General features: G+C 49.0%; 62 protein-coding genes, 2 tRNA genes and 1 riboswitch (2 of these 65 only partly in view). Of the genes, 17 read left to right on the top strand and 47 right to left on the bottom strand.

From position 1 onward, the window contains the following. From cobD to KP014_RS12630, 18 genes are all read right to left on the bottom strand, one after another. Positions 1–665: the 5' portion of a threonine-phosphate decarboxylase CobD gene (gene cobD / locus KP014_RS12715; protein ID WP_090834117.1), read on the bottom strand. It extends 457 nt beyond the left edge of the window; 665 of the gene's 1122 nt are visible here — the first part of the coding sequence; the start codon lies at positions 663–665; its stop codon lies off the left edge, out of view. Between the two features lie 17 nt (positions 666–682). Next, positions 683–1456, bottom strand: a complete 774-nt coding sequence (gene cobS / locus KP014_RS12710) for an adenosylcobinamide-GDP ribazoletransferase (protein WP_036593400.1) — start codon at positions 1454–1456, stop codon at positions 683–685. After that, a complete protein-coding gene (cbiB, locus tag KP014_RS12705; protein WP_036593409.1) occupies positions 1453–2412 on the bottom strand; it encodes an adenosylcobinamide-phosphate synthase CbiB in 960 nt (319 codons plus the stop codon). The genes cobS and cbiB overlap by 4 nt, the downstream gene beginning before the upstream one ends. 15 nt (positions 2413–2427) lie before the next feature. Continuing rightward, positions 2428–3051: a bifunctional adenosylcobinamide kinase/adenosylcobinamide-phosphate guanylyltransferase gene (gene cobU / locus KP014_RS12700; protein WP_051499810.1), complete on the bottom strand. Its 624-nt coding sequence runs from the start codon at positions 3049–3051 to the stop codon at positions 2428–2430. Positions 3052–3074: 23 nt separating this feature from the next. Then, on the bottom strand, positions 3075–3632 hold the full coding sequence (gene cobO / locus KP014_RS12695) for a cob(I)yrinic acid a,c-diamide adenosyltransferase (protein WP_036593403.1): 558 nt from the start codon (positions 3630–3632) through the stop codon (positions 3075–3077). Beyond that, positions 3619–5031 carry a cobyrinic acid a,c-diamide synthase CobB gene (locus KP014_RS12690; protein ID WP_036593404.1) on the bottom strand — a complete coding sequence of 471 codons (1413 nt, stop codon included), beginning with the start codon at positions 5029–5031 and terminating at the stop codon, positions 3619–3621. The genes cobO and KP014_RS12690 overlap by 14 nt, the downstream gene beginning before the upstream one ends. Next, positions 5028–6137 (bottom strand): cobalt-precorrin 5A hydrolase, encoded by a 1110-nt coding sequence (locus KP014_RS12685; RefSeq protein WP_036593405.1) that lies wholly within the window; start codon positions 6135–6137, stop codon positions 5028–5030. Before KP014_RS12685 ends, KP014_RS12690 begins: the two co-directional genes overlap by 4 nt. Then, positions 6130–6924, bottom strand: a complete 795-nt coding sequence (cobM, locus tag KP014_RS12680) for a precorrin-4 C(11)-methyltransferase (RefSeq protein WP_090834116.1) — start codon at positions 6922–6924, stop codon at positions 6130–6132. The genes KP014_RS12685 and cobM overlap by 8 nt, the downstream gene beginning before the upstream one ends. Then, entirely contained in the window at positions 6924–7646 is a 723-nt protein-coding gene (cobI, locus tag KP014_RS12675) for a precorrin-2 C(20)-methyltransferase (protein ID WP_036603482.1), read from the bottom strand. Before cobI ends, cobM begins: the two co-directional genes overlap by 1 nt. Next, the gene (locus KP014_RS12670) at positions 7643–8896 is read right to left on the bottom strand and encodes a bifunctional cobalt-precorrin-7 (C(5))-methyltransferase/cobalt-precorrin-6B (C(15))-methyltransferase (RefSeq protein ID WP_036603486.1); all 1254 of its coding nucleotides are present in this window, start codon (positions 8894–8896) and stop codon (positions 7643–7645) included. Before KP014_RS12670 ends, cobI begins: the two co-directional genes overlap by 4 nt. Continuing rightward, positions 8889–9998: a cobalt-precorrin-5B (C(1))-methyltransferase gene (locus tag KP014_RS12665; RefSeq protein WP_090834115.1), complete on the bottom strand. Its 1110-nt coding sequence runs from the start codon at positions 9996–9998 to the stop codon at positions 8889–8891. Before KP014_RS12665 ends, KP014_RS12670 begins: the two co-directional genes overlap by 8 nt. A gap of 17 nt (positions 9999–10015) precedes the next feature. Then, positions 10016–10666 (bottom strand): precorrin-8X methylmutase, encoded by a 651-nt coding sequence (locus tag KP014_RS12660; protein WP_036603488.1) that lies wholly within the window; start codon positions 10664–10666, stop codon positions 10016–10018. Between the two features lie 279 nt (positions 10667–10945). After that, positions 10946–11713 (bottom strand): precorrin-6A reductase, encoded by a 768-nt coding sequence (cobK, locus tag KP014_RS12655; RefSeq protein WP_036603491.1) that lies wholly within the window; start codon positions 11711–11713, stop codon positions 10946–10948. 42 nt (positions 11714–11755) lie between these two features. Then, complete coding sequence (locus KP014_RS12650) at positions 11756–12778, bottom strand: sirohydrochlorin chelatase (RefSeq protein ID WP_036603493.1); 1023 nt, start codon at positions 12776–12778, stop codon at positions 11756–11758. A gap of 20 nt (positions 12779–12798) precedes the next feature. After that, the gene (cobJ, locus tag KP014_RS12645; RefSeq protein ID WP_090834114.1) at positions 12799–14496 is read right to left on the bottom strand and encodes a precorrin-3B C(17)-methyltransferase; all 1698 of its coding nucleotides are present in this window, start codon (positions 14494–14496) and stop codon (positions 12799–12801) included. Positions 14497–14576: 80 nt separating this feature from the next. Continuing rightward, positions 14577–15662 carry a nicotinate-nucleotide--dimethylbenzimidazole phosphoribosyltransferase gene (gene cobT / locus KP014_RS12640; protein WP_175491842.1) on the bottom strand — a complete coding sequence of 362 codons (1086 nt, stop codon included), beginning with the start codon at positions 15660–15662 and terminating at the stop codon, positions 14577–14579. Positions 15663–15811: 149 nt separating this feature from the next. Beyond that, a riboswitch (cobalamin riboswitch) is annotated at positions 15812–16018 on the bottom strand. A gap of 195 nt (positions 16019–16213) precedes the next feature. Beyond that, the gene (locus tag KP014_RS12635; protein ID WP_036596376.1) at positions 16214–16540 is read right to left on the bottom strand and encodes a hypothetical protein; all 327 of its coding nucleotides are present in this window, start codon (positions 16538–16540) and stop codon (positions 16214–16216) included. A 53-nt stretch (positions 16541–16593) separates the two neighbouring features. After that, entirely contained in the window at positions 16594–16800 is a 207-nt protein-coding gene (locus KP014_RS12630; protein WP_036596378.1) for a hypothetical protein, read from the bottom strand. A 199-nt stretch (positions 16801–16999) separates the two neighbouring features. Here KP014_RS12630 and KP014_RS12625 point away from each other — a divergent pair, with 199 nt between their 5' ends. The 3 genes from KP014_RS12625 (at position 17000) to KP014_RS12615 (ending at position 19809) form a co-directional block, all read left to right on the top strand. Continuing rightward, positions 17000–17587, top strand: coding sequence for a TetR/AcrR family transcriptional regulator (locus KP014_RS12625; protein ID WP_036596380.1), 588 nt, complete (start codon positions 17000–17002; stop codon positions 17585–17587). A gap of 24 nt (positions 17588–17611) precedes the next feature. Then, a complete protein-coding gene (locus tag KP014_RS12620; RefSeq protein ID WP_036596383.1) occupies positions 17612–19330 on the top strand; it encodes a methyl-accepting chemotaxis protein in 1719 nt (572 codons plus the stop codon). A 62-nt stretch (positions 19331–19392) separates the two neighbouring features. Further along, positions 19393–19809 carry a GNAT family N-acetyltransferase gene (locus KP014_RS12615; protein WP_036596385.1) on the top strand — a complete coding sequence of 139 codons (417 nt, stop codon included), beginning with the start codon at positions 19393–19395 and terminating at the stop codon, positions 19807–19809. A gap of 101 nt (positions 19810–19910) precedes the next feature. On the opposite strand, the gene KP014_RS12610 is transcribed toward KP014_RS12615, so the two are convergent. The 4 genes from KP014_RS12610 to KP014_RS12595 all read right to left on the bottom strand — a co-directional run bounded on the left by KP014_RS12610 (position 19911) and on the right by KP014_RS12595 (position 23597). After that, positions 19911–20975 carry a bifunctional glycosyltransferase family 2/GtrA family protein gene (locus tag KP014_RS12610; RefSeq protein WP_036596387.1) on the bottom strand — a complete coding sequence of 355 codons (1065 nt, stop codon included), beginning with the start codon at positions 20973–20975 and terminating at the stop codon, positions 19911–19913. A gap of 246 nt (positions 20976–21221) precedes the next feature. Then, positions 21222–22157 (bottom strand): phosphodiester glycosidase family protein, encoded by a 936-nt coding sequence (locus KP014_RS12605; protein ID WP_246590711.1) that lies wholly within the window; start codon positions 22155–22157, stop codon positions 21222–21224. A gap of 1 nt (position 22158) precedes the next feature. Continuing rightward, entirely contained in the window at positions 22159–22848 is a 690-nt protein-coding gene (locus KP014_RS12600) for a DUF4956 domain-containing protein (protein WP_216700512.1), read from the bottom strand. Beyond that, positions 22797–23597, bottom strand: coding sequence for a polyphosphate polymerase domain-containing protein (locus KP014_RS12595; protein ID WP_036596392.1), 801 nt, complete (start codon positions 23595–23597; stop codon positions 22797–22799). Before KP014_RS12595 ends, KP014_RS12600 begins: the two co-directional genes overlap by 52 nt. 194 nt (positions 23598–23791) lie before the next feature. Here KP014_RS12595 and KP014_RS12590 point away from each other — a divergent pair, with 194 nt between their 5' ends. From KP014_RS12590 to KP014_RS12580, 3 genes are all read left to right on the top strand, one after another. Further along, the gene (locus KP014_RS12590) at positions 23792–24475 is read left to right on the top strand and encodes a response regulator transcription factor (RefSeq protein WP_036596394.1); all 684 of its coding nucleotides are present in this window, start codon (positions 23792–23794) and stop codon (positions 24473–24475) included. Between the two features lie 39 nt (positions 24476–24514). Further along, positions 24515–25798, top strand: a complete 1284-nt coding sequence (locus KP014_RS12585; protein ID WP_036596396.1) for a sensor histidine kinase — start codon at positions 24515–24517, stop codon at positions 25796–25798. 209 nt (positions 25799–26007) lie between these two features. After that, on the top strand, positions 26008–27135 hold the full coding sequence (locus KP014_RS12580) for a carbohydrate-binding domain-containing protein (RefSeq protein ID WP_216700498.1): 1128 nt from the start codon (positions 26008–26010) through the stop codon (positions 27133–27135). Between the two features lie 291 nt (positions 27136–27426). On the opposite strand, the gene KP014_RS12575 is transcribed toward KP014_RS12580, so the two are convergent. From KP014_RS12575 to KP014_RS12535, 9 genes are all read right to left on the bottom strand, one after another. Next, complete coding sequence (locus KP014_RS12575) at positions 27427–28086, bottom strand: type 1 glutamine amidotransferase domain-containing protein (RefSeq protein WP_036596403.1); 660 nt, start codon at positions 28084–28086, stop codon at positions 27427–27429. A 99-nt stretch (positions 28087–28185) separates the two neighbouring features. After that, entirely contained in the window at positions 28186–29055 is an 870-nt protein-coding gene (locus KP014_RS12570) for a LysR family transcriptional regulator (RefSeq protein WP_036596406.1), read from the bottom strand. Between the two features lie 176 nt (positions 29056–29231). After that, entirely contained in the window at positions 29232–29654 is a 423-nt protein-coding gene (locus tag KP014_RS12565; RefSeq protein WP_036596408.1) for a VOC family protein, read from the bottom strand. A gap of 74 nt (positions 29655–29728) precedes the next feature. Then, complete coding sequence (locus KP014_RS12560) at positions 29729–30346, bottom strand: hypothetical protein (protein WP_036596411.1); 618 nt, start codon at positions 30344–30346, stop codon at positions 29729–29731. A gap of 48 nt (positions 30347–30394) precedes the next feature. Beyond that, positions 30395–30853 (bottom strand): pyridoxamine 5'-phosphate oxidase family protein, encoded by a 459-nt coding sequence (locus KP014_RS12555; RefSeq protein WP_036596413.1) that lies wholly within the window; start codon positions 30851–30853, stop codon positions 30395–30397. Positions 30854–31098: 245 nt separating this feature from the next. Next, positions 31099–31554 carry a DoxX family protein gene (locus KP014_RS12550; protein ID WP_036596414.1) on the bottom strand — a complete coding sequence of 152 codons (456 nt, stop codon included), beginning with the start codon at positions 31552–31554 and terminating at the stop codon, positions 31099–31101. Between the two features lie 20 nt (positions 31555–31574). Then, positions 31575–32168, bottom strand: a complete 594-nt coding sequence (locus tag KP014_RS12545; RefSeq protein ID WP_036596417.1) for a TetR/AcrR family transcriptional regulator — start codon at positions 32166–32168, stop codon at positions 31575–31577. A 689-nt stretch (positions 32169–32857) separates the two neighbouring features. Continuing rightward, positions 32858–33382, bottom strand: a complete 525-nt coding sequence (locus tag KP014_RS12540) for a hypothetical protein (RefSeq protein ID WP_036596419.1) — start codon at positions 33380–33382, stop codon at positions 32858–32860. A 162-nt stretch (positions 33383–33544) separates the two neighbouring features. Beyond that, a complete protein-coding gene (locus tag KP014_RS12535; protein WP_051500179.1) occupies positions 33545–33961 on the bottom strand; it encodes a MarR family winged helix-turn-helix transcriptional regulator in 417 nt (138 codons plus the stop codon). A gap of 204 nt (positions 33962–34165) precedes the next feature. Between KP014_RS12535 and KP014_RS12530 the strand changes: the two genes are divergently transcribed. From KP014_RS12530 to KP014_RS12520, 3 genes are all read left to right on the top strand, one after another. Continuing rightward, positions 34166–34966, top strand: coding sequence for an SDR family NAD(P)-dependent oxidoreductase (locus KP014_RS12530; RefSeq protein WP_036596421.1), 801 nt, complete (start codon positions 34166–34168; stop codon positions 34964–34966). Between the two features lie 270 nt (positions 34967–35236). Next, complete coding sequence (locus KP014_RS12525; RefSeq protein ID WP_036596423.1) at positions 35237–35683, top strand: MarR family winged helix-turn-helix transcriptional regulator; 447 nt, start codon at positions 35237–35239, stop codon at positions 35681–35683. Between the two features lie 65 nt (positions 35684–35748). Beyond that, the gene (locus tag KP014_RS12520) at positions 35749–36561 is read left to right on the top strand and encodes an SDR family oxidoreductase (RefSeq protein WP_036596425.1); all 813 of its coding nucleotides are present in this window, start codon (positions 35749–35751) and stop codon (positions 36559–36561) included. A 128-nt stretch (positions 36562–36689) separates the two neighbouring features. Here KP014_RS12520 and KP014_RS12515 read toward each other — a convergent pair whose 3' ends face one another. After that, a complete protein-coding gene (locus tag KP014_RS12515; protein WP_246590710.1) occupies positions 36690–37868 on the bottom strand; it encodes a serine hydrolase domain-containing protein in 1179 nt (392 codons plus the stop codon). 145 nt (positions 37869–38013) lie between these two features. Between KP014_RS12515 and KP014_RS12510 the strand changes: the two genes are divergently transcribed. Then, complete coding sequence (locus KP014_RS12510) at positions 38014–38454, top strand: Lrp/AsnC family transcriptional regulator (RefSeq protein WP_036596427.1); 441 nt, start codon at positions 38014–38016, stop codon at positions 38452–38454. Here the strand turns inward: KP014_RS12510 and KP014_RS12505 are convergent. The 5 genes from KP014_RS12505 to KP014_RS12485 form a co-directional block, all read right to left on the bottom strand. Beyond that, positions 38433–39644: an MFS transporter gene (locus KP014_RS12505; RefSeq protein ID WP_036596429.1), complete on the bottom strand. Its 1212-nt coding sequence runs from the start codon at positions 39642–39644 to the stop codon at positions 38433–38435. The genes KP014_RS12510 and KP014_RS12505 overlap by 22 nt on opposite strands. A gap of 601 nt (positions 39645–40245) precedes the next feature. After that, the gene (locus KP014_RS12500; protein WP_090834109.1) at positions 40246–41427 is read right to left on the bottom strand and encodes an outer membrane protein assembly factor BamB family protein; all 1182 of its coding nucleotides are present in this window, start codon (positions 41425–41427) and stop codon (positions 40246–40248) included. Between the two features lie 105 nt (positions 41428–41532). Continuing rightward, a complete protein-coding gene (locus KP014_RS12495) occupies positions 41533–42219 on the bottom strand; it encodes a restriction endonuclease (protein ID WP_036596436.1) in 687 nt (228 codons plus the stop codon). A gap of 95 nt (positions 42220–42314) precedes the next feature. Then, positions 42315–43748: a PAS domain S-box protein gene (locus tag KP014_RS12490; RefSeq protein WP_036596438.1), complete on the bottom strand. Its 1434-nt coding sequence runs from the start codon at positions 43746–43748 to the stop codon at positions 42315–42317. Positions 43749–43939: 191 nt separating this feature from the next. After that, positions 43940–44998 carry an S-layer homology domain-containing protein gene (locus tag KP014_RS12485; RefSeq protein ID WP_036596441.1) on the bottom strand — a complete coding sequence of 353 codons (1059 nt, stop codon included), beginning with the start codon at positions 44996–44998 and terminating at the stop codon, positions 43940–43942. A 163-nt stretch (positions 44999–45161) separates the two neighbouring features. Between KP014_RS12485 and KP014_RS12480 the strand changes: the two genes are divergently transcribed. From KP014_RS12480 to KP014_RS12475, 3 genes are all read left to right on the top strand, one after another. After that, on the top strand, positions 45162–45341 hold the full coding sequence (locus tag KP014_RS12480) for a small acid-soluble spore protein H (RefSeq protein WP_036596443.1): 180 nt from the start codon (positions 45162–45164) through the stop codon (positions 45339–45341). 439 nt (positions 45342–45780) lie between these two features. Beyond that, positions 45781–45912, top strand: coding sequence for a VOC family protein (locus tag KP014_RS29085; RefSeq protein WP_254776468.1), 132 nt, complete (start codon positions 45781–45783; stop codon positions 45910–45912). Continuing rightward, complete coding sequence (locus KP014_RS12475) at positions 45906–46145, top strand: VOC family protein (protein ID WP_254776467.1); 240 nt, start codon at positions 45906–45908, stop codon at positions 46143–46145. The genes KP014_RS29085 and KP014_RS12475 overlap by 7 nt, the downstream gene beginning before the upstream one ends. Before the next feature lie 602 nt (positions 46146–46747). Here the strand turns inward: KP014_RS12475 and KP014_RS12470 are convergent. Then, positions 46748–47206, bottom strand: coding sequence for a MarR family transcriptional regulator (locus KP014_RS12470; RefSeq protein WP_036596446.1), 459 nt, complete (start codon positions 47204–47206; stop codon positions 46748–46750). Positions 47207–47518: 312 nt separating this feature from the next. On the opposite strand from KP014_RS12470, the gene KP014_RS12465 reads away from it, so the two are divergent. The 3 genes from KP014_RS12465 (at position 47519) to KP014_RS12455 (ending at position 49343) form a co-directional block, all read left to right on the top strand. Continuing rightward, positions 47519–48181, top strand: a complete 663-nt coding sequence (locus KP014_RS12465) for a DUF998 domain-containing protein (RefSeq protein ID WP_036596449.1) — start codon at positions 47519–47521, stop codon at positions 48179–48181. A 105-nt stretch (positions 48182–48286) separates the two neighbouring features. After that, positions 48287–48628, top strand: a complete 342-nt coding sequence (locus tag KP014_RS12460; protein ID WP_036596477.1) for a DUF1801 domain-containing protein — start codon at positions 48287–48289, stop codon at positions 48626–48628. A gap of 34 nt (positions 48629–48662) precedes the next feature. Further along, entirely contained in the window at positions 48663–49343 is a 681-nt protein-coding gene (locus KP014_RS12455; protein WP_036596452.1) for a DUF998 domain-containing protein, read from the top strand. Positions 49344–49618: 275 nt separating this feature from the next. Here KP014_RS12455 and KP014_RS12450 read toward each other — a convergent pair. The 3 genes from KP014_RS12450 to nrdR all read right to left on the bottom strand — a co-directional run bounded on the left by KP014_RS12450 (position 49619) and on the right by nrdR (position 50439). Further along, positions 49619–49691: transfer RNA gene (locus tag KP014_RS12450), tRNA-Lys, on the bottom strand. A gap of 6 nt (positions 49692–49697) precedes the next feature. After that, positions 49698–49773: transfer RNA gene (locus tag KP014_RS12445), tRNA-Ala, on the bottom strand. Positions 49774–49962: 189 nt separating this feature from the next. After that, positions 49963–50439, bottom strand: a complete 477-nt coding sequence (gene nrdR, locus KP014_RS12440) for a transcriptional regulator NrdR (RefSeq protein ID WP_025699786.1) — start codon at positions 50437–50439, stop codon at positions 49963–49965. 127 nt (positions 50440–50566) lie between these two features. On the opposite strand from nrdR, the gene KP014_RS12435 reads away from it, so the two are divergent. Next, complete coding sequence (locus KP014_RS12435; RefSeq protein WP_025334221.1) at positions 50567–50797, top strand: alpha/beta-type small acid-soluble spore protein; 231 nt, start codon at positions 50567–50569, stop codon at positions 50795–50797. An 87-nt stretch (positions 50798–50884) separates the two neighbouring features. Here the strand turns inward: KP014_RS12435 and KP014_RS12430 are convergent, their stop codons facing one another. The 6 genes from KP014_RS12430 to phoU form a co-directional block, all read right to left on the bottom strand. Then, positions 50885–51454: a lytic transglycosylase domain-containing protein gene (locus KP014_RS12430; RefSeq protein ID WP_425517272.1), complete on the bottom strand. Its 570-nt coding sequence runs from the start codon at positions 51452–51454 to the stop codon at positions 50885–50887. Beyond that, entirely contained in the window at positions 51448–52047 is a 600-nt protein-coding gene (gene coaE / locus KP014_RS12425) for a dephospho-CoA kinase (RefSeq protein ID WP_036596457.1), read from the bottom strand. Before coaE ends, KP014_RS12430 begins: the two co-directional genes overlap by 7 nt. Before the next feature lie 9 nt (positions 52048–52056). After that, the gene (locus KP014_RS12420; RefSeq protein WP_036596459.1) at positions 52057–52782 is read right to left on the bottom strand and encodes an MntP/YtaF family protein; all 726 of its coding nucleotides are present in this window, start codon (positions 52780–52782) and stop codon (positions 52057–52059) included. Between the two features lie 183 nt (positions 52783–52965). Further along, the gene (gene mutM, locus KP014_RS12415) at positions 52966–53796 is read right to left on the bottom strand and encodes a DNA-formamidopyrimidine glycosylase (RefSeq protein WP_036596462.1); all 831 of its coding nucleotides are present in this window, start codon (positions 53794–53796) and stop codon (positions 52966–52968) included. 52 nt (positions 53797–53848) lie between these two features. Further along, positions 53849–56506 carry a DNA polymerase I gene (polA, locus tag KP014_RS12410; RefSeq protein WP_036596465.1) on the bottom strand — a complete coding sequence of 886 codons (2658 nt, stop codon included), beginning with the start codon at positions 56504–56506 and terminating at the stop codon, positions 53849–53851. Between the two features lie 234 nt (positions 56507–56740). Continuing rightward, positions 56741–57240, bottom strand: partial view of a phosphate signaling complex protein PhoU gene (gene phoU, locus KP014_RS12405; RefSeq protein WP_036596467.1) — the 3' portion only. 160 nt of this gene lie beyond the right edge of the window; only the last 500 of its 660 coding nucleotides appear in the window; its start codon lies beyond the right edge, outside the window; it ends in the stop codon at positions 56741–56743.

Raw genomic sequence — 57240 nt, 5'->3', positions numbered from 1 at the left:
GGAATACCGTAAAATTTGGTCATGGACCGAATAACGATTACATGCCTGGAAAATGCCGCCTCGCGGATGAAAGACAGCTCTTTCTCGTCCTCGAAAAAGTCAATGAACGCCTCGTCGAGCACGAGTATGGTATTATGCGCTATGGCTGTGTCCGCAAGACGAACCACGGCTTCCCTGCTCAGCCACTGTCCCGTAGGATTGTTGGGCTGGCCAATAAACAGCAGGTCCGCTTCTTCGCAAGCGGCGAGCAGCGCTTCCTCGGGAATGGCGAAGCCGTCGTCCGCAGAGGCAGGAACGGATAGAACTTCGGCGCCGGCTTTTAACGCAGCTTCGGCATATTCCAGGAACGCCGGATCGACCACCGCCACTCTCCCCGGCTTAAACCCTCGCACGATCAAATCAATGACTTCGGCGGCCCCGTTGCCAACCAGAATGGACGCGGGCTCAATATTGTATTTTTGCGAAATGGCTGTTCGCAGTTCCCGGGATTCAGGGTCAGGATAGTGAACCAGCCCCGTCCATTCCTTATGAAGGACATCCTTTAACCCCGGCGGCGGTCCTAGCGGATTAATATTCGCGCTGAAATCCAGCATTTCCCGGGCAGGAACTCCGAACAGTTCAACCGCTGTAGTCAAGTCCCCTCCATGGCCGTTTCGCTCAAGCATGCCTTTCCCTCCTATTATTAGAACAAGATATATACCGCAGCCAGGAGACCCGCAGTCTCTACCAGCTCGTTTAAAGCTCCATACGTATCCCCGGTTAAACCTCCAAGCCTCCGGACAAAATGACTGACGCACAGCCAGGCGGCTGCGGCCTGAATGCCGGAAAGCCAGAACCATCCGTAGGAAGGCTGGAGAATAACCGGGAACAGCAGCAGCAGTATGGCTCCTGCAAGATAACCGGCACGGGCTTCCTGGAACAGCCCTCCCATGCCTTGCTCCCCTCCAATATATGGCCGCCGGATAATGGCAGCCACCATAGCCCCCCGGCTTACGGCCGGAATGGTCAGCAGCAAGCAGAGCAGCATGCTCCCGGATATCGAGCCCTGCCGCAGTCTGTCAAGCAGAGTCCAAAGGGAAGCCCATTTCACTAACAGCACGAAGAACGCCGCCAAAACACCCATTGCGCCGACACGGCTGTCCTTCATGATCGCCAGCATCTGCTCACGCGGCCGATGGCTTCCGAGTCCGTCCGCCGTATCCATCAAACCGTCCAAATGCAGACCTCCGGTCAGAAGGGTCCAAATGAGCAGCACTACAGCCGCATCGAGAGGAGCCGAGCCGGATGACAGCACCACCAAAGCCAGATAAAGAATAAAGCCGATAACAAACCCCACAACCGGATAAAACAACACGCTCCGGCTCACATAGCGCTTGTCATATTCCACTTGAACGGGAATCGGAAGCCGGGTAAGAAACTGGAACGCCACTATCAAAGAAATCAGCCATTGTCTCATTTTATCTCTCCAATAAAAAGGCTTCCCGCCGCGAGTAGCAATAAGATCATGATGAGTGCCGCGGTCAGCCTTAGAATCTTTATCGTCTGCCGGATATCTTCCGCTGCCAATTCCCTAATGGCGGTTCCCATTCTGGCTCTCTCCGATACAATGCCGCCATAGCTATTGAACCCGCCAAGCTGAATTCCCAGCGCTCCGGCAACCGCAGCCTCAGGGATACCGCTGTTTGGGCTCGGATGCTTCGCGGCATCGCGCCGCATGGCCTGCCAGGCCCTTCCGGCATTCAGCCCTTTCGTCGTAAGCGCCGCAGCCCAGAGCAGCAGCCCCGTTATTCTGGCAGGGATATAGTTCAGCACATCGTCAAGCCGGGCGGAAGCCCAGCCGAAATAACGGTATTTATCGTTCTTGTAGCCGACCATCGAATCCAGCGTATTCACCGCACGGTAGAGTAGAGCCAGGGGAGCCCCGCCGAGCAGCGCGTAAAATAAGGGAGCAACCACAGCATCGACAATATTCTCCGCAACCGTCTCTACTGTGGCTCTCGTGACTTCCCGTTCCGATAAAGCATGCGTTTCCCTGCCCACAATGTAGCCGACATAGGTTCTGGCGCTGTCCAAATCACCCTTGGCTAAAGGGCGGAATACCTGCATGGCCGCGTCACCCAGGCCTTTGATGGCAATCGTGGTTGAAATCAGCCAGACTTCCGCTAATGACCGGAATATAGGGTGTATGAGTCCGGCGAGCCACAAAATCAGGAAAGCGGCGGCGTACACGGCGGACAACACCACCAGGACAAGGAGTACGCCAAGCGCTCTCTCCCTCGCTCGCCCAGTTCCCCATTTCCGCAGGGCCGATTCCGTGGCCGATATGATCTTTCCTATCCCAATCACCGGATGCGGAATGCCGCGCGGGTCGCCGACCAGCAGATCAATGACAATCGCTGTAATCACAAACATAATTCCCTGCAAAGGTTACTGCCCCTTTCCGCCCAACCGCCAGGCCGCTTCCCGTAAATTCAAAGGAATTCCGCAAACGACCAGAAAGACTTCGTCGGCTTGTTCGGCAAGCGCCTGATTCACCTGTCCGGCTAGATCGCGGTAAACTCTGCCCAAAGGATACTCGGGAACAAGTGAGTCGCCTACTTCATTGGTGACGAGAACCGATGAGAAAGGAGCCTGTTTCAGCAGGCGGGCAAGCTCCCGGGTTCGTTCAAGAATAGATTCACTATGCTCCGGTATCATCCAGCGCTCTTGTCCCGCTTCGTCCGGCTGTAACAGCAGGTTCGAAATCCATAAGGTAATGCAATCGATCAGGACAACGGATACCGGTTCTTCCGACAGCCGCCGGATGACGGATTCCAGCTCGTACGGCTCTTCGACCGTCCGCCATTCCGCGGGCCGCCGGTCCTGGTGTAATGCCGCCCGTCTTTTCATCTCGTCATCGTAAAGTTGGGACGTGGCTATATACATAACTTCCTGCCCCCCGGTCAGTCCCAGTTCCCCGGCATACTGCTCGGCAAAACGGCTCTTGCCGCTTCGCGCCCCTCCGGTGGCAAGTATCAGCTTTTTTTCATAGAACTCCGCTTCAACCATCATTTCCTCCCTGCCACACCCCAAGGTCAATATTCAATCCCGAGAACCGCGGGCACCCCATCTTTGTAATAATGCTTAACCGCCTGAACCTCGGACACCAGGTCCGCCAGTTCCAGAATTTCCGGTTTCGCCTGGCGCCCGGTCAGGACCAGATGCAAATACTTCGGCCTTTGCCTGATTAAATCCAGCACTTCGCCAAGGGGAAGGACGTCGTCAACCGGGAATTTCTCAATCGCGAGCGCATTGTTGATCTCGTCCAGCACCACGACATCCCAATCGCCGCCAAGCACTTCTTCTCTGGCGGAAGCCCATGCCTCCCGCAGTGCGGAGCGGTGCTCTTCCGGCGTCTTCGTCCAGGTGAATCCCACGCCAAGCTGCCGGATCTCCACCCCTAGTTTACGAAGGGCGATATGTTCTCCGTATGTCCTCTGGGGTGATTTGATAAATTGCAGAATCAGCACTTTGTAGCCGCGTCCCGAAGCCCGCACCGCGAGCCCCAGCGCAGCTGTCGTTTTGCCTTTGCCGTCGCCTGTATAGACAAGGGTATAGCCCTTGCGGTTCGTTCTCCGGTCAGGCTGTTCCACTGGCCTCGCCTCTTTTCCGGCTGTAATGTAAGCAGCGCTGTATAAAGCGCTCCGCGACTTTCGGATTGGACGCAAAATGAAGATGCGTGTAGCCTGCCATCACATTATCCGAGAGGTAGCCTTCAAATCCCGTTCCGCGCAGACCTTTCGTTTGATAAACATAAGGGTAATCCTCCTGGTCCGCCGTCAGTTTGGAATAATGGAATTCATGGCCCCGAATGGCCTCGCCCGCTTCCATGAGCAGACAGTCCCGGAGCGCCGTGGCCTCACGGTAGCCCAGAGCAGCGAGCTTATCCTGCATGGCAACATCCGCAGGGATAAGTCCGACCATGGCATGGGTTTCTCCGGCGCGGTCGGTAATCGAACGAGTAAGATACATATACCCTCCGCACTCGGCAAAGACCGGCAGCCCTTCCTGAACGCGGGCTTGCAAATCCCGCTTCACCCGCTCATTCGCCGCAAGACCGGCTGCAAACTCCTCGGGGAATCCGCCGCCGAGATATACACCGTCCGCATCGCCCGGCACGGTATCGCCCGCCAGGGGACTGAAATACACCAGTCTGGCGCCATATTGCTCAAGCAGTTCCAGGTTCTCACGGTAGTAGAAGTTGAACGCCGCGTCCCGGGCGACGGCAATCGTCGGCCCAGGGTTCGGGCGCGGCCCGCCGCTGAACAGCCGTTCCTTCGGCCATGCAAGCGAAGGGGCCGTACCCGCCAAGGATAATACCGACTCGATATCCACGCCGCCTTCGACCAGATCGCCCACCCGGTCAAACAAACCGTCCAGCTCTCCCCGTTCAATGGCCGGAACGAGACCGAGATGGCGCTCGGGAATGCTTAGCCTGTCGTCCCGCCCCATCCAGCCGACAACGGGAATGCCGCATTCCTGTTCAATCGCGGATTTGACGAGCTGATAATGCCCTCGGCTTCCGCACTTGTTGACGATTACACCGGCGATGCGGATGCTTTCATCCAGCTTCTGGTATCCCAGCACGACAGCAGCCGCGCTGCGGGCCATGCTCTGCGCGTTCACAACGAGAATGACCGGACTCTCCAGCAAGGCGGAAATCTCCGCCGTCGAACCGGTGTTGGACAACGGGTCCTTCCCGTCGTACAGTCCCATGACTCCCTCGATAACGGAGACATCGGCTCCTTCGGAAGCTCTGAGAAATATTTCACGCATGATATCATGAGACAGCATCCAGGTATCCAGGTTGCGCGACGCCCTGCCCGTTACGGCGGTATGATAGGTCGGATCGATGTAATCCGGGCCGCATTTGAAGCCCTGAACCTGAAGACCCCGGCGCTTCAGTGCGGCCATTAACCCAATCGTTACCGTCGTTTTACCGGCGCCGCTGCCCGTGCCCGCAATGACGATCCGGTTTCGGTTCCCGCTCATACTCTCACCTGCCCGCTAGATGGAAATGGGACGCGGGCGATGGAGATGGTGACGTTGCCGCTCTTTCTTTTCTCCAGCAGCCAATCCGCCGCTCCCGATGAGCGGAGCGCCGCAGGCTCACTGACACCATATGCGCCCGTATATTTATACACCGTTTCGGACGGATTTCGAAGAGGAACCTCATTCAGCTCGTCCGGCGTATACAGTTCAAGCTTCCACTTATTCTTCCGGCAGACTTCAAGAAGCCCCTCTTCATCCTTTTTCAGCACGATGGTGGCCGCATTGCGGACGCTTTTAACGGACAGCCGGAGCTCTGACAGTGTGCTTATGATCGTATGCTCGATCTCCTCCGCCGATGTCCCCCGGTTGCAGCCGATGCCGAGGACGAGCGTCTTGGGCCTGTACAGCACCCCATTCTTAAGCAGCGCAGCTTCTTCCCCGGCTTCCAGCAGCCGGTCCGTAACCACTAGCGCCGCGTCAAACTCTGCTTGCATCGCTTCACTGGCGTGACCATAGACGGCGATATGCGGCGGCAGCGGCTTGTCATAGGTCCACCACTGCGTCTCGCCCGCTTCCTGCACAACGGCGATCCGCTCCTCATTGACCACCGAAGCGCTGACGGGCGTCGCCTTATCAAAGCTTTCGATTTCCCAGCCGAATCCGCGTCCGAACAGATCCACCGGGATCGTCCCCTGTACATCGGATGCGGTCGTGATGACAGGACGGGCGCCGAGCGCTTTCGCCACCTCCAGCGTTAGCTCATTGGCGCCGCCCAGATGGCCCGAAAGCACGCTGATCACATGCTGGCCGCGATCATCGATCACGATGACCGCAGGATCTTTTTTCTTATCTTCCAGAATCGGAGCGATCATACGAACGACGGCTCCAAGAGATATGAAAATAATAAGTCCTTTATAAGCTTTGAACAGGTCCGGCAGGATCAGCTTTACGGACCCCTCGAACAGACCGTACCCGAGCTCTGTCTCATCTCCCCGGGCAAATTTACTCATATAATAAAGGTCGGTTCCAGGGAAATCCGCAGCCAAGGTTCGGGCCATTTCCACCCCATGCTTGGTGATCGCGACGGCGGCATAAGGCTTAGTCATAAGCGGCCTGCCCTTTCCGGTAACCGTGGGTAAACGACTTGTCATATAGCTTGGAGCGGTGTTCATCACGGTCAACCATCCCCGGGTCAAGAGCCCAGCCTGCCAGGATCATGGCATGCATGCGTATTCCCGCTTGCCGCAAATCGCTGTTGAGATGCCGGAGCGTCGTACGCACGATTTTCTGATCCGGCCATGTGGCCCGCTGAACGACGGCGACCGGCGTGTCCTCCGACCAGCCCGCCTCCACAAACTCTTTGACTACCTTCTTAGCAAGCGTAGCGCTTAAAAACAGGGCGATCGTACAATGATGGGAGGCGAGGTCGCGGAGCTTCTCCCGTTCCGGTACGGGCGTCCGTCCTTCGGCCCGGGTCAGGATGACCGTCTGGGTCAAATCCGGCACCGTCAATTCGGCGCCCAGCACGGCAGCCGCAGCAAAGACAGAGCTGACTCCCGGCACGATCTCGTAGGCGATACCGCGCTGTTTCAGCAGAACCATCTGCTCTAGGATCGCGCCATATACGGCCGGGTCGCCCGTATGTACGCGGGCTACGCTTTTTCCGGCCAAGACGGCCTCCGCCATCACTTCGACCATTTGCTCCAGATCCATCCCGGAGCTCTGCAGTACCTTCGCATGACTGCCGGCACGGGCGACAAGTTGTTCGTTGACGAGCGAATCGGTGTACAGGACGAGATCCGCGTTCATCAGGATGTTCAGGCCTTTCACTGTAATAAGATCAGGATCTCCCGGACCGGCGCCGACAATATACACTCTCGGTTCAAGCTTCACTATTTTTTCACCGCCATTAACGTCAAATATTCAAGCTCCTGACCTTTTAATTCCCGCACATTTCGCCAGATCAGCTCATCAGAAGAGGTTACTTTCATGACCACCGAAGCTTTGTCTACAAGCTCCATCTCCTCCAGCAGATCGATAATCAAATCCAGCACTTTGGCCACCTTGATGAACACAACCGCATCATGGTCTTCAAGGGCTTTCTTCATTGCGGAACGATCGTTCCTGGCTGGAACAATCGCCACCTGTTCGTCTCCGTCGGCCAAAGGAAGTCCCAGGCGGGCGGCAGCCCCCAGGACGGAGGAAATGCCTGGAACGGAAAGGACAGGGACTTCGGGATGGAGTTCCTGCACCAGACGGGCCATATGGATAAACGTGCTGTACAGATTGGGATCGCCTTCCGTGACAAAAGCGATATCGCGCCCTTCCTTCAGGTGCTCCCAGCACTGGGAAACCGTCCGGCTCCACTCCCTATCAAGGGTTTCCTGATTCTTGGTCATCGGGAATACGAGACCCAGCATTTCTTTTTCCGCTGTATTAATATATAATTCTACGATTTCAAGCGCGTAGGATTTGCCCCCCATCCGCTTCTTGGGATAGGCGATAACCGGACATTCTTTCATCAAGCGGAACGCCTTAACCGTGATTAACTCCGGGTCTCCCGGACCTACGCCGATCCCATATAAGGTTCCTGTTTTTACAGCTGTCGTTGTCATGGTTGTTCGGTTCCCCCTCTTTCACTTCCGGGCTTCGCAAAGCCGGTGATCACATAAATGGGATTGAGTCCTTCGAAGCGGGTCATGTTCAAAATCGGCTTGCTGCGCGAAATCTGCACCAGCGTAATCCGGGAATCGAAGCCGTGATCGGCGAGCGCCTGCTGGGATTCGGACAACGTCTCGATCGTAGCCGCGTTCACGACAATACGTCCTCCCGCTTTCAGCCTGGAGCAGCAGATCCGGATCAACTCCCGCAGTTCCCCTCCGCTGCCGCCAATAAATACCGCATCCGGATCGGGAAGCTGATCAAGGCCACTAGGGGCTTTGTCATGAATCACCGTAAAATCCGCACGGAATTTCTTCCGGTTCAGCTCAATGTTCTCTATATCACCAGCGTTTTTCTCGATGGCAAATACCTGCCCGTAAGGCGCCGACAATGTACACTCGACAGCGACCGATCCAGAGCCGGCTCCAATGTCCCAAACGGTGCTGTCTTTCTTGAGCTTTAACTCGGCCAGACTGAGTACCCGGACTTCCTTTTTAGTAATCAATCCTTTTTCAGGCTTCCGCTGATAAAATTCATCGTCCTCTATGCCATATCCGAGCTGCGGTGCCGCAACCCCGGGCTTTCGGCGCAGGATGACGACATTCAGGGGTGAAAATTCCGACCGGGACATCTCGTCCAGCGTCCAGAATCCGCATCTTTCATGCTCGCCGCCCAAATTTTCCACAACAAAAGCCTCATATTCATTGATTCCAAAATCGATCAGATAACGGGCAATCGCAGACGGACTGTTCTCGTGATCGGTCAGCAGGGCAATCTTCTCTTTGCCGTTGATTCTCTGCGCCAGCCCTTTCATCGTCCGGCCATGGACGCTTTCCATTGCGGCATCCTGCCAGCTTTCCCCCATTCTGGCAAAGGCCAGCTGCACCGAGCTTAAATAAGGATGAACCTCTACCGCATCCGCACCCAGCTTCTTCACCATGTAACTCGCGATACCGTAAAACAGCGGATCACCGGAAGCCAGCACGACGACATCTTTGTCTTCCCTGAGTTCAGCCAGCCGTTCGACAGTGCTTCCCAGCCCACCCTTCAATATAATAGTTTCTCCCCGGTAATCAGGGAAAAACGACAGATGTCTCTCGCCCCCGGCAAGCACATCCGCCCGATGAATCCGTTCGAGGGAAGCCGCGGACAGCCCCACGGGGCCTTCGTCTCCGATACCAATTATCTTGATGCGCTTATTCACTCCGTTCCTCCCTCCCCAATATCTCGCCTTTCATCGTGACCAGCACGACTTCAACCGTTACTCCTCCCCCGATATGCTCAAGACAGTGACGGCAGGCGTATTCACTTAACTTATCAAAAAAACCGGGCAGCCCCGCTTCGATAACGAGGTCGGCAGCTTGAGTCGCCGTGTTGCACTCCAGAATCGCCTCCTGAAGTTCGAGCGACGCGCCCGTCTCGGCAGCGGCCTTAGCCAGAAAACCGAAATCGACGGCGGCGCTTTTGGAGTGAACCATCATTACGCCCTGGGCTACTTTCGAGAATTTGCCGATCATGCCGACAAGGCTGACGGTGCTTATTCCGAGGCGTTTAACATGCTTCAGGGAGAAGCCGACAAAGTCGCCCATCTGGATAAAAGACTCTTCGCTCAGCTCAGGGTTTAGCTTCATCGCATATTTCTCGCTGCTGCCGCCTGTGGTCAGAACAACCTGAGTGCAGCCGGAAGCCCTCGCCACCTGTATGGCTTGAATAATACTCGCCTTATACGCGGACGTGGAAAACGGCACCACGGTCCCTCTCGTACCCAAAATCGATATCCCGCCGACAATGCCCAGCCGGCCGTTCAAGGTCTTCTTGGCGATTTCTTCTCCGCCGGGCACGGAAATGACCACTTTAACGCCCCGATCTATGCCGTACTCCTCCAAGACCTCCTGAACTTCCTTCCGGATCATCCGGCGGGGAACCGGATTGATGGCTGCTTCGCCTACCGGGATCGGAAGCCCCGGCTTGGTGACACGCCCCACCCCGGTGCCGCCGTCAAGTTCGATGCCGCTGCCGTCTGTCCAGGCCGCCATGGCGACAATTCTTGCCTTATGCGTAGCGTCCGGGTCATCGCCCGCGTCCTTGATCGTCGCGCACTGCGCCGTATCCCTACTAAATTCACCCTCCAGGATAGTAAACGTATGGAAAAATCCGGCAGGCAGCCAGATGGTGGATTCATTAACCCGGGTATGGGTAGCCAGCATCATGACCGCGGCTTTCGCCGCCGCAGCCGCGCAGGCGCCTGTTGTAAATCCGTGCCGCATCTCTTTAGGATTATTCTCTGGTTCCACAAAATCGCTCATGAGATCCCTTCCCTGATTTACGCTTTTTTCTCCGCCATAACGGCAAGGGCATTAACAGCCGCCACCACAACCGTACTGCCGCCCTTCCGCCCAAGGTTGGTAATAAACGGAATATCGAGCTTGCGGAGCTCATCCTTCGATTCCGCAGCGGACACAAAGCCTACCGGCATGCCGATAATTAGATCCGGCTTTGCTTCCCCTTCCTTAACCATACGGATCAATTCAAGAAGGGCTGTAGGGGCGTTGCCGATGGCGTAAATCCCCCCCTCCGCTTCGCGCACCGCTTTACGCATGGAAATGATGGCGCGGGTTGTATTTAACCGTTTCGCTTCCTCCATCACATCGGGGTCCGAAATGTAGACGTCGACGCTTCCGCCAAACTTTTGAATGCGCGGCTTGCTGATACCTACCTGGACCATCTGCACATCGGCAACGATCTTCTTTCCGCCAAGAATAGCCGCTATTCCCGCTTCAATCGCTCTCGGGTGAAACACAATATTCCTGCCAAGCTCGAAGTCCGCCGAGGCATGAATGATTCGCTGGACGACCGGGTACTGCTCGGGTGTAAAGGGATGTTCGCCCAGTTCTTCCGTGATGATCTCGAAGCTTTTGCTCTCAATCTCCTGAGGCTGTACAGTCAGCGGTTTAAATTCCGTCTTAAAGTCCATAACATTTCTCCCCTGTATTCGGATGATATAAAATGAACTTGAGATTTTCCCATTTGTGTGTCGTTCGCAACTTCGAGAAATGTTTGGACTTCCGGCCGCTGTTGTCTCCAGATTTCTTGATTTATACCATCCTTCGTGGATGAAATCCGGAGACAGCTTATGCTTTCGAAGCGAGCTTTCCTACGGAAAGCTTTCGGGCGGTCGCTATCGCTCCTACAGTTCCAAACTTCCCCTTCGTTACTCCTTACCCTTATGCTATTTTTTTCAAGTTCATTTTATTTAGCGGGCAACTTGTTCCAACCGCTCAATGACGTCCTGGAAATTCGTAAACACAGCGCCAAAATCAATTTCCGGCCGGGAAATTAATATTACCTGAATACCCAACTTCAGCGCGGCTTCAATCTTCTCGTCGACAGCCCCGGTTTTGCCGCTCTCTTTCGTGACCATCACCGTCGTGCCGTACTGCCGGTAAAGAGCTTCATTCAGCTCCCGGGTGAACGGTCCTTGCAGGGCAATGATGTTCTTTTGCTCAACGCCGAGCTCTTCGCATTTCTCCATATTATCGTGCCGGGGCAGCATGCGGGCTACCAGACGGATGTCCGGATCTCCGAGCAGATGCTTGGAAAAAATATGCAGTGTCTTGCTGCCGGTGGTCAGCATAATGGAGCCCTTACGTTTCTTGGCTTCTAACGCCGCTTCTTCATAGGAAGAAACAACCGTAAGCTTCGGATCGTCGCCATAGACTAAGGACGCCCGTTCAAAACGAATATAGGGAATACCTGCCTCCTTCGCGGCTTCCATCGCGTTCCTGTGCGCTTCTTCAGCAAACGGATGGCTCGCGTCAACAATGGCCTTGACTTCTTCTTGGCGTATCAGCGTCACGATTTCATCCTTGGCCAGACGTCCGACGCGTACGGGCAGATTGGCTTCCTGCAAACTTTTCGCCGCATTATCGGTAACAACCGATGTCAATATTTCAAATCCGTTCTGTTGTATCAAGGCAGCGAGTTCTCTCGCATCGCTTGTACCGCAAAGGGCAAATATCATACCGCTTCCTCCTCAAGATGTTCCTGATGCCCTTCTGCGCGGCTATGATCCCACATGATGGTGATCGTGGTCGTTATGATGGTTGTCATGATCGAGCCCGTGGTCGTGATCGTGCTCGTGATCATGATGATGATCATGATGATGCCCATGCGCGTGGCCGTGGGCATGCCCGTGATCATGATGGTGGTCGTGTCCGTGATCATGCTCGTGGTCATGATGATGGTGATGATGCTCATGATCGGCCGCAGCAGCCAACCGGTATTGGCACATATCACAGTTCATAAAAGCCTGCCCTTCCACCGCTTCGGCAACCCGGTCTAGCAGCGCCTCAACCAGTTTCGGATGAAACCCGAAATACCCTGCAAGCTCAACTGTGATATCCGGGTGCAATGCAGCAAATTCCGCTGTCATTTCCTCAATGCGCTTAATCAAAATTCCTGTAAACAGAAAGTAAGGAAGGACGAAGATTTTTTTCGCGCCAAGCCGTAAGACTCTTTCCAGGCCATCCTCAAAGGTAGGCTCCGTAACGCCAATAAAGCAGTTTTCCACCCATTTGACCGGAAGCTGCTCCCACAGAAGGCGGGTCATCTTAAAAAAATCGCCGTTGGCATCGCCGTCGCTGCTCCCCCGGCCAATCAGCAGAACAGCCGTTTCCGGTTCGCGCAGTCCATGTTCTATAGGCAGCTCCGGGCTGCCGGTCTTAAATCCGGCGGACGCCACACGGGAGGTCAGGATCTCCATCACCTTCTGATGCACGCCAATCGGACGCCCGTAGACGAATTCCACGGCTGGATACAGCTTTTTGGCCCGATCTATCTCAAAAGGGATATGAATTTTGGCATGACCCGCCGCGAACAGCATGATCGGAATTACGACCACCCGAGCAGCTCCCTGCTCAACGCAGCGGGCTATTCCCCGGGCAATATCCGGCTGCACAAACTCCAAAAAGCAGGTCTCTATCTTATACTGAGGCGCAGCCAGGCGCACCGTATCGGCAAACTGCAGCAGCTCCTCGTTCCCTTCGGGGTCCCTGCTTCCATGCCCTACCAACAATATCGCGTCCATCTTCTTCCTCCTCATGATCGTTAATCGCCGCAGACCGCATCCGCCAAAGTAGCGGCAGCCTGTTCCTGACGTCTGAACCCGGCAACCGTCCCCACACGTTTAAAAAACTTATGAAACCTTTCCCCCGGAAAAGCCTTCTCGGTATATTCCCGGAAAATCCGTTCCACCGTATCTACAATTTGATCCGCCTCAATTCCTTCGGCTGCAGGCTGCGCCGGATGGGCGTTCCGCCCGATCGTCTTGCCGCCCAGGAACAGGTCATACGCCCCTTTGCGGTATACAATGCCGATATCCTCCAGCACAGCCCCGTAACAGGCCATGCCGCAGCCGTTAAAGCCGATTTTGAATTCTTTGGGCGTTTTCAATCCTCCAATGGCGCGGTTCAGCTCTTCCGCGATGGGGATCGACCCGTCTTTCTCCAAATTGCAAAAATCGCAGGCTTTAATTTGCGCAACATCGCCAACCGGGAAGACCAGCAGCTTCTCCGCTTTCAGCTCCGCGACGACCCGCTCGGGATCGCCGCCGGGGATGCGCAGAATGATTTGGTGATGCGGGGTATACTCCATTTCCCCTTGTTCACCTGCGATTTCCGCAAGCAACGCCATTTGATGGGCGGTGAATTTCTTGTTCGCGATGCCCGGCGCCACTCCCACCTCAAAAAGAGCGTTCAGATTTCCGGCGGCAGATGGGGCGGACGGGTTCGCGGCGGCAGACGGGGCGGAACCCGCGTAGCCCCCGGAGACGATGCCTTTGGCCTCGAGGATTTGCAGCGCCTCCATAGCCGCTTCAAGAGGGCTGAACGAACCCGCACTGTATGAGGCGGGTGCCGGGAAATCAGGCTGGACGGACCCTGCTTCACCGCTCTCTCCGGCCTGTTCCTTCGCCCCCAGAGACCACGGCTCCGCCGCTACTTGAAGACGCTCGCTGGGTCTTAGTCTCTGCTCTTCCGAGTCCAACGTATATTTCCGCTGGTAGCCTCTCGGCGTAATCATTAAGCCGTCATATACCACCGTCGAGGAGTTACCGATAATAACCGTGGTGAGCATCCCTATTTCATACTCCAGCATGTCTGCGAGCGTGGTAAGCACCACCTGCTGCCGGTCCCGGTAAGCGCTCTTCACCAGGCCTACCGGCGTATCCGGGGAACGGTACCCCAGCAAAATCCGCTGAGTCTCGGCGATCTGCCGGGTACGTCTCCCGCTTCTCGGATTATAAAGAGCGATGACAAAATCCGCCGCAGCCGCCGCTTCCACACGTTTGGCGATGGTGTCCCAGGGGGTTAAATGATCGCTCAGGCTGATCGTACAGGCATCATGCATAATTGGCGCCCCTAGGAGCGCGGCACAGGAGTTGATCGAGGATATTCCGGGAATAACCTCTACTTCCACTCCTTCATCAGCATTCCATTTCTTTTCCATCAACACTTCATAGATTAGCCCGGCCATTCCGTATACCCCAGCGTCGCCGCTGGAAATAACCGCAACCGTCCTACCCATATACGCCTGCCGTACAGCTTCCTGGGCACGGCTTACTTCTTCCGTCATGCCCGTTCTTACGATCTCCTGTGTGGTCAGAAGGCCCCGGATCAAGTCCACATAAGTGTTATAGCCAATAATGACTTCACTTTCCTCGATAGCCCTGCGGGCACGATCCGTAATATGTTCAAAAGCACCCGGGCCAAACCCGATCACCAACAGTTTGCCTCTCTTCTGTTCCATTGTGCTGCCTCCTCTGTATGAAACAACTATCCTATCCCCGTAACGCCAAGCTTTCCTTAGAGGAAGCCGGGTTCGTAGACTCACTGAACCGCAAAACCGAATTCATCTTCTTCGGGGGCCGGACTCGGGATGCCGAGATCTTCAAATGTGGCCATCTTCGCAACCAATTGGAGGGCCGATTCGATTACAGGCAGGGCGAGTGCGGCTCCTGTCCCTTCTCCAAGGCGCATGTCCAGATACAGCACAGGCTTCAGCCCAAGCTCATCCAGAACGATCCGGTGCGCCGGTTCAACGGACAAATGGGAAGCGAATAAGTAATCCTGGCAGCGTGGTTCGATCCGGCAGGCAGCCAGCGCCGCAGCCCCTGTAATCACCCCGTCAATAACCACCGGAACCCTGCGTGCCGCCGCTCCCAATATCACACCCACCAGCCCGGCGATTTCGAGTCCCCCTACCTTGGCAAGCACGTCGACAGCGTCACCCGGATTAGGCCGGTTGACCTGTATCGCCTGTTCGATCACCTTCGTTTTGGCGGCTAACGCTTCGTCGTTGATACCCGATCCCTTTCCGGTGATCTGTTCTACCGGATGGTTAGTGAACACTGCCGTCATGGCGCTGCTCGGAGTCGTGTTGCCGATGCCCATTTCCCCTAAACCGATCACTTCGATCCCTTTATCAGCAAGCTCGTAAGCCGTATCAATCCCAACATGAAGCGCGGCAACCGCTTCTTCCTTGGTCATTGCCGGTCCTTTGGCCATATTGGCCGTTCCCGGGCGAACTTTCCGCTGCACTACACCTTCCGGCAGGTCTGTCAGCAAAGTCCCGATATCGACAACGTGAACCTCCGCCCCCGCTTGATGTGCGAGCACATTAACAGCAGCGCCTTGGCGAATAAAATTCGCCATCATCAGCCCCGTAACTTCCTGCGGATAGGCGCTGACGCCTTCCTGAACGACCCCATGATCGCCGCACATCACGATAATCGCTTTATTGTCCACACTCGGCTCCACGCTGCCCGTTATACCGGCAAGCCTTACAGCGATCTCCTCCAGACGGCCAAGACTTCCCAAGGGTTTGGTTAAGTTGTTAACGCGTCTTCTCATTTGATGCATCGATACAATATTCAGCCGTTCAATCCGATTGACCACCTGCAATAATTTTTCCACGTAAATCACAATCCCCTCTATCATCTATTAGAGACGTATGTAACAACAATTTGAGAAACAAAAAAAGCACTCCCTACACAAAAAGAGCGTAGAAGTGCCGTTAATCGCCGAAATACAAGCGTGCTCCCCCTTCCTATCCTCGTAGGTCAGTCGTGCTGTTGAAAAAGGCAGGTCTCCTGACTTGTGGATCGGACGCAAAAACCGAGATCATAATGACCCGGTTGCTTAAAGCCTTCCCGTTTGACACAGTGGCTTAAGCCTGCTCTCCATTTACAGTGGCGGGACCGCGACGGATTTTCACCGTTCTTCCCTTTTAAGAAACGCCTCAGCGTTTCACCTTTTCACTCATATGCTGTTGTAGACAAGATATGCTTACAATACGCCTATTATAACTTGAGATTTAAAGAGAAGTCTAGCTTCGTGCCATCCCCGGTTGGGATGAGCTCAACCGTTGTGATCGAAACGGAGATGCACTTGCCGCCCGAATCAAAGTGTAGGTATAGACAATGCGCTCTTCCGATACTTTTTTATTGCGAGGGTGCTCGGCCCTATCACCCCTCTTTCACAAGTAATCCCAATAAGCTAAAACTTGCCGGCTCCGCCGTTCCTAGTTCCTCCGTTTTTGCATGATCAATCGCGGATACTACCTTGGTAAAGGTCTCAATCTGCTCATACATCAGGTCTAAATCTATTTTTTCAATATATCCATTGCCTCCTACCACACAAAGGTAATCGGGTCCTGGCACAAGGGATATCGTTGGGATGTTCGCTTCGTAAAGAGGCTGGCCTTCTCCAAAATAAAATTTGCCTTTGGGCTTCGAGGTGATGGTTCGGACTTTTGTGCGTCCTTGAATGGCGTTCAGATAGATCCTGTCCATGGCCGGATTGCCATCCCAAACGCTCGATTGTAATTCCAGCTACTGCTTTCTTATTAGTTCCTTCTCCTTCGATTGCGCCACTCTTTAGGAATTTGTGAAAAGTATTTAGCCATAGCGAGCAGGGCAATTCCCCCATTTTCCTCACAAGTATTCGGACCGTCCGTGTGGGTGTTTAAAATGATCGTCTCGTCATCATTCATGCCAGGCAGCACAGCGTATATCGTATCACTCCCTGCTGTATGATCAACCTCTGCATGCAAAGCTTCCGTTCTCCTGTAGCACGGACAATCCCCAGCTTCTGGCTTGCTGAATTTCAACTCTCCACAGATCTCCGGATTCCACAAGAATCAAACACTGTGCTCCTCTTGACCGCTAACATATTACATGTTATGTTTTTTGTAATTTGTAATATAAAAATAGGGCTTTCCGCCTAATTCAATGGAAATGGGGTGAATCACGATGCCGAAAACTGGATTAACTTCTGAAGAAATCAAAGAAAAGGCTTTGCAAATCACAGAAGAAAAGATTCGTTATTATGGATTCGATAAGTTCCGCTTAACGGATATCGCCAAGGAGCTGAAAGTAAGCCATGCCGCTCTCTACAATCATTTTCCCGACAAAGCGGCTCTGCTTGACGCCATTTCCGAACGTTGGCTAGCCCGGATGGACAACACGCTGGAACTCATAACCCAGCAAGAACGATCCCCGCGCCGGTTGATTATCGAATGGTTCCTGAAATATCACGAACTGAAAAAAGAGAAGGTTCTAAAAGATCCTGAGCTTTACAAATCGTTCAATATGGCAGCGGAGCTGCTGAAGCCTTTTATTGTACAGCATTTGCATAACGTAAATGAGCAGCTTGTGGCGCTGGTTCAAAAAGCGATAGCTGCCGGAGAAATCCGCGGAGAACCGGAAAACGTGGCTGTACTCCTGCTGGAAGCCACCACCTCCTTCCACCATCCGCGGATGGTGCTGGATCATAAAGATGAACAGCGGGAGATGCTGCTGCAAAAGGTAGTCGAAGTATTGCTGGACGGGTTCCAATGAGTATAGTGTGAGGAGAGAGATTTTGTGAAGATCGTCAACAAATTACTGCTGATCACGATAGTGCCGATTATCCTGTTTACTTTAATCAGCTATTTTTATGTGATTCCACAAGTAAGAGAAAGTATTTATCTGGAGAAGGATCAGCAGCTTAGAACTAATGTAGAAAGCGCATATTCCGTCATCACTTATTATGCCGGGCTCGCTGATCGAGGGGAACTGACAACAGAGGAAGCGCAGGCCAGGGCCCTTGAAGTTACCCGTAACATCCATTATGGACAAGACGGATATTTTTGGATGGACAACACCAATTTATTCAATATTATGCATGGTGGTGATCAACCGGAAATCGTCGGAACGGACCGAAGCAATACAAGAGACGCCAGAGGAAATTATCCGATAAGAGACTATGTCAAAGGAGCGACCGAGCATAAGGAAGAAGGGTTTTATTACAATACTTGGTACATAAACCCGAACGCACCGGAGCCCGCGCATCGCAGGCTGTACAGCAAGCTCTATGAGCCTTGGGGCTGGGTACTTAGTACCGGAATCAATGTCGATGATGTAGAGGAGACGGTTGGACAAGTCGTCACAGCGGTTATCCTGGCCAATTTCTTTTTGATTGCCATTACTTTGTTGTTTACATATTGGTTTTCGCGAAAAACGATCACTAGGCCGCTAAATAATATCATTGCAAAATTGCAGGAAATGGCCAATAGCAGCGGAGATTTGACGCAAAAAGTTGAAATACATAAAAAGGATGAGCTTGGAAAGCTTGCCGGAATCCTCAATGATATGATGGAAAACTTGCGGCAATTGATCAAGCAGATTGCCCAATCTTCGCAGCAGGTGGCTTCCGCCGCTGATGAGCTTACGGCTAACTCTGAACATTCGGCTCAGGCGGCGAACCAGGTGGCTTCACTGACTGCAGAGACCGCGGCGGGAACTGAGAAGCAGTTGGCCAATTCGGCCATCGCGTTAACCATGGTTGAGAACATAGCTGCTGGGATACATCAAGGCATGAATAACGCCAACGACACGGTCAACATCAGCAGACAGGCAGTAGCCATCGCAGTGGACGGCAACGAAACGATCACCACAGCCATTGACCAAATGGAGAATATTCAACGTAAGACTAATGACTCGGTTAAGGTTATGGAAGAATTGGGAGAAAACTCAGAGGAAATAGGCAAGATTATCAATGTAATCGCCGGCATCGCCAGTCAAACGAATTTGCTCGCGCTGAACGCCGCCATTGAAGCAGCCAGGGCAGGCGAGCATGGCCGAGGCTTTGCTTTGGTCGCTGATGAGGTGCGCAAATTGGCTGATGAATCGCAGGCGGCAACACAGCAAATTACTGCCATTATCAGCAAAATTCAGGAAAGAACAAGTACTGCTGTCAAAAGCATAAGCGAAGGCAGCCTTGAGGTGGAAAAAGGAGCGGAAGAAGTAAATAAAGCAGGAGCTGCTTTTCAAACCATTCTCCAGCAAATTAATGAAGCCGCGGAGATTGCCCAAGGTTCGGCCGCTACGCTGTCGCAGTTGGTTGATAGCAGTGACCAGGTATTATCGACAGTGGGAGAAGTAGATGAGATCAGCCGGGAGATCACGCGGCAGGCCCAAACGATAGCTTACTCGGTAGAAAGCCAGTCAGCCGCAATGCAGGAAATCAATGCATATTGTCAGGCGCTGACTTCATCCGCCGGTCAGCTGCATGATGCAGTGAAACGTTTTACCGTTGATTGAACTCTCTCCTCCCTTCGCTCATACTTACAGGAAAGAGACATTTTGAAGGGAATGAAGTATATATGGATTACAAGATCATCTCAACATTAGATGAGCAGCAAATCATAGAGCTCTACGAACTATACCAACAAGAATGGTGGACAAATACCAGAAAGCTTGAAGATATAATTGTAATGCTTGAACACACGGATATCCTCATTGGAATATGTGACAACATTACTAATAGACTTATTGGTTTTATACGTGTACTTTCCGATTTTGTCTATAAAGCTTTAATATTTGATGTTATTATTCATGAAGAGTATCAAGGAAACGGCTTGGGGCGAGTACTGCTAGATCAAGTAACGACACACCCTAAACTTCAGTCTGTACAACACCTTGAACTATATTGTAAGTCTGACAAAATATCTTTGTATGAAAAATGGGGCTTTACCAATGAAATTGGTGATATCCAATTGATGAGAAAAACCGGCAAATAGGATATCTTCACTTTCGATAACGGATTGCAATCGAGACGGCTAACTAAAAAATCGCCTTGTCCCTATTCAACAAAGGGCAAGGCGATTATTCTTTTGCTTCTTCATAGCCTGCTCGACCTCTTCACGCTTGCCCTCTTCACGCTTGGCCTCTTCAGATTAAAAACAAATTTTCTCTGGGACCAAAAACTAAATGAAAATAGGGTAGCCTCGGTAAAAATCTTGGCCAGGACGACCGGCATTCCAATGACCTCATGGTATGCATAAATAATTTCATAGTTAACCAGCATGATCACTATAGCCAGTACAGCGTATCTTGGCAGGGATTTATTGACGGGGGAAGATCTCTGCCTGGAAAATACATAGGCATTGTTCAAGGAATAATTAACGGCGGCGCTGCCAAGGCGGGCCACTGCCACCGACAAGAGTAAATTGGCCGTCAGTATTTGCAAAATGGCAAGCAAGACAAAATCGAGCACTGCGGATACGATTGAGGACATGCTGAATTTAATAATCGGCCAATAGATTCGGACCGAATCCCGAAGCGGCTGAAAATGAGACGACTTGTTGTCGTTCAAATATACCGTGTTGATATTCACTTCGCGCAGACCGTAACCGCAAGGGCCAGCTTCCAGCAGCATATTCATCTCATATTCGAATCTTTTGCCGGGAATATCGCATAACCATTTGAGCATATCGGCAGAATAACCCCGAAGTCCTGTTTGGGTATCATAAATCTTCAGACCGCTTACAAAAGAAAACACCATTCTTGTTACACTATTACCAAATCGGCTTCGAAACGGTACTTGTCCGATGAACCGCCGAATGCCCAGAACAACGCAGCCCCTGTGATTCTTTACGGCTTCAGCAACTCTAATGATATCCGCGGGCAGATGCTGGCCGTCGCAATCGGCACAGATCACACCCTCCTGCTCTCCGATATGCTGAATATAGCGAAATCCCGTCTTAAGAGCCTGTCCCTTGCCTTCATTTACTTGATGGGTCAATAAGACGCAGCCCATTCTAACCGCCGCATCAAATAGGCTGCGATACGCATCGCCGCTGCCGTCATCAACCAGTACGATCCGGTAATCACACTTCTTCTTTAAATCCCGAATCAGTTTAATTAACCTCAGATCCGGCTCATAGGCCGGGATTAATATGATCATAAGTATTCACATCCTAAGATGAATTATCTTCTTATTTGACATAGATAAAATGAACTTGAAATTTTTACATTTAGGTGTCGATCGTAACTTCGAGGAATGTTTGGACTTCCGGCCGCTGTTGTCTCCAGATTTCTTAATCTATACCGCTCTTTGCGGATGAAATCCGGAGACAAAGGCGGTCGCTATCGCTCCTACAGTTCCAAACTTCCCCTTCGTTACTCCTTTCCTTTATGTCATTTTTCATGTTCATCTTACATAGATAATGTCGCTTATTCTGCGTTCCTGGCCTTTTCCGAGCGGATTATTGACCACCCTGCCCATAAAGTACATGGTTGATGAACCTCCTCCGTCAAGGTTATAGGCCTCCACCGCACCAAGGTCCGCGAAAACCTGTGCAAACTCCGCAAGGGTCATTCCCCTGCTGTAATTTTCCATCCTTCCGTCTACAACAACGAACACGTAGTGACCGGGTTCAATCATTCCAATGCCGGTTCTGGGGTGCGATCCTTGAATCGAATGGTTGCCGAAGTTCGTATCCACTTCCATATGACCAAAGTTCGTTAAGAGCGTTCCATCTCTGACCAGCACCGGCCCAAAGGAAAAGGTATTGGTCACTCCCTCAGCAAGCAGCTGCTCCGCCGAACTGCCCTTTTCATCAAAAATCTTCATGCTTCCGTCTCTAAAAAACGCCGCCGCTGTGCGTGCGGGATTATTTCTGTATAAGGTTCCATTCCTTATTAAAATGCCGTCACCCCGAAATCCGTAATAATCGCCATTAATGGCTAACACGGCGTCATGATCCCGGGCAATTTTTGACGTCGTTTCCACAATGTTTCGTCCCACTTTATTTTCCGCAAAGGCGGAATACACCATGGAAGAATCACCCAGTCTCACATCTGCCACAAAATAAGTGATTTTGTCCGCGCCGGTTCCTTTTACAATTTCATCGATGCTTATCTGCACGCTGTCGCTTTTATAATTCCAATCATCATATTCGACAGTTCCGGACGGCTGCTCCGTTATCGTACTTGGTGTGCTGTCTCTTGCCGTGGCCTCAACTCTGTCAATCAAATACCGGTAAGCCAGCTGATACAAGATTGCTGCTATGATCAAGAGAACCGCCGCAGTGATGATCGTTACTTTTTTCCATCTCTTTTTCCTGATCGCATTCGCCCACTTCAAGTTAAAATCCCCCGTCTGCTTCGGCATACATGGATAAAACAATGTTCAGGTTGCCGTTTCTGCACCTCAGTTCATCCAGAAATTCTTTCTGACTGATCTGTTTATCCATGGAAACGGTGTAGACAAGCTGATACAGGCTGCCCAAATCCATCGTTCTGACCTTAATCAGCTCATGCTCTATCGTAAATTTGGAGAACAGATCATTGAAAGCCCCCTCATAGTTCAAATCCTCGGGAATGGTAATTTTCAGCAGCTTCCGGGGAGTCTTGGCGGCCCCAAACTTGAAATAATGAAGAATCACCATTAGCAGGCAGAGGAACAGGGTAAAAAGCACCGCATATCCATAAGTGCCGACGCCGCAAGCCAGGCCGGTAGCCATCGTAAATAACACATAAGCGATATCCTTCGAATCTCCCGGTGCGCTTCTGAACCTGATAATGGAGAAGGCTCCCGCCAAACTGAAAGCACGCGCGATATTGTTGCCGATCAAAAGGATGATGATAGCTACAACGGTGGGTACGATAACAAGAGTGAGCGCAAAATTCTGGGAATATCCGTTTCTATTGCAGGTTTTCATATATGTAAGGCTGATCAGTCCCCCCAGAACAAAGGACACCGCAAGGGTCAAAACCGCATGCATTATAGATACTGATGAGCCAGCTGCGGCTGAGCCGAATAAGCTGCCTGATATGGAGTCAAACATTCGATTCGTTCTCCCTTCTCTCTTCTGTTGTCTGCCAGCATTCGTTCATATTCACTGCCGTATTTAGAAAAACGCGTCCTGAAGACCTTATATTCCGACAGCAATTTGGACAGCCATAGCGGAACATTTCTTTCTGTCTTTACCTCCATAAGCCATTGATTTCTCTCCAATAGAGCTTCTCCATGGTCGCCGTCTTCAAGCTTCAATTCGGATCTTCTTGTCCTTATATTGGTATCGAAAGTGATTCTTAGCCCGCGGTCTTCTTTGCCAAAAAAGGCTTGTCTTTCATAAGCGATATACAGCTTGGGCTCAAGATCATATAGCTGTAAACTATAGGCTATTTCATTGATGACCTGCTTGTTCATATAGGACTTCAGCTCGGGTCTTATTCCTGAAGCGATGAAATCATAGGCTTCGTCAAGCGTGATTTGTGTTCTCCTCTTGTTAACCAAGCCGCATACCTTTTTCTTAATCTCCAAAAATACTTTCTCCTCTCCCTTTGGCACGCCATAGGCCCTGATGCGAAATTTTTGCTTATATTGAGGTCTGGATAAGGAATGCCTTATTAATTGATTGTCCCCGGTGTCATAATAGAGATTCGTTATATGATAAAATCCATTCATTCGGTTAAACTCCGTTAGCTCCATATACTGCCGAAGCTTATGCTCAATTTGTTCATACAGCGCTTGATCGATTAAGAACTTGCCTTCATATCTGTTAAAAACCTCAATAGCCATGATAGCCTCTCCTTCACAACAAAATTCCCTCTCATACCGGTAAGCATAGATTGATTGATTTGATTCTAAGGGTAGAACCTTTAACAAATCTTAAATAGAGAGCTTTATGTACGAGCGGTCATTTAAGATTGTTTTAAGGTTTGCTGTGATATAATCAGGGATATCAGCCCATTCGGAGATCGAGGTCATGTGCGGTGAGGATACTATTTGTAGAAGATGAGCTTCATTTAACGGAGGCTTTGACGCAAATTCTTAAAAAGAATAATTATACTGTGGATGCCGTTCATGACGGAGAGTCCGGACTTGATTATGCGCTGAGCAATATTTATGACTTGATCATATTGGATATTATGCTGCCTAAAATGGACGGTATTAACATACTGAAAAATATAAGAAAAGAAGGTCTTTCAACCCCGGTGATCCTGCTTACAGCCAAGGGTGAAATTTCAGATAAAGTAATTGGCCTGGACAGCGGGGCCGACGATTATTTGGCAAAGCCTTTTGCAACGGAGGAGCTTCTGGCAAGAATTAGAGCGATGTCCAGACGGAAATGGGAGGTTCTGGAGGATAACAGCTTAAAGTTTGGAGATATTGAATTAAATCCTTCCAACCTTAAACTATCCAGGGGTGGCAAAGAGGTAAAATTAATCTTAAAGGAAAACGATCTTCTGGCACTCTTCATCAATCGCAAGAACGCGGTAACACCCAAAGAACTTATTATTGAAAAGCTCTGGGGCATTGATTCCAACGCGGAATATAACAATGTCGAGGTCTATGTTTCCTTTTTAAGAAAGAAACTTGCATTTTTACATTCGGCGGTAATCATCAGCACCGTGCGCGGTGTAGGATACATTTTGGAATATCAGCCAGCCAAGTAACCATGTTCTCCATGGATAACAATATAAAGAGGGTATAGGATGTTTAAACAGCTCAGAAACAAATTTCTCCTTCTTAATCTGGTTATCATTTCAGTCATGATGCTGATTGCTTTTACCTCCATATATTTCATAACATCTAACGCCGTCCAGAAAGACATTGATATGGAGCTGTACAAGATATCGAAGTCGAAGCAAAAAACAATCAGCAATCTGATGAGTAACCAGCCTGATCCCGATGCTTCCCAGCATTCGTTTGATTTGGATGCCGAAGATCCTTCGCATGAGACTTCCTTTTCGTTTGCTTTACTAATGGATCGCACGGGCTCAATTACCCCCTTCTCACATTATGATCTGGGCGAAGAATTCTATAATTCGGCTATGAATGCCGCACTGTCCAGACATTCCGATAAGGGCAAATTCAAGCTGGATGACGACTGTTGGGCCTTTGTGATGCAGCCCTTTCAGGATGGCCGGGTAGTCATTTTCCTGGAAATAACGAAGCAGGAATACATCCTGACACAGCTTATCTATACCTTTATTCTTGTCGCAATGGTAATGCTGATCATCATCTACCTTATAAGCAAATTCTTCGCGAACAAATCCATTAAGCCTATTAAAGAAGCCTTCGATAAGCAAAAGCAGTTCATTACCGATGCGTCGCATGAGCTCAAGACTCCGCTTACCGTTATCAATACGAATGTGGATGTATTATTAGCCAACAGCGATGATCACATAAACGAACATTCGAAATGGCTCCATTATATAAAGACGGAGGTCGAAAGAATGACCCATTTAACCAATGACCTCCTCTATCTGACGCAGATGGACTATTCAGAGGCAAAAGTGATTTTTTCCAACTTTAATTTCAGTGAAACTCTGGAAAATGTCGTCTTGACCATGGAAGCCGTGAGTTTTGAAAATAACATCTCATTGTCTTATGATATTGAGCCCGGCTTGACGGTTTACGGCAATAGTGAACAGATCAGAGAGGTCATTATGATTCTGCTGGATAATGCTTTGAAATATACCAACCCTAGAGGAACCGTTGATGTAACGCTGAAGAAAATCCATAATACGGTTATTTTGATTGTAACCAACAGCGGGGAGGGCATCACGAAAGAGCATATCGATAAGATCTTTGACCGGTTCTATCGTTCAGATCAATCCAGATCAAGGGCCGGCGGAGGATATGGGCTCGGATTGGCGATTGCCAAGACGATCCTGGAGCATCATGGCGGGAAGATCTCCGTCAAAAGTGTTTTGAATGAAAGGACGTCCTTTACGGTTGAACTGCCGCTGTCCGCTGAGCATTTCCCCCACTAGGTGAAGCCTTAACTTCGAACTTTTAATCAAAAATCCGCTCTCCTCGGATATGTACACCGGGTGGAAAGCGGATTTTTCTTTTTTCGGAATCTTATACTCTGACCCGCATAATTTAAGTTTATTTCAAGCTCATTGTTGTACAGTAAGGACAGGCCAGATTTCAATCGGAAAGGAATTTGAATGTGAAAAAATCGGTGAAAGCCATACTGTTGTCGTTAGTACTGATACCTGCTGTTACCTCCTGTACCCTAGGCAAAACCGATGGGGATGGTATTAGCTTTACCAGATCGACCAGTCCAACCAGCTCTATAGGCGCAGCCAGTTCGACCGCCCCTGCCGGCTCGGCGAATCCGGCAAATGCGGCAAGTAATGGAACAACCATTGCTTTAGGCGATCCAATTAACGTCAGCGGCACTGGTGCGGCAGTAGATGACAGCACGGTTAACATTACAGCCGGAGGAAATTACATTCTAAGCGGCAGCCTGACTGATGGGCAGGTGAACATCAATACCAAGGAAAGAGTCAACCTGATACTAAGTGGCATAAGCATCACCAATTCTTCCGGGCCGGCCCTGCTTGTAACGGATGCCAAGGAAGTGACGATTACACTAACGCCAGGCACAACGAACTCGCTGTCCGATGACGGCAGCACGGATGAGAACGATGCGGCTTTGTTCACCAACGACACATTGGTCATTAACGGTGAAGGCGCTCTGGTGGTAACCGGAAGTAACAATGAAGGAATTTCCAGCGATGATGACATCATTGTCAATGGCGGTTCAATCAAAGTAACCGCTCCGGATGACGGCATAAATGCTCATGATGATATAACCATCAACGGAGGCTATGTCAATGTCATTGCCGATGGCGACGGCATTGATTCCAATGGAACAGTCAACATCAATGGCGGTACCGTAATCTCCCAAGGCAGTGCGGTTATGGGAGACGGCGGTATTGATGCCGCAGGCTCCTTTGCCATCACTGGCGGTACAGTGATTGCCAGCGGGAACAGCCTGGCAGCACCCGATAGCGATTCCACACAAGCCTCATTGTTTGTAAAGACTGGCTCCACCTGGGACGCAGGCACACTCCTCCACATCGAACAGTCTGGCAGTGAAATTGTCACCTTTGCCCCGGCCCAAAGCTATCGCACCCTGTTCTACAGCTCCAATCAGCTAGATCTAGGTACGGACTATCAAGTATTTATCGGCGGCAGCTCCAGCGGCAATGCTACAGATGGCCTTTACAGCGGAGGAACTTACAGAGCAGCCGGCACAACCGGCATCTCCATTACGCCTGCGATCACCCCCGAAGGTACAGGCCGCCTGAATCCTTAATATTGGCCGCAGCCCGTAATCCGAAAAAGTAATAGCCGATCTAAAATCCTCCGCCAGCACTCAAATTACCAAAAAACCTACCCTCCTTCTTTGATGTGCTGACGGATTCACATAAAAGTCATGCAGTTCACCCTGACGTTCAGGCAGTCGAGATATTCTCGACTGCCTGAACTTTTTAATAAATAGGGCTTAAAAGAATCCCATGCTGAACCTCAACATAGCAAAAAGGGGTGCTCCCGGCAGCCATTCACATGGCTGTGGGACACCCCCGAATAGAAATGAGCTTTGAGATTAACCCAGTTGGGCAATAACCGCCTTGGTTACGGCTAATGTTGACTGCGGATTCTGTCCTGTAATCAGGTTGCCGTCCACCTCAAAATGAGAAGTCCAGTTCGGGGCGGCCACATAGATTGCACCCAAATCGCGGAGCTTGCTTTCGAGCAGGAAAGGAAGATGTTTATCCAGCGTCGTTTGCGCCTCTTCCCGGTCTGTAAAGGCATTAACACGTTTGCCGGCTACAAGCGGTTGACCGTTCGACAGTGTAGCACCAACTAGCCCGGCCGGTCCGTGGCACACGGCAGCTACAATCTTGTTCCCTTCATAGAAATCACGCAGCAGCTTGTGAAGGGTTTCGCTTTTTGGAAGATCATACATCGTTCCATGACCGCCCGGCAAGAAAATAGCATCGAAGCCTTCATCGGATACTTCATCAAGCTTTACCGTGTTTTCCAAATATTTTTCCGCATCCAAAATTTCCTGCGGGGTATTGGCATCTACACTGCCGGGATCGACAGGAGCTTTTCCTCCAAGTGGGCTTGCCACCAAAAGCTCATAGCCTTGTTTCGTAAATTCAATATAGGCTTCGGCAAATTCAGACAGCCAAATACCAGTCGATTTGCTCTCATGAACTTCCGTATGGTTAGTTACAACGATCAACACTTTTTTTGCCATTTGTATTGCCTCCAATATTAATATTTTGCTACCCCCTCATTCTAGTTCCGATTTTGATATAAAACAAATTATAAAATTATAGATTATCCATAAATATATTTATACATTTTCACGTATTACCGTCATCATCTCATGGATTTGAGGCAGATGCTTATGTTTCAGCTTATAGGCGAGATACAACTCATTTTTCACTTTTAAATCCTCACAAATAACTTTGGTTTTTTCATTTGCCGAATTTCTTAATAGATATGTAGGGATCACACTTAGGCCCGCACCGTTTTCGATAGCCTTTAGAATTAGATGTAAATCAGGAATGATATGGATAGGTCTGATTTGAGGACGCTTCTTAAAATGCTCTCTCCAAATTCTCCTGATTATCGGTAACTCCAGACCATAGCTTATCCAATTTTGCGAAGAGAGCCATCGTTCCAATGACTCCAGGTAGTCTGTATCCGGTATTTCACAATCACTGGGAGCAACAATAACAAATTCTTCATCCATCAATTTCAGATACTCAATGCCTTGTGCTTGATACCTTTTTGACGTAATGATGAGATCTAACTTATCCTCTTTCAGTAGTTCTACCAACTGATCGGCCGTTCCCAAATTTGTAATGGTGCTCATATTGAATTTATGCAGCTGAGGGAGTATTTTTTCAGTGTAAAACTCGTGTGCAGCCCCAATCTTTATGACCGTAAGCGTAGGTAAAGAAGCCGCTCTGAAACTCATCGTGGTCTCCTCCAGAGACTCGATAAGCGGAGCCAACTGTGAATATAACTCCTTCCCCCGTTCGGTTGGAAACATTTTCCTCGAAGTCCTGACGAATAAAACTTCACCAACCTCAGCTTCCAGGGAAGCTAAGTGCTGGCTCATTGCCGGTTGTGTCATTATCCGCGCCTTTGCAGCTTCGGACACAGAGTTGTGCTTATATATCATACAAAAGCTTCTGTACCACTCAAAATCAACCATATGGAAATCCCCCTTCTGCTAAATTGACTGACTTGCCTCCAAACAGAAATAGACCGCCCTCTCGTAAAGGTTAACGGTCTATTTCCTGACTGATATTTCAAAATCCGCCGGCTTTAAATGCGGCTACCAGCGAAGGTGTCGTGTCAGCGCACGTCTCCTGCTCCACTCACATCCCGTTACAGTTCTTCCATTCCAAGATTGAACTGCCATTGCACACCAAACTTGTCCGACAGACTCCCGTAAGCTTTGCTCCAAAAAGTTTCTTGAAGCTCCATGCCCACTTTACCGCCCTCTTTAAGTTTATCAAAAGCGGATTGCAGGGCGTCCTTGTCGTCGGTCACAATGGCCAGGCTAATATTGTTGCCTACCGTAAAAGGCATACCTGGAAAAGTATCGGAAAACATCACATTGCTTCCAAAAATAATAAGCCGGGTGTGCATGATCAGGCTTTTCGCTTCCTCCGGGAGCGGATATTCCGGGTTGGGCGGCGCTTGCCCAAAAGTCATTAATTTGGGTTCTTCCGTTCCAAAGACCTGTGCGTAAAACTCTACAGCTTCACGACAATTGCCATTAAAATTCAAATATGCGTCGACAGCCATGCGCAATCTCCTTTATTTTGAATTTGATATTTCTATAATACATCATGTCTTTATTAGCAATCAATCATACCAGCCTACGCCATTGACATTATAAGAAAACCGCAGAATGCCGCATTGTCATATTGCAGCGAAGCATCCACTTCTTGCTTGATCAAGTTGATTTGATCCCGGTAAGCCTTATAGAATTCATATGTCGGATTCGAACGGTACTCAAGACCTTCCAATTGAAAGTACGCGATAATCCCTTTCGCGGTGGTGGGTTTGACGAATACCTCCACACTTGGCCTGTAGTAGATGGGACAGACCGTTAAAATCGGCCATTTCGCCACCTTGTATTCGCCAAGCAAATCCGACATTTGTTCAAAGCCGCGCTCCTGATCGCCATACAGGAATTCCTTCAGCCCATGGGATAAACGTTCTTTTTCATTATCGTCCATTGCGTTTAATGCATCTCGAAACTTGGGCTTTTCAAATAGCGATACCAATGAGGATTGACCGACAATTTTGCTCATGGAATCAACAATATTGCTCGAGCTTTCGAATTGCTCAATGGCGAAGCTGTCCTGCGCCAACTTTTTCATTTTTTCCACTTTGTGCTTTTTGGCAATTTCAAGCATCAGAGGATCCGAGAAGCCACCAGGATATTGCATAAAAAATCTTTCTTCAGCTTCTTTAAGCTTAGCTCTGTTCATAGCTTTATCTACTCCATTTCACCGCAGCAGTATACCTACATCTGTTCATTAACGGTAGTTATGCTCCTCGATGTACCCGAAGCTTACTCTATTGTCTGTTACAATTACCTTATCCAGTTCTATTCTGAACATCGTCATCATGCTGGGATCTCCAGGCATCTCTTTCATATACGGATATTTGTCTATAAGCAACCCCGTACCTTTTTGTAATTCTTCCGGTGTTTGAATTTGGTACGCCTTTCCCGCGCCTCTAACGAATACTAATTGTGCCAGTTCTTCCATCGAATTAGCATCCTTGTCTACCGTGATATGTACATTGTTATTGTTCTGTAGTTCTTTTACCTTATTAGCAGAGTTAAAAGACATGAAGTACAAAACAGACTCATCCTGCTGATCTGCCGCAAAATTTACCGGTCTTACCTTCGGAAAACCGCTTTCGTCAATCGTGGCAAGTCTCATCAATCCGTGACTGTCAAAAACATTTTTCACTTCTCGATTGATATCCATGCTTACAACTCCTTATACTTTAGTAAGATTTAGCAGAATCCCCTCGAACAAAACACACAGATTTGGCCCACTATGACAGTATACCGGACCTCCTCTATTCATCTTAAAGTATAACCGAACACCAGTTCTGTTTCAAGTGGGATATAGGAAAAAATTGCTGCATTAAGAAAGAAACGAAATGAATTTCGTTGTGTTGCTCGCCGAAATTTCCTCATCAATTCCCGCTAGCACGAAAATAAAAATCCTCATTGGAAGCTTACTGGGATTGGGGATGCCAGTAGGACTGCCGCGATAAATAGGATCTGCAGCAAAGTCCGGACAAGCAGGTTGGGTACAGGCTTGCCGTCAATCGTCAATTTGTTTCGAGCCGCATATACATTTGCAGGGAACATCGCTATCAGTAGAAGCGTCAAGCAAACCGAAGCAGCAAGGGAAGTACGGGGGAGCATAATACCGATTGCCCCGGCTATTTCCAGGAATCCCGTTGCCGTTACGATCCATTCGCTCCCCGCGAAGAAAGGAGGAACCATCCGAATCAAGTCAGGACGCCTTTTTCCCCAGTGAGCTGAAGCAGTGAGCAGAAACATGACAGCCACGGCCCCTTGAAGTGATGTGTGCCAATTATCGAAAAAAGACAGCCCCAACAATCCGAGCAACCGGAACAATAAAAAAGATGAAACAAGCGCAATAAGTGGTGCCATATCGATCCCTCCTTGTTACATCATTGGTCTTTTAGAATGCTGACCATATAGGCTGATAGATCTTGAGCAGTAGTAGAAGTGTTCTTGATGGGAAAGGAAGAACGGACGCGCAACCCCAACGAGAGCAGAACGAACATTTCCGCCGTCTTGTCCGGATCAACCGATTCTTGAATAACCCCATGCTGCTGGCCGCTCACGATCCATTGCTTAGATAAATATACAGATCGCTCATAATATTTCTTTAGCACTTCCGCGATAACAGGTTCATCTTCCTTGCCTAGCAAGTACATCAGAACCTTGTTTGTCACATCATGTGCATCTTCCAATGCCTCAAGATTACGCGAGATTACTTGCATCGGCCCGTCAAAGGTTATCGGGGCTTGTATCACTTCGTTCATGAAATGTTTGTTGATTTCTTCAAGCCGGTCTTGCAGCACCCAGGCAAAAATTTCGTCTTTACTTTTCACATAATGGAAGATCGCCCCCTTAGATAATTCTGATTTTTCCATAATATCCTTCATTGTGATACTGTGGCAGCCTCTATCCCGCAATAGCTCCTTAGTTGCATTAAGCAGTTGCCCTATTGTTTGTTCTCTGCGCTCCTCTTGCTTCAATGTGATTCCTCCATAATCGTTTAAGAATCCCATCAGATATCAGTCGTAACTACGAGGAATGTTTGAACTTCCGCCGCTGCCCATCTTCAGGTTTCTTGATTTAAACTGCTCTTCGCGGATGAAATCCGGAGACTATGCTTTCGAAGCTAGCTTTCCGGAGGAAAGCTTTCGGGCGGTTGCTATCGCTCCTACAGTTCCAAACTTCCCCTTCGCTACTCCTTATCCTGATGTCATTTTTCAAATTCATCTTATATAATAACCTCATTATATAAACCGACCATCGGTTTGTAAATATCATTCTTTTCGGGGCGATTCCGGGAGGATAGGTGATACTGTCTGAATTGTAAAATAACGCAACCCTTACCAGGCTGCGTTGATGTTTAATTTCCGAAGAAATCGTTATGGTGTTCGTAAGTATAGGAGACATCTCCGAAGGAAACGCCTGGTATAATAGAATGAAATCAACAACACAGCAGCCAGGCATAACCCAAAAGGGAGGCTGAGAGATTCCGGCACAGATAACCCGGGATAGATGGTCATGCCGATTCCCCCAATCCCAAAGGTACGTAGAAACCCTGCAATGACAGCAGTCACTGAGCAAATCAGACTTCCTGCAAACCACACGCTAAGAATAGGGATGCAAAACAATCCGATCAGCCCTTTATAGATATATTTCAACGAGCTCCCTCCTACTCTTCCAGCAGTACGGCGTTTTCGACATTCGAACCCGGATCGGTTTGAAGACTTTTACTATAACGGACCTCCTGGATCAGCCTGGTCCGATTATGATCTCTTCTCCACAAACGAGCTTCGCCTCTGTCTGGTACAGTGTAACGGTAACCCCCTGCACCGAACCTAATATCAATCGATTCCGCGGCCATCAGGCTTTCTATCCGCACAGCTCCCTCGGCCTGAAAACTTTTTGCTGCAGCTTTTTGCGAAACGGATAAATAACCTAATGAAGTCACCCGGCCGGCTTGAAGGCAGTGAACCCGCAAGCTTCCCAGATTCTCCACCTGCATGGCCTGGCAATGGTTTCGGATCGAACAATCCCCGAGCACTTTCAACTTAGATGTGATCATACTGCCCAGCACGCGCAAATAACCGACGACCTCCACGGAGTTCCTACGCACACCTTCCCTTTTGGTAAGCGAACCTTTTACTTTCAGAGGTGTTCCGTTTAATGCATCCAGAATATCCTGATCATGCTGCACCGTACCACTCTCCCTTCGCACAGATTTATTTTAATAATTAAAATATATATCAACTATAAATTATATTCAATAAAATAAATTAGTTTCCTCAGCAAAAAAGTACTGACACCGGTGAGTTTGGTGTGCAGTACTTTCAATTGTATTCCATATTAGCGGTGCAGCTTAATGCGCGATTTCTGCCATCAGGTGATATATTTTTTCTAGTGTCTCGGAGATTTTCGTAAGTTCCGAAGCCTCAAAATCGCTGAACAGATCAAGAATCCGTTGTTCGCCTTGTTCCGTGAGCACGATCGTGACGACCCGGCGATCTTCCCTTGTCCGCATTCTTTGCAGAAGACCGAGATCCTCCAGCTTGTCACACATCGAAGAAGCGGCTCCGGGCGTAACGGCAAACCATTCGGCTACATCCGTAATCGTCAGGCTTCCCGAAAGACGAAGCTGAATAAGCAGCATAATCTGGTTTTGGGTCAGCGAACCTGGCTTAATGATCCGTTCAATGAAAGCTTGCGACTTTTGTTGAACACCGGCCATCTGATTCATAACGTTGTGAATGGCTTCTTCCCGGTCTTTGATGCTCATGACAACACTCCATTTAATTTAGTACTTAAAATATATAGAAATTATAATTATATTGTCAATTCTCTCGAAAATGCCATCTAGAATGATGTTGAGTTTTCGGATTTATATCATAAAATATGACAATTGAATGGTATCATATATATTAATTCGACAAGCTTCAAAGAGTACACAATTAAAATTCTTACAGAAACAGGAGGACCAATCATGGATTTGAAATTGACCGATAAGGTAGCCGTAGTATCTGGAGCAAGCAAAGGAATCGGACTGGCCATTGTGAAAAGATTCGCCGAGGAAGGCGCAAAAGTAATCGCAATCAGCCGTTCGCTTACAGAAGAGCTGGATCTGCTCATCCAAAATCATCAAGTCAAGCATTTAGCGATAGATGTTAATACCGCGCGCGATACAGATGAACTCTCTCAGAAGCTGGTTGAGGCCTTCGGCAGGATTGACATTTTAATTAACAATGTTGGAGCAATTGATCAGCGGAGAGGCCAAGGTTTTCTGGCAACACCTAGCGAAGAATGGGAACAGCTCTATAACTTGAACTTATTTAGTGTCGTTCGTCTTACGCAAGCAGCCTTGCCCCACATTATTGAGCAGAATTCCGGCTCCATTGTCAACATCTCTTCGATCAACGCACAAATGCCTGAATTGCTGCTGCCTATATACGGCACAACCAAAGCAGCTCTGAACAATCTAACCAAAATGCTGGCCGGGGAATTTGGTCCGCGCCAAATTAGAGTAAATTCCATCTCGCCAGGCCCAGTGGTAACACCACTGTGGAATCATTCGGAAAGCGGACTTGCTAAATCGGTTGGCGCAGCTGCGGGAATGACTTCAGAAGACATTATGGAAAAGCTTCCCGCCATGGCCGGCATCACCTTAGGACGATTTGCCCAACCGGAAGACATCGCGAACCTGACTGTTTTCCTTGCATCCGAGCAGGCTTCCATGATTACAGGATCGGATTATGTCATTGACGGTAATTTGCTAAAAACAATCTAAGGTAAAGTAGAATAATCTCAAGCGGCGATCTGCTGCCGGTACTAGTCTGGCGACAGATCGCCAAGTTTTTTCTGGAACGGTCTTTGTTGTAATCAACCAGTATTTCGAACCAAACGTTCGGCGTCCTCCAGATTCTCAGTCTTCTCTTAGCCAAGTTATTCACTCATTTTTCGATTAATACCGGGCGGACTTCTGTATCCTTGACAAATATCGTGACATTCAGTAAATTGATTTTAGTTAAGCACTTAACTATATAAGGATGTGAGCTGTATGAAGGACCTGCAAAATTACGTGCTTGATTTACCGCTCCATAACCAGGTTTTCTTCGCACTGGTGGAAACAACGGCAAAGTTAGTCGATGTTTCAGAAAAATACTGGCAAGCCCAAGGGTTGAATGGAGCCAGAATACGGATTTTGGTTGAACTTATGAAGGAAGGTGGTACCCTACTTCCCTCGAAGCTCGCACAAAAAATCGGTGTAACCAAATCGAATATTAGTCTACTGCTCAGTCCTTTGGAGAATGAAGGATTTATTCGCCGGGATCACCATCCCAAGGACGGCCGAAAATCGGTCATTACGATTACAAGCGAAGGCCAAAGTCTTTTACTGCAGCACTTACCCGAGAATCGGCAACAGATTGCGAAAAAAATGCAAGTGCTAAATGAGCAGGAATTGAATCAACTTCTTGCCTTACTCCACAAATTAAAAAGGGCGTAATGTTGCTTTTCGCCTATTTAGTTAAGCCCTTAACTAAAATCTCTCATCAGAAAGGTTGAATTTCAGTGTCTATTGTTATAACAGGAGCCAGTGGGAAGTTAGGAAATTTGATTATAGATCAGCTTCTTCAACACGTTCCAGCCAACCGAATCGTTGCTTGTGTTCGCCGTGTTGAGACCGGGAAACACTTTGAGGAACGGGGAATTTCAGTTCGTATTTGCGACTACGACCAGCCTGACTCCCTTGAGCAAGCATTTGCAGGAGCATCCCGGTTGCTATTGATTTCAAGCCCGCATCACGATGATACCATTCGTTTACGCCAACATGCCCAGGTCATAGAATCGGCAAAAAGATCGAAAGTTGGCCATTTTTTATATACGAGTTTCGCCTTTCCTGAAAATGGTACAGCCCCCCTTTCTCATCTGCACTTAGCTACTGAACATGGGATTCGTACAACCGGAATTCCTTATACTTTTCTTCGTAATGGCTTGTTTATGGATTTTGTAGGAACGCTCGATCTCAACGCCGCAATTGCTAACGGTAAACTCAACGTTTACCCGGGAGATTGGAAATTCAACTCCGTTACCCGACTTGATCTCGCCACAGCCATTGCAGCAGTTCTTTCCGGACATGGCCATGAAAATAAAATCTATGAGCTCACCGCCCCGGCCGCATGGACCTTCAGAGAGCTGGCTGCGGCCCTATCCGATCTTGCAGGCAAACCGATTTCCTTGTGTCAAGACTCCCAGATTCAAAATTGGATTTACAGTTTTTTAAGCCAAATCGATACTTCCTCAACCTCGGGCGATCTGAAGCAGCTATTGGGCCGCCCGGTATCTACGCTGAAAGAGAGCATCAAACCTTTTATCGCAATCTAAAGTAATCGAACCCTGACCGAATCGCTGCCAGCGATTCGGTCAGGCCAATGGTCAGGGGCACTGCCCCACTTCTTCATTAATTCACGCTGATAATAGCACTTACCCTTCGCTCCGCTTTCAAACCCGCCTTATGACTTCCCAAGTCCATCATAAACAGCTTCGCATAGATCTGTCGTAAACTGGCCCGACATTCCTTCCAGGGCAGTATTGGTAAACGCCACGACGCTTATTTGCTTGACAGGATCAACGAACCAGGAATGACCATAAGTCCCACCCATGCGCCAAGTTCCCGGCGATTCGGAAGTTTGAGCGGCCGCCGGATCTTTCAGCACGGTAAACCCCAGCCCGAATCCACGCCCTGGCCAGAAGGCCATTGGAAGATCGCCAATCTGGTTGGTAGTCATTTCTCTAACCAGGCTCTCCGGTAATAGAGGCGCTCCGCCTTTTCGCAACGTTTCCAACAGCCGCATAAAGTCGCCCGCACTGCCAACCATGCCAGCGCCTCCTGACGGATATGCCGTATCATCAAGCGCCCTGCCGGGAGCGAGCCGGAAACCCGAAGTACCCTCTATAAATGGAATTTGGTCAAAATCAAGCAATCGACGCGGCTCGGGAAGATCGTTCGCATAGGCCGCAGAAAGCCTTGAGGGATCGACCGCAATAAACGCGGTATCCTTCATGCCAAGCGGCTCGGTCACCAGAGTACGTACCGCTTCGTTTAGCGTGGTATCGGCAGATCTGGCGATGACTGCACCCAGTACATCCGTTGCAATGGAATACTTCCACTGGGTACCCGGCATATAGAGGAGCGGTGCGGAAGCAATACGGCGCATATTTTCTTCCAATGAAATGCCAGCTTGATCCATACCGTCCGATACTCCGGCATTCTCGTATGAATCATGTTCCTTCTGGAAGAAACGATAGGTCAGCCCTGCCGTGTGAGTCAACAAATGCCGGATGGTAATAGCAGCAAATTCACCGCCTGGCAAACGGGGGCGAAACTCGGGCAGCCATTTGTCCACACGGTCGTCCAACTTCAGGCGTCCTTGTGATACTAGCACCAGGGCAGCTGTTGAAACGATCGGTTTGGATACGGAAGCAAGGCGGAATAACGTATTTTCCTGCATGAACCGGTTTTGTTCGCGGTCCGCATATCCGGCAGCGCGGCTATAACATGGCGTTCCGTTAAGCGTAACTTGGACAACAGTACCAACCAACCTTTTTTCGGCAAGTGTACGGTCAATGACTTCATCAATACGTGCTTGTAAATCTTCGCTCTCTCTCTTTTCCAGATCATATCTGCTCAATGGCAGCCACCCTTTCTAATGTTTCTGTATAATTAAATCAAATCGTTTATTTTACATATCACAATCAATACATTATGATGATTATACAAAGTAATAAAACAAATTCTCTTTGAAATACCTTTAATTTAAAGGAGGCGCATGCAGAGTGGATCATGTAGACAAACAAATCCTCTTCCATCTTCAAAATCAGGCAAGAATTTCAATGACAGAGCTGGGTAAAAGCGTGGGTCTATCCCAACCTGCTGTAACGGAAAGAGTAAGACGAATGGAAGAAAAAGGCGTTATCGAAGAGTATCGCACCATCATCAATCCTGAGAAAATTGGAAAGCACGCAGCAGCCTATATGTTGTTTCGGACTAGAGACTGCTATGCCTTTCTTGATTTCGTCCGTTCATCTCCCCATGTTGCCGAGTGCCACCGCATAAGCGGAGAACACAATTATTTATTAAAAGTAATGACCGACTCTACAAGCGCTCTCGAAGAGTTTGGCAATCAGTGCGATAAGTATGGAACCTATACGATCCTGATTGTCATGTCTTCACCGATCGATCATAAATTTCTCATTCATTCTCTCGAAGAGGCATAAGGAAATCCGTGTTCTTTCGCCCGCCACACAACGAGCAGTGCAAGGAGAAGCAGCGTAAACAAAGCCCACGGAAAGGATCTAACGCCTAGGGTTTCGAGTAAAACAGCGCCAATTAACCCGCCCGCGCCGATGGCCAGATTCCATGCTGTCACCAACATCGATTGAGCCACATCCGCACTATCGCCAGCGGCTTCAGCTATTGCCGTCTGCAGCAGTGTTGCCGCTCCGCCGAACGCAAGCCCCCAGACAGGCACCACTAAATATATCACAGCGGGCTGACTGCTTATGCCGAGCAGAAGGGATGCTACTGCGAAAGCCGCGAGGCTGATCATTACCAATAAACGCTGCATACGATCAATCCATAGTCCGGTTAGCCAGATCCCAATAACCGAGGCAATACCGAAAATAAGCAGCATCATGTCAACGCGACCACCGAGACCGGCCTGGGCAAGGTAAGGTGCAATATAAGTGTACAAAATGTTATGTGACAGCACCCAGGCCAGGACAACAAACAATATGGGCCGCACCCCCGGCAAGATGATGACTTTACGGAGGGGGAGTCTCTTGGCAGCGGCCTGTCCGGGGAAGTCCGGCATCTTCCAGAGTACCCAGGCAACGAGCAGCACCGCCAGCAGGGACATGATTGCAAAAATGGAGCGCCAGCCAACAAGAACGCCGAGAAATGTTCCGGCTGGAACACCAAGCGCCAGTGCGAGCGGCGTGCCGACCATTGCCACCGCCACGGCCCGGCCTTTAAGGACATCCGGCACCATACGCCGAGCATAGCCTGCTGTCATCCCCCACAAGACACCTGCAGATACACCAGCCAAGAAACGGGCAACCAGCGTCAGCGTGTAGCTAGTGGATAGTGCTGTAACGCTGTTAAACAAGAGAAAACCAATAATGCACAGCAACAGCAGCGGCCTCCTTCTCCACCCTCGTGTTGCAGTTGTTAAAGGAATTGCGGCGAGCAGGGAGCCAGCAGCATACAACGTGACGAGTTGACCCGCGATAGCCTCCGAGACGCCAAGCCCCTCGCCGATCTGGGGAAGCAAACCGGCTGGAAGTGTCTCTGTGAGGATGCAAATAAATCCGGCCATCGCAAGGGCTAGTAATCCTGCCCATGGAAGACGCTCAGAAGTAGCAGCGCTCGGGGCACTTTGCGTGGCTGAAGTCAGATTAGGACTCAATATCAAACACCTCCTGGTTACTGTTTCTGTGGATTCATGATTCCACTGCCAAGCGAGCAATCGCTTAAGTGAGTTCAGTTTACAGAATTATTTCGTTATTTTACATACATTAATCAAGGAATATGAACGCCGTTAGCCACTGTATTATACTTAAGAATAAGGATTTTCCTTTAATTTTAATCTCTGATATTTCACACTCCTTAGACAGGGTCAAAAGGCTTTGTATAAAACAAAAAGACCTCCGCATTCGGAAGGTCTTTAAAATCATTGTGGTGGAGTCTGGGGTGAGTGTATTTAATGGACATCTCAATTCTCCCTCTTGACCAAATTTGTCGCGTCCCTATTATGCCTACCAAAGATCTGGAAATAAGCAGCATGAATACATTGGTCTGCTTCTGCCCGTAATTCTTTTCAGCTGCCGTCCTTAGAAAGTGGCTGAACAACCAAAGTGTCCAGCCGCTTCTCATGAATGGAGCTAGGAGGATCCCCCCTGACCTCATTAGACTCTAGCGTGGCAGTGAGCGACACTATCCTTAAATAAATTCAAATTAAGTTCCGTAGCCCTTATTGGTCTGTTACATATTCTGTTTAGGTACCTAAATTACTTCAATACATGCTTGGAAATTCTGTTTTCTTCCCAATAGTAAACTACAACACTATTATTTCGATAATCCAAAATATATCCTTCGACACCAAGCTTGAATTCGTTAATCGTAGAGAGTGTCTCAGGGTCCAAAACATATTGTTGGTTTAGAAGATCAACAAAGAGTTTGCCGTCAGCTGTTATATAGGCACTGGGCAGTGAATCTCCCTCCAGCATGGTGAAATCCGACAAGATACGTTCACTGACCAATCCTTTCTGATTAAAATAGCTCAATTTTTTTGATTTATAATTAAATACCATATAGCCTGATCCTGCCTGAAAAGCAAATCCAAGCTGCTCAATTGACCTGCCCCAAATCACTTTTCCGCTTGGTGATAAGGCAATCAGTTTTGTTGTTTTGGGTTTGGGAGTTACCGAGAAAATAATTGTTCCGTCCGACAATGCAAAAGTTGTATAGAAGTTAACATATGCGCCTTTTGGAAATGTGTACTGAAATGCTCGCCGTAAGGATGAACTAAACACTTCAACTTTCTGGCTTTCTTTTTCTTTAGTAGGCACTTCTACAACAAGCTGTGTCTTCGTCACAGTCCTAAGCTTGCCGGCAATTACTTTATTAAATCTTTGTTTCCCATTTTTATCGAAACCGATAAACTGAACAGATTCGGAACCAATTTTCGTAGACTTCTCAGCAGCTATGATTAAGGTGCCATCCGACAATAGATGTAATTTACCATTATATAGGATGTCAGATGACAGCTTTTTACTCCACTTTTCTTTTCCTTCAGGGCTTACCGAATAGAGCAGATGTTCTGAAGAAAAGTATGCATAAACTGTACCATCCGGTGCATATACAAAAGGATCTTCCGTACTCGGCCATCCATAACCCGGTTTGGCAAAGGAGAATACCCATTTTATTTTCCCTGTAACCGGGTCAACTGCGCGCAGTGTGTCGGGTGACCAAACTTTGGTCTCGGAGGCCCGTTCTTCTCCTATATGAATATAAAGCGTATCTCTTCCCGGTACAAAAAAAATATCTTTTCTAGCCGGTATGTAATCCGCATTTGGTTTCTGCGACCACACAGGTTGCGGCAATGATTTATAGCTTTCAGCCATGGTCAATTCAGCAGCATTGGCAAATAAAAGTGTAGCAATAATTAAACTTATCACAGATCTCCTCATAATCTAAATCCTCCATAATCCCGTATGATAAACTGAACCATTAGGTAATGATAGACAAGTTGATGTTACTAATCTTATTGTGCTTCATATATATTTGCTGGCAGCTTATACAACCTGCTTATTTTTCCATCTCTTCAACTTATCATCCAGCGATAACCCATTAATCAATTTAATATTCAATCGATCCGCAGCCTCTTTCGCCGCCTTCGTAAAATTGCTCGTCGTCACGATCCAAGCATCGTAGCAGCCATGAACTTGCTTGCCAGCCTTAAGGCGCAGCACAATGTCATTCCCGACATCCTGTTTCCAGCGTTTGCACTGAACGGCAATTTTATATCCTTCTTTACCTTTCAAGATCAAATCCACCTCGTGGTCGCCGGAACCGCCGACTCGCAGCACACTATAACCTTGATCTATGTAATACATTTCCATCAGCCGCTCGAAATCGGTACCAGACAATGTTCGGACATCTGCATTAAGTATCTGTGCATTCGTTAACTTTTTATTGCTTGACTTGGTCGATGTGCTGCGAACGTCAGCTTTGGCCCTAGCAAGACCTTGACCAGTTCTACTAGGCCCTGTGTTCTTTCTGGCTTTCTTAGCCTGTCGCCGTTTGCGGGTCCATATGCCACCGAATATTTCTCCCAGCACCACTGAGCTGATCAGAATTCCGAAGAAATATCCCCAATGCAGACCGGGTATGCTAAAGTAAATCGCCAAACCTCCGAGCATAAAAAGTACCCTAACCACATACGCTACCTGCCTGCCTTCTGCATAGTACGTTTTAGCCATAGGCATTACCCCTCCGCTGTAAATTTGTAAGAACAAAGAGCTATATCTCCACATCATTCAATGATTGAAATGATCTTTCTTCTAAAGCCAAATGATCAATCAATACTTTGGCTCACGCTGAGTGGCAGCATAATTTCAACAATGGTTCCTTTCGGCTTGTTGGCGGCAAAATGAAGGGTTCCATGATGATCCTGTATAATTTTTTGGCTGATCATGATTCCGAGTCCCGTGCCCCCTGACTTTGTTGTAAAAAAGGGTGAACCGATTTGGCTTACAATCTCAGCGGGGATACCCTTCCCCTGATCCAAAAATCGAACCAATACACATTGCTTCCTCCGGATAACCTTAACTTTAATTCCGGCTCCTTTTGGGCTCGCTTCAATGGCGTTTTTCAGAATATTAATAAAGACCTGTTTAAGCTTGTTTTCAGCACATCTTATGTATAGACTACCGGGATTGGTTTCCATGACGATCTCATTCTCTGTCAAATGCGCTTGGGCGTTAAGCAAGGTTATCGTTTGTCTAAGCAGGGTGATGAGATCCTTATCGATTAGATCCGAGCTTTGCGGTTTAGCAAGAAATAACAGCTCCCCAATTATGGCATTAATCCGGTCCACCTCGGATATGACCAACTCGCGATAACCTCTAATGGATTCGGTTTCAGAAAATAATAGTTGAGCAAACCCTCTTATACTGGTTAACGGATTCCTGATTTCATGGGCAATTCCCGCTGACAGCTCTCCAATCAGAGAAAAGCTCTCGCTCTTTCTTAATAACTCCTCTGTCCTCTTCCGTTCCGTAAGGTCACGGACTATAGAAATGACCATGTTCTTATTATTTAGCTTAAATATTTTTGAATTAATCTCGACAGGAATTCTTGTTCCATCTTTGGCCACATGAATCCCTTCAACAAAAGCCGTCTTTCCTTGAACAATGGAGCGGAAACTTGAATCGAATTGATCCGCAAGACCCGGGTCCGCAATATCGGGCGGCGACTTCGCGAGAAGCTCCTGTCTGGAATAACCAAGCTTTTGGCAAGCTGTATCATTCACATCGATAAAATTAGAGACTTTTCCTTGATCATTATATTCAAAGAAAAATATGGAATCATTTGCCTGGTTGAACAAGCGGTAATATTTTTGCTCCGACACTTTATTTTCTGTTACATCTCTCGAAAGGCATAGGAAAGCGGTTATTGAACCATCCGGCTCCATGAGCGGCGAGATCGTAATGCTGATGCTGATCAGTTCACCATCCCGTTTTTTTCTGACCGTATCCAGCGTAACAGCCTCTATCTTCTGGTCAAAATACTGAAAACTGCCAGCCCATTCATTATATAATTCAGACGGTATATGGGGAAAATTCATATCATTTAAATCATCTTTAGACCAGCCGTACAATTTAATAAAAGAAGGATTTACATACACCACTTTTTTATTCAGGTCCAAAATATAAATGGCATCAGGACTGTATTCAAGGTAGGAGTATAAGGAATACTGCGGCAATTGAATCTTAGAGATCTTTTCCATAGGACTTAACTCCCGTAACCAGTTTACATTTCAAACAGACCGTTTATTTGCTATCCTGTGCAGGTTCCTGATGCTCTTTCGGCAAACACTTTTCTTGTATTGTACTCTTTATTCTTCTTTTATGAATTTACTTTTTTCACATATCGAAGAAACAAAAAAACGGAGATTCCCATGAAATCCCCGTTTTTTGCCTATTTTTCGCCCGTGAGTATGGCGTAGATTTTCCAAGTGTTATCCGGCATTTTCTTCATCAGGTATTGGCCGTCCGTCTTGATGGTGTCTTCGTAGGTATTAGCGCCGTTCGAAATTTTCATTTCCACTTCACCGTATACCGAATCCAATACCGCAAGACGGTCAGAACGCTCTGTAACGCGGAAGGTCGGGGCTTTCACGACTTTAATGTCTAACGTTCCGCCCATGGCAGCCATTTCATTGATCTCCGCCAAGGAAGACATACTGTAAGCGAACTGATAGCCTGTGTAATACTTAAGAAAACTCCGCTCGAGGTCAGCATACTTCTTGTCTACCATTAGCTGTGTTTCTTCTTTGTCTGCTTTCACGGCAAGATCAATCAAATCCTGTTCAAGCGGCAGGTTCCCCTGCTGCAGCTTCAGGGAGCGTTCCAGCATGACAACCGCTTGAGCGCGGGTAGCGCGGCCAAACGGCTTGAATTCGGTCTCGGTCATCCCGGCCACAATGCCGACTTGGCTAGCTTTTTGAATGGCAGGCTTTGCGTAATATTGCGGAACATCCGTGAAGGTTTTGGGTTGTCCGTCGAACTTTACGGATGATGAAAAAGCGTTCACGACCATAACGGCGATCTCGCCTCGTGTGATCGGCCGGTCAGGACCGAATTCCGTATTGGAAATGCCGCCGACAATACCGAGCGAGCTGGCGATCCGGATCGGATCGGCGTACCATTTTCCAGCCTTGACGTCCGTGAAGGTTTTACCTGGCTGGCTAGTGGTCAGACCCGCCGCACCAACAAGAATCGTTACGAATTCGGCGCGGGTAATGTTATTGTTCGGCTTAATATTGATCGTACCATCCGCGTCGGCATAGCCGCTTAGCAAGCCTGCATTGACGAAATTATCAAGCGTGTCATTTGCCCAGTGCCCTTCAATGTCGGAAGGATAATACTTGTCCAGCAGATCGGTTTCAGCTGCGTGGGCTGATAGGGGAAAGCTCGTAAGAATCAGGAACAAGGGTAAAAGCAGAAAAATGGCAATGCGGTGTAACTTCGGTCTCATCTGGGATGTCCTCCTAATGTTTCTATATTCCGTCCCTTAGAATAGCAGAATCATAAGATTATCTCTAACGGAAATATCTGCTAGCCGGAACTTTTATGCATAATGCCTTCATTTTAGTGGGACATTAATCATTGTTATCCAAAATATGGAGGAGGGTAAAGCAATGAATACACAAAGAGCCCAAGAGATCGCCGCTTCGCCGATTATGGCAAATGTAACCTATGATGGGACGCAAATCTATATCCAGAATGTGGATGAAAATACCGGCATGGCCAGAATCTATCCATTGAATCAGCCGGAAAATGAGCAAACGGTCTCTGTTAGGAACTTGATCGAACAATAAATACAAATGTGTACCGACTTAAGCAATAGAAGGCTTGCAAGGGCGGTCAGCTAATCTCCCGGAAAAGTTTATGCTTACGAACAATAAAAAATCGCTGAGCTCCTAAGTGTTCAGCGGTTTTTTTCGTATGGAGCCTAGGAGGATCGAACCCCTGACCTCATCGCTGCCAGCGATACGCTCTGACACGGTGGTCTGGGGCACTGCCCTATACTTTCACCTCACGGAGCAATGATTGATTTTCAACTGCTTCCTTTTCAATAAGATAACCCTGTCCTACGATGGACCGACTCCCTAGCTCTTAGCATGGGTAGGTAGCTTGCCAAACCCCTATGGGACTTTCACTCTGATATAACCACCCATGATTCCCCCTTCCCTGTTTCAGTACAAAGTGGCGTATAATGATCAAAATAGAAAATTCACAGAAGGAGATTTTAAAATCATGAAATTGAGTCTGAATTGGATTACGCTCAGGGTGCGCGATCTGGAGGCTTCCCTTAATTTTTATCACAGGATTCTGGGGCTTCCGATTGACCGCAGATTTGAGAGCAAGGAAGACAGATTGTCATGTTAGGCACGGAGGGGCAGCCCAAGATCGAGCTTATTCAGGGAAACGACCCGACCCTGAAGCCGGAATGCGGCGTTTCCGTTGGTTTCGACGTGGAGTCGCTGGATGAGGCAATAGAGAATTTGAAAAGCAAGGGCATCCCGGTAGCGCGCGGACCGATCACGCCGAATCCAAGCCTGCGTTTCTTTTATATACTGGACCCCGACGGCTTCGAGGTGCAGATCGCGGAACATAGCTAGGCCAGCGCTTTTCAAGTCAATAATCCACAAACTAGAGCGCTATCCAATCACAATAACTGGTCATACTGTCCCTGATACTCTTGGTCGGCATGCATGATCATTATTAATTTGCCGAAATACCTCAAAAAGAAATAGACCGCCCTTAAAAGCGGCTATTCATTAAGGAGTCGTGCCCGACGCACGGCTCTCTTTGCAATGTGCTTCATTTCTACCCAAAATACACCACGATTGAAACCAAGAAAAAGCCACCTATCTCCTTAGTGTTCCATTATAATATTTTCGCTTTTTGTTACCTTATACCCGAGCTTCTTATATATTTTCAGTGCATTCTCATTGTTCGCCCGGAGTTGAAGATGGGATTCGTCCATCCCTTTGCCTGCCAAATAATCCATTCCTCGGCTAATCAGATATGTTGCTAATGAAGGAAGACTTTTCTTTTGTGATAGAGAAAGGATTTAGCGAATATGTTAACGTGTCAAACATCATGGATAACATGTATGCACTCTATCAATACTGAGCCACCAATTTTAATGGCTTTCTAAATAAAAAAAGGGTGGCTCTACAGCAATATTTAACTACACCGCTGTATTGACAAGATTATTTTACTTTGCCATATGGGATTGTATCATAGTATTGCACCGATTGATAAAATCCAAGATGATGGATAATTCTTCATCCGAATATTTGCATAAAATTTGAATTGTATCGTCCAAGGCCGATTCAAATTTGGCGTCAATATGTTGTAATTTTGATGGAACTTTGTGAACAAGGACTTTTCTTTTATCCTCCGGGTCCTTCTCCCGCCTCACATATCCAGATTTCTCCAGCCGATTGATTATTCCGGTCACAGCACCAGTTGTCAACCCAGTATACTCTGTAATTTGTCCTGCCGTGAGAGGGCCGTTTCGGATAATGTGATCCAAACATTTATGATCTGTAGCGTTAAGACCGTACGATTCCGCAATGGATGTGTGAAACAGTATGGTATTTGTGCTGTTTTGGCGTAAAGCTGCAAGAAGCTCCATTTGAATTGGGGTTAGGGCAGAAAGTTTGCTTGACATAAATACCAGCTCCGAATATGATTTATTTATCTTAGTTTAATAAGATAAGATATATGATACGATTATAACACATCAAATCCAATAGAAAATTCAAACACAAGAGAGTGTTGGTACACGCAATGAATATCTGGTAAATGAGCTTCCTAAGGGATATTCACCTATCAAGTTTATACTATTGCTCCTGACGTTTCCAGATTGTTAATTTCAATTTGCAAAAGGAGGCATGCAGCAAAAAGAGCGAATGCTCTTTTCAGTACCTGATGTCCGCTTCAGGGTTGCCGATATTTACTTAAATAATGGAGATGTGACCAGATGTCTACCTTATGGAAAAAAAGATTGTTGAAGTTAGGGATTATCGTCCCGATTTCCCTGAATGTTGTTGCTACCGTTGACGCATTAACGAGATCAGAATTTAATCCAATACGCCATTGGATCAGCCATCAGAGTCTGGGCGAGCGAGGCTGGCTTGGGACATGGAATTTGCTTCTCTCCGGAACGTTGATTATAGTTTTTGCCATCGTGCTAAAACTAACTCTTGAGTCAGGCAGAAGCGCGGTGTGGGGCTCCATTTTTATGGGTACGTTCGGATTAGGATTGCTTATAGCTGCCTTGTTCCCCATAGACCCTGGGCTGAATTGGCCTCCCGGTTTACCTGCTAGCCGCAGCGTATCAGGCCAAATTCACGATATTGGAGGAGCACTGGTATTTGGTTCATTAATTGCCGTTTGCCTTGTCCTGTCAAGTAAATTCAAGGAAGGCTCTGATTGGATAAGATGGAGAGTTTATTCTATTCTCTCGGCACTCGTCGTTTTCGCTTCTTTTGTCCTATGCAGCATTTTTGTTGCCTTGGACTTCTCCAATGTGATGCCCAGTGCGCCAAGCGGTCTCTTTGAACGGATTTCTATGGCTGTAGGGTGCCTCTGGATCGTGCTCCTAACACTTCGTCTACTAGGTAACAAGGAATCGACAAACTAATTCATGCTTAAAGATCTGAACAACAACGTATCCATGAAAGTCCTTGCACCGACTTTAAAACGTACTTTACTCGCTAAATCAAATTTCAACGAAAGAGGAGATTCCATGAACCAAGAAGTCACCAACTTTATTAACAATGTAAATCAACCGTGGCAAGCGATTGTTGGCAACCAGCTTCGACAGATTGTACACGATTCGATTCCCGATGTAGAGGAGCGGATCCAATACCGCAAACCTCATTTTTTGAAGAACGGCAAGTATGCAGCTGTGATCACGACGGCAAAGGAAACAGTAAGTTTTACGATCTTTAACGCCTCAAATCTCAAATTGCCAGAAGGTTTGTTTGAAGGCCCTTCCGAAAGAAAGACAATCAAAATCCGTGATGGCCAGACGGTTGATTATGAACTGTTGACAAAGCTTTTAAAGCAAGCATCCAGTACCTTGTAAACCATTCTTTTTTTCGAAATAAGGGGGTTTATACATGCAAACTGTTACAACTAAGCCTGTAACGCCGATCTCACAAACCGCTGCGCGTTTTTCATGGGCGGCAGCCGTCTTGTTCCTGATATTACTTGTCGCTCTGCACGTCATCAAACCGGAGTTTGATCCTTCGTGGCGTATGGTTAGCGAGTATGCGATTGGGAGTAATGGCTGGGTCATGAGTATCGCGTTTCTTTCCTTATCGATTAGCTGTGCCGCCCTATTCATTGCGATCCGGTCGCAAATAAGGACTACTGGTGGTTATATCGGTCTGACTTTACTGTTGATTAGTGCCGCCGCTATTGCCTGTGCAGCATTCTTTAACATTGATCCCATAACGGCAAGCAAAGATACCTTGACAACACATGGTAATCTTCATGGTTTAGCGTCTATGGTCGGCAACCCCGGCCTTACAATTGCTGCTATACTCATTAGCCGGAGTTTGATTCGCGAGCAATCTTGGTCCCCGGCAAGGCGATCGCTTCTATGGATGTCCAACCTGATTTGGATATGCTTACTGTTGATGCTATTGACTTTAGCCGTTACGCTTCTGCAAAGCGGAGGTAAATTCGGTCCGAACGTGTTAATCGGATGGCCCAATCGGCTTCTAATGGCAGCATATTGTGCATGGCTGATGTCGGTGGCTTGGCACGCGTTAAAGTTGAACAAGCAAAAATCCTAACAAGATCGCGGTATTAGAATGAGACGCCGTACTCACTGTCCCTGCACGCGGGCGAACCTATCCGGTTGAGATCCCGCGACCATGTAAATGAAGAAAATCTTCACTCTTTGGAGTGAGGCTTTTCTTCACAATGCTTGCGCCTTAAAAGCAACTATTGCTACGGGATCCGTGTTTGAGCACAGCTCCTTCCTGCATGGTACGTCATTTCAACCCGCAATTTACCTCCGATTGAAACCAAAATAAAAAAAAACGGCATCTCTGCCGTTCTTTCTGTATGGACTCTCAGGGACTCGAACCCTGGACCAATTGATTAAGAGTCAACTGCTCTACCAACTGAGCTAAGAGTCCATATTATGGTGGAGCCTAGGGGGATCGAACCCCTGACCTCATCGCTGCCAGCGATGCGCTCTCCCAGCTGAGCTAAGGCCCCGTATTATATCCGATATGTATAAATCGGCTTATTTCTTGTGTCTTCCGCATCATGATGTCCCGCAGCCGACTTCTATATCATATAAAATTACGAGATCTATGTCAACAGTTTTTTTCGAAAATTCTTGGGGACCAAAATCAGATCACCGTATCAATAGGAATAAGCGGGGACGGACTGATAAGCCTGAGCTTACAGTCCGTCCGTCTCCGCCGGGTTTTTGGACAGGAGCGCCTTTAGTTCCTTCATGAACATGTTGATGTCTTTGAATTGGCGATACACAGATGCAAAGCGGACGTAAGCGACTTCGTCCACCGGATAGAGCTGTTCCATCACAAGTTCGCCAATTTGCTGGCTCTCAACCTCGGCTACGGCAATGCCGCGCAGCGATTTTTCGACCTCGGAGACGATCATCTCGAGCCGTTCCACGGATACGGGGCGCTTTTCGCAGGCGCGGATCAGGCCGCGCAGAATTTTGTCCCGGCTGAACTCCTCACGGCTTCCATCCTTTTTGATAACGATCAGCGGAGTCTCCTCCACCATCTCAAACGTAGTGAAGCGGCGGCTGCACCTTTCGCACTCTCTCCTGCGGCGTATTGATTTATTTTCATTGGCAGGACGGGAGTCGAGCACTTTTGTGTTGGTATGGTCGCAGTATGGGCATTTCATGATCTGATCACTTCCTTTTGCTAAGATTATGGGTATTCCTTTTCCAGAAAACACCTTTGATTGTGAGTAATGATTGTAGCATGTCCGGCACATAATACAGTTACCAACCGATAGGAGGTGAACAGAAATGGCACAAGCAAGCAATGGTCAATCCAGCACCAATAACCTTGTCGTACCAAGAGCGAATGCGGCTTTGGAGCAACTGAAATATGAAGTTGCCCAAGAACTTGGTATCACTCTTTCTCCGGACGGATATCAAGGCAATAAAACTTCTTATGAGAACGGTTCGATCGGGGGTTATATTACGAAACGTCTGGTAACCCTGGCTGAACAACAACTGGCAGGTCAATTCCAATAATCTGCCAACATAAGCTTGCCGAAGAAGTGCCAAACGGTCCAGGCGGCCGGTCGGCACTTCTTTTCTCATGCATCGCTTAATACACAGCTAAAATACGCCCCCGTAGATCTCCGTATATTGATTGTAGTAATAAATGACACGCTGTACGTAGTGGCGGGTTTCGCCGAACGGAATATTTTTGATATCCTCTTCGCTGCCGTTCCATGAACCATCCGCTAGCCAGCGCTGAACCATTCCGGGTCCGGCATTATAGGCCGCAATGACCGCTGTACGGTTGCCGTCGAACTGCCCGGATAAGGTGTGCAAATACCAGGCGCCCAGCTCAATATTGGCGGAAGGCTCATTCTTAAGCCGGCTCATCGATACATCGGGGAGCTTGGCCTGTTCAAGCGCCCACTTTGCGGTATCGGGCATCAGCTGCATAAGTCCGATTGCTCCTTTTTTCGACTCGCGGCCGGTCTTGTAGTTGGTCTCCACCCGGATGATTGCCGCCACAAGATAGGGGTCAACCTGATACGTTGAGCTGTGCTTGCGGATTTCTTCCTTAAAATAAATCGGATAAAACCAGGACATCCAGTTCGTGCTGAGAAACAATATGGCGGTAAAACCGAGAAATAACAGCAGCAGCACTCTTTTTTTCAGGAGCCATTTCAGCATGGAAGACCCAGCCTGTCCCACAAAACGGCAATCTGCCGCTCCGTATCGGCAAGATCCCCGCTGTTATCAATGATGTAATCGGCTTTGGAGCGCTTGAGCTCAATATCCATTTGCGAGTTCAGCCGGGCCTCAGCCTGATCCTGTGTTAACCCGTTCCGACTCTTCAGACGCTCAAGCTGTACTTCTCGCGGCGCATAGACAACCAAGATCCGTTCAAACATATCCTCCTGCCCCGATTCGAAGAGCAGAGGGATATCCACGATAATCAGGCGCTCGGGCGTTTCCCGTTCCATTGCCTGCATCCGTTTCCTGGTTTCACGGCGGATTGCCGGATGGGTCAGTCCGTTCAGAGCCTTCAGGGCTTCAGGATCGTGAAAGACGATATCGCCTAATTTCGTGCGGTTCAACGTTCCGTCAGGGAGAAGGATCCCTTCGCCAAAATATTCGGTAACAGCGGCCAGCACCTCGTGTCCGGGGAGCATGACCTCCCGGGCAATGGCATCGGCGTCAACGAGCCTTGCCCCCTTCTCGATGAGAATGGCGGACACGGTGCTTTTTCCGGAGGCGATTCCCCCGGTTAAGCCCATAATCATGTTTTCACCTCATAACAGCTTCAATATTCCTATTGCAATCAAGAGCAGCGCAGGCAGCACCGAAGCATGCTTCATCCAGGAGGTTCCGGCAAAACGCAGTCCCGTATGAAGCCCCAGAAGCAAAATACTGCCGCTGAACAGGGCAATAACGAGCGACGTCCAAAGCGGATTAAATCCAAGGAGCGCGGCGCCAAGACCCGTTCCAAAAGCGTCAAGCGAAAGGGCAATGCCCAGCACAAGCGCCTCTACCGGCGAAATGCTGCCTGATTTATCCATGTCGGCCGAGGACGGAGTGCGAAGGATTTGAACGACAATCCCCAGCCGCCGCAGCTCTAGGGAAAATACCGCGGATTTCTCCGGCTCTTTCTCCGAAGTTCCATCTGTTACTGCCAGGCTTACCGGACCGTGATTTTCTGCGTTTCCCGGTATGCCGACAGTTTCCTCTTCCGTCTTTTCTTCATCCTTTTGCACCACCAGCTGTATCAGCGACCAGCAGCCCATGAGAAGGATAATGACCGCCCCGATCAGGGAAGCGATATGAGGCGACACGACTTTGGCCAGCAGAACGCCAACCTGCATCGAGACGCACATCACAACTCCAGAGCAGAGCGAGATAATGAGAACGGAGGGCAGCGGTATTTTCAATTTGCGCAATCCGTATGTAATGCCGACACCGAAACCGTCCAGACTCAGAGCAAATGCCAACAGCAGCAGTGAAAAAATGGGGTTGATCACCCGCAATCCCTCCCGTGAAGAACCGAAACCTCCGATGCATAAAGACGGAAGTCGTCGGGTCGCAAATGTAGCATTCTTCACACAGTATATGGGCGGGATGGGCTGTGGGTGTCAACCTTTATGAAAGAATGTGAAACACGAAGAAAACCGGCGTAATTCAGCGAAAAATAACTGTCCTTCAGGTTAAATAGGCGGCTGGCAGCTTGGACAAAAATGCGTCCCGCGTCCGCCGACCACGCTCTTCTCAATCACAGACCCACAGGAATAGCAGGTCTGGTCTTTCCGGCCGTAGATCAGCAGCTTGTGCTGGTAGCTTCCGCTCACTCCCTGGCCGTTCACGTACGATTTGACGGAGGAGCCGCCAGCATTCACCGCTTCCGTCAGCGTAGCGACGATCGCCTGATGCAGCCGCTCCAATTGCTCTGCGGTCAGTGATTTGGCAGCCGTCTCCGGATGAATACCAGCCCGGTGAAGGGACTCATCCACATAAATATTGCCGATGCCGACCACATATGCCTGATTGAGCAGCAAAGGCTTGATTTTTGTATTTTTCCCGGACAATAAATCTCTAAACGCTTCGGGTGTAAATTCCGGGTCCAACGGTTCCAGTCCCAGCTTGTTCAGCGGAGGAAGGCTGAGATCTTCTCCAGGCAGGAACAAATCCATGGTGCCGAACTGTCTTACGTCCGTATAGCGCAGCTCAGTACCATCCTGAAAATAAAAAATAACATGCGTATGTTTATCTAAAGGCTCCCCAGCCGCATACAATCCATACCTTCCTTCCATCCGCAGATGGGAGACAAGAACCAGATCGTCCAGCAGAAAGCGTAAAAATTTACCGCGGCGCTCCACGCGCTCTATCGTATGGCCTTCCAGCATAGTTTCAAACATTCGAATATCATCCGGACGCCGGATAATGCGCGGCAGCCGGACGGTGACTTTTTGTATCTTTTTCCCTTGAACCAAGGCGTTCAGTGTTCTCTTGACGGTCTCTACTTCCGGTAATTCCGGCATGATGTCTTCACCTCTACTCCATTATACCGGATAAGCCTGGCACGCGGGACCTTTATTTCGCTTCATACCAGTTGCCGCCATAACTTACCTCCGCCTTGAGCGGAACAGACAGCTTCAGCGCGCCTTCCATGACTTCGGGCACGAGTTTTTTCATCGTTTCCAGCTCGTCCTCCGGCACCTCGAACACCAATTCGTCATGCACCTGAAGCAGCATGCGGCTCTTCAGCTTACGCTCGAACAGGGCCCTGTCCATATGGATCATCGCCAGCTTGATAATATCGGCCGCGGTTCCCTGAATCGGCGTGTTCATTGCCGTCCGCTCAGCAAAGGAACGCAGATTGAAGTTGCTCGCATTAATCTCCGGCAGATAGCGGCGGCGCTCCAGCAGCGTAGTGACGTAGCCCGCTTTACGCGCTTCGCGGACAATCTCGTCCATGTAGCGGCGCACGCCCTGAAACACCTCGAAATACTGCTCGATGAACCTTGCGGCTTCCTTCCGCGTAATATTTAGATTCTGGGAAAGGCCGTAATCGCTGATGCCGTAAACGATACCGAAATTTACCGCTTTGGCGGAGCGCCGCATGTTGCCGTCGACCGCTTCGGCAGGCACGCCGAATACGTCCATGGCCGTCTTGGTATGAATATCCATATCATGCAAAAAGGCTTCCTTCAGCCTTGCGTCGTCCGAAATATGCGCTAGCACCCGCAGTTCGATCTGCGAATAGTCGGCCGCCAGGATCGACCAGCCCGGCTCGGAAGGGACGAATACTTTGCGGATTTTGCGCCCTTCCTCCAGCCGGATCGGAATGTTCTGCAAGTTCGGGAACTGGCTGCTCAGCCTTCCGGTCGCCGCAATCGTCTGGCGGTAGAAGGTGTGCACTTTGCCCGTCGAGGGGGCGATTTCCTTCAGCAGCCCTTCCACGTATGTGGACTGCAGCTTCGCAAGCGTGCGGTACTGTAAAATATTTTGCACGATTTCATGGTAAGGCTCCAGCTTCTCCAGCACCTCGGCATCGGTGGAATAGCCGGTCTTTGTCTTCTTGATAACGGGCAGGCCCAGCTTATCGAACAAAATCTCCCCGAGCTGTTTCGTCGAGTTCAGATTGAATTCCGTGCCCGCTATTTCATAGATTTGTTCAACGAGCCCTGAGATCGTGCTCTCAAACTCCCGGCCCAGCTCCTTGAGGCCGTCCATATTAACGGAAATCCCCTGTTTCTCCATGTCGGCCAAAATGCGCGAAAGCGGCATTTCCAGATCATGAAACAGCCCTGACATGGCTGTTTCGGTCAAATCTTTCTCCTGCTTCGGCACAAGTCCAAGCACGGACGCGCTCTTGGAGGCAACATGCGCGCCGAGCATGTTCAGCTCCGGCACCTTGTATTTCGCTCCCTTGCCAAACACATCTTCATCCGGCGCAAGCCGGGGCAGGCCGTATTTGGCGACAAGGTCGCTGAGGTTCTGGTTGGCCTCGGTCGGGTCGAGCAGGTATGCTGCGAGCTGCACATCATGCGCCGCTCCGGCGAAGGGAATACCTTGCCAGTGCAGCGCCAAGTCCGCGCGGTGCAGGTCGTAGCCGTTCTTCGGCGCATGCTCGTCAGCTAGCCAATCGCGCAAGCCCGCCGCGGCTTCGCTCTGCAGCAGCTCGAACGGCACAAAATAATGCCGCAGCGGCGTAGACACGGCCATACCGATCACCTCGGCGCGGTGCGGGTTCTCGCCGTTCGTCTCCACATGCAGCGCCTTCACCTCTGTCAGCGCGGCCGTAAGCTCTTCAAGCTCCGGCTCGCCAGCAATGACGATGTCAAGCTCCTCCGCTTCGGAGGACGACTCTTCGTTCACGGGGGCGTTCCCGCTTAAGGAAAGCCGCTCCAGCAGCGACTTGAACTCCAGCTTCGCCAGCGCGGGGCCGGCAGTGTCGTTCTTCAGACCGTGAAAAGCCATATCCTCCCAGGAATGTGTCAGCGGAACCTCACGGTATATGGTCGCCAGCTTTTTGCTCATGATGGCGTCGTCAGCGTGCGCCTCCAGCTTCTCCTTCATCTTGCCCTTCAGCTCGCCCGTTCCCGCGATCACTCCCTCGACAGAGCCGAACTGGGCAAGCAGCTTGAGGGCTGTCTTCTCGCCGACACCAGGTACGCCAGGAATATTGTCACTTGCATCACCCATCAGCCCTTTGAGGTCGATGATCTGCTGCGGCGTCAAATCGTACTTTTCACGAATCTGCTCCGGCCCGTACAGCTCAATATCGGTAACGCCCTTGCGAATCAGCGCGATCGTCGTATGCTCCGACGCCAACTGAAGCATGTCCTTATCTCCGGATACGATCATCACCCGGCGTCCCGCTTCGTCCGCCTGCCGGGAGATACTGCCGATAATATCGTCAGCTTCATAGTTCTCAATCTCAAACTGCGGCACGCCGAGATCGCGCAGCAGACCTTTGAGGAGCGGGAACTGCTCCGACAGCTCGGGCGGCGTCTTCTGCCGGCCCCCTTTGTACTCCTGATAACCTTCGTGCCGGAAGGTGACCTTTCCCGCGTCGAACGCGACGATCAGATGCGTCGGTTTATGCTCCTCAATCAGCCGCAGCAGCATTGTAGTAAAGCCGTACACGGCGTTGGTCTGCTGCCCTGCCGTATTGGTCAACGGAGGCATAGCGAAGAATGCGCGGTAAATGACATTATTTCCATCTATAAGAATCAGCTTGTCCATAATACACCTCGTCTTTAATTGCTTATCTTTACATTTTACCACATGGCCCGCCCAAATAGCCCGCAAAGTGCCGCAAGCGGCTTCAAAGCTTACTCAGGTAATTTGCGGGACCTTCGAAAACTTATACATTTTATGCTGTGAAAAAAGAAGAAAGCGCCCTCGCCGCTCAGCGGCAATGATGCGCTTTCTCTTATAGACATATTCAGCGTTTCCGCCAAACGGCCTGGCAGTTTACTACATATTTAAATCCGGACGTTTACCCGTTACCAAATAAACGACGCTTTCACCGATGTTGGTTGCATGGTCGGCAATCCGCTCAATGTACCGGCCAACCAGCGTAAGCAGCATCGCTTGGGAGACCGCCTCGGGCTTCTCGATCATATAGGTATACAAATCGTTGATCATAGAGCTGTACAAATGATCGACCTGATCATCGTCCATTGCCATTTTATGCGCCAGATCGGTATTCTCGTCCAGATAGGCTGTAATTGCTTCACTGGTCATGAGCGTTACAATTTCAGCCATCCGGGGAATGTCAACCAGCGGCTTGATCAGATCCTGGCCTTGGATGCGGAGAGTAACCTTAGCAACGTCCAGCGCCAAATCGCCCATCCGCTCGAGATCGCTCGATATTCTAAAAGCAACGATAATTCTGCGTAAATCTTTGGCTACCGGCTGCTGCGTTACGATTAGGCGCGAACCGATATCCATAATCTTTTCTTCCATTTCATTAA

The organism is Paenibacillus sophorae (genome assembly GCF_018966525.1).
Taxonomy (GTDB): Bacteria; Bacillota; Bacilli; order Paenibacillales; family Paenibacillaceae; genus Paenibacillus_AQ; species Paenibacillus_AQ sophorae.
The sequence above is the reverse complement of the archived record's forward strand: the minus strand, read 5'-3'. Positions and strand labels throughout refer to the sequence as shown.

Excerpts from the sequence above, each read along its gene's own strand:
- KP014_RS12525 (WP_036596423.1), top strand. The coding sequence starts at position 35,237 with ATGAAGGACCTGCAAAATTACGTGCTTGATTTACCGCTCCATAACCAG.
- polA (WP_036596465.1), bottom strand. The coding sequence starts at position 56,506 with ATGGACAAGCTGATTCTTATAGATGGAAATAATGTCATTTACCGCGCA.
- KP014_RS12595 (WP_036596392.1), bottom strand. The coding sequence starts at position 23,597 with ATGGCTATTGAGGTTTTTAACAGATATGAAGGCAAGTTCTTAATCGAT.
- KP014_RS12650 (WP_036603493.1), bottom strand. The coding sequence starts at position 12,778 with ATGGACGCGATATTGTTGGTAGGGCATGGAAGCAGGGACCCCGAAGGG.
- KP014_RS12585 (WP_036596396.1), top strand. The coding sequence starts at position 24,515 with ATGTTTAAACAGCTCAGAAACAAATTTCTCCTTCTTAATCTGGTTATC.
- KP014_RS12490 (WP_036596438.1), bottom strand. The coding sequence starts at position 43,748 with ATGGAAAAGATCTCTAAGATTCAATTGCCGCAGTATTCCTTATACTCC.
- KP014_RS12635 (WP_036596376.1), bottom strand. The coding sequence starts at position 16,540 with ATGGACAGGATCTATCTGAACGCCATTCAAGGACGCACAAAAGTCCGA.
- cobJ (WP_090834114.1), bottom strand. The coding sequence starts at position 14,496 with ATGGAACAGAAGAGAGGCAAACTGTTGGTGATCGGGTTTGGCCCGGGT.
- KP014_RS12575 (WP_036596403.1), bottom strand. The coding sequence starts at position 28,086 with ATGGCAAAAAAAGTGTTGATCGTTGTAACTAACCATACGGAAGTTCAT.
- KP014_RS12660 (WP_036603488.1), bottom strand. The coding sequence starts at position 10,666 with ATGGACTTTAAGACGGAATTTAAACCGCTGACTGTACAGCCTCAGGAG.
- nrdR (WP_025699786.1), bottom strand. The coding sequence starts at position 50,439 with ATGAAATGCCCATACTGCGACCATACCAACACAAAAGTGCTCGACTCC.
- KP014_RS12430 (WP_425517272.1), bottom strand. The coding sequence starts at position 51,454 with ATGCTGAAATGGCTCCTGAAAAAAAGAGTGCTGCTGCTGTTATTTCTC.
- KP014_RS12555 (WP_036596413.1), bottom strand. The coding sequence starts at position 30,853 with ATGGATATCAATCGAGAAGTGAAAAATGTTTTTGACAGTCACGGATTG.
- KP014_RS12665 (WP_090834115.1), bottom strand. The coding sequence starts at position 9,998 with ATGAGCGATTTTGTGGAACCAGAGAATAATCCTAAAGAGATGCGGCAC.
- KP014_RS29085 (WP_254776468.1), top strand. The coding sequence starts at position 45,781 with ATGAAATTGAGTCTGAATTGGATTACGCTCAGGGTGCGCGATCTGGAG.
- KP014_RS12565 (WP_036596408.1), bottom strand. The coding sequence starts at position 29,654 with ATGGCTGTCGACGCATATTTGAATTTTAATGGCAATTGTCGTGAAGCT.
- KP014_RS12455 (WP_036596452.1), top strand. The coding sequence starts at position 48,663 with ATGCAAACTGTTACAACTAAGCCTGTAACGCCGATCTCACAAACCGCT.
- KP014_RS12470 (WP_036596446.1), bottom strand. The coding sequence starts at position 47,206 with ATGTCAAGCAAACTTTCTGCCCTAACCCCAATTCAAATGGAGCTTCTT.
- KP014_RS12560 (WP_036596411.1), bottom strand. The coding sequence starts at position 30,346 with ATGAACAGAGCTAAGCTTAAAGAAGCTGAAGAAAGATTTTTTATGCAA.
- cobU (WP_051499810.1), bottom strand. The coding sequence starts at position 3,051 with ATGATGGTTGAAGCGGAGTTCTATGAAAAAAAGCTGATACTTGCCACC.
- KP014_RS12615 (WP_036596385.1), top strand. The coding sequence starts at position 19,393 with ATGGATTACAAGATCATCTCAACATTAGATGAGCAGCAAATCATAGAG.
- KP014_RS12570 (WP_036596406.1), bottom strand. The coding sequence starts at position 29,055 with ATGGTTGATTTTGAGTGGTACAGAAGCTTTTGTATGATATATAAGCAC.
- KP014_RS12550 (WP_036596414.1), bottom strand. The coding sequence starts at position 31,554 with ATGGCACCACTTATTGCGCTTGTTTCATCTTTTTTATTGTTCCGGTTG.
- KP014_RS12690 (WP_036593404.1), bottom strand. The coding sequence starts at position 5,031 with ATGAGCGGGAACCGAAACCGGATCGTCATTGCGGGCACGGGCAGCGGC.
- cobK (WP_036603491.1), bottom strand. The coding sequence starts at position 11,713 with ATGATATTTGCCCTTTGCGGTACAAGCGATGCGAGAGAACTCGCTGCC.
- KP014_RS12625 (WP_036596380.1), top strand. The coding sequence starts at position 17,000 with ATGCCGAAAACTGGATTAACTTCTGAAGAAATCAAAGAAAAGGCTTTG.
- KP014_RS12530 (WP_036596421.1), top strand. The coding sequence starts at position 34,166 with ATGGATTTGAAATTGACCGATAAGGTAGCCGTAGTATCTGGAGCAAGC.
- cbiB (WP_036593409.1), bottom strand. The coding sequence starts at position 2,412 with ATGTTTGTGATTACAGCGATTGTCATTGATCTGCTGGTCGGCGACCCG.
- mutM (WP_036596462.1), bottom strand. The coding sequence starts at position 53,796 with ATGCCGGAATTACCGGAAGTAGAGACCGTCAAGAGAACACTGAACGCC.
- KP014_RS12685 (WP_036593405.1), bottom strand. The coding sequence starts at position 6,137 with ATGACTAAGCCTTATGCCGCCGTCGCGATCACCAAGCATGGGGTGGAA.
- KP014_RS12485 (WP_036596441.1), bottom strand. The coding sequence starts at position 44,998 with ATGAGACCGAAGTTACACCGCATTGCCATTTTTCTGCTTTTACCCTTG.
- KP014_RS12495 (WP_036596436.1), bottom strand. The coding sequence starts at position 42,219 with ATGGCTAAAACGTACTATGCAGAAGGCAGGCAGGTAGCGTATGTGGTT.
- KP014_RS12480 (WP_036596443.1), top strand. The coding sequence starts at position 45,162 with ATGAATACACAAAGAGCCCAAGAGATCGCCGCTTCGCCGATTATGGCA.
- coaE (WP_036596457.1), bottom strand. The coding sequence starts at position 52,047 with ATGATTATGGGCTTAACCGGGGGAATCGCCTCCGGAAAAAGCACCGTG.
- KP014_RS12435 (WP_025334221.1), top strand. The coding sequence starts at position 50,567 with ATGGCACAAGCAAGCAATGGTCAATCCAGCACCAATAACCTTGTCGTA.
- KP014_RS12475 (WP_254776467.1), top strand. The coding sequence starts at position 45,906 with ATGTTAGGCACGGAGGGGCAGCCCAAGATCGAGCTTATTCAGGGAAAC.
- KP014_RS12535 (WP_051500179.1), bottom strand. The coding sequence starts at position 33,961 with ATGAGCATCAAAGACCGGGAAGAAGCCATTCACAACGTTATGAATCAG.
- KP014_RS12465 (WP_036596449.1), top strand. The coding sequence starts at position 47,519 with ATGTCTACCTTATGGAAAAAAAGATTGTTGAAGTTAGGGATTATCGTC.
- KP014_RS12460 (WP_036596477.1), top strand. The coding sequence starts at position 48,287 with ATGAACCAAGAAGTCACCAACTTTATTAACAATGTAAATCAACCGTGG.
- cobI (WP_036603482.1), bottom strand. The coding sequence starts at position 7,646 with ATGACAACGACAGCTGTAAAAACAGGAACCTTATATGGGATCGGCGTA.
- cobS (WP_036593400.1), bottom strand. The coding sequence starts at position 1,456 with ATGAGACAATGGCTGATTTCTTTGATAGTGGCGTTCCAGTTTCTTACC.
- KP014_RS12610 (WP_036596387.1), bottom strand. The coding sequence starts at position 20,975 with ATGATCATATTAATCCCGGCCTATGAGCCGGATCTGAGGTTAATTAAA.
- KP014_RS12500 (WP_090834109.1), bottom strand. The coding sequence starts at position 41,427 with ATGAGGAGATCTGTGATAAGTTTAATTATTGCTACACTTTTATTTGCC.